We start from the raw sequence: 56,115 nt of genomic DNA, 5'->3' as shown, positions 1-56,115 counted from the left end.
CGCGCGTGCGATGGCGACGGACTGGCGCTGGCCGCCGGAGAGCGAGGCGATGGGCACGTCGGGGGACTTGAGGTAGACGCCGAGGGACTGGAAGAGGGCGGCGCTCTCCCGCCGCATCCGCCTGCGGTCGAGGACGCCGAGGCGGCCGAGCGGTCCCGGCACGGTGAGCTCGCGGCCGAGGAACAGGTTGTCGGCCGCGGCGAGTTCGGGTGCGAGTGCCAGGTCCTGGTAGACGGTGGCGATGCCGGCGCGCTGGGCGTCGGCGGGCGAGGAGAACGCGACCTCCTCGCCGTTCAGGTGGATCGTGCCCTCGTCGGGGCGCTCGGCGCCCGAGAGGATCTTGACGAGTGTGGACTTGCCCGCGCCGTTGTCGCCGATCAGCGCGCAGATCTCGCCCGGGTACACGGTCAGGTCGGCGCCGTCGAGCGCCTGGACGTGGCCGAAGCGGCGGACCAGGCCGCGCGCTTCGAGCAGCGGCGCGGTCATGACGCACCGGCCCGGGTGCCCAGGTTGTTGGCGGTCTCGAACCAGCGGGCGTAGCCGGCGGCGGTCAGCCGCTCCCAGTGGTCCCAGGCGGCGTCGGCGTCGGCGAACGTCCAGACCTCGGCCGTCGAGTAGTCGCTCTGGCCGCGCACCGTGTACGGGCCGGTGGTGGTGGCCCCGGCGGCGAGCGAGGCCTCGCGGACGGCGGCCCAGCGCTCCCGTGCGGCGCGCTGCTCCGCCTCGTCGAGGGTGTACCAGGCCGTACGGGGCAGTGCGTAGTGGATCCACAGCGTGTCAGCCATCGGCGGGCTCCAGGAGGTCGAGAAGCGGTGTGCGCCGGCCGGCGTAGTGCCGGGAGGTGGTGAACTTGAAGTCGGCGACGCGCTCGTGCTCGCGCATCGCCGCGTCGATGACGGGGAAGCCGGGGCACTCCCAGATCCCCAGGTGGTGCCAGCGCCCCGCGGCGTCGAGGCGGTGACGGCCCGCGATGCCGATGCCGGAGGCGACGTCGGAGGCGAAGGCCACGTCGCACTCCGCGTCGTACTCCGCGCGCTCCTGCGGGGTGGCGGCCTGCCATGCGGCGTTCCACTGCCACAGGGCGAAGAAGCCCCAGGCCGGCGGGTCTGAGCCGTCCTCGGGCCGGGGCACGGGGGCGAACTCGCGCGGCCCGAGCAGCCACGCGGTACGGAGCAGTTCGTCCCAGCCGGCCGCGCCGAGGCGGGCGGTGCCCGCGAGGGCGGCGGCGCGGTCGGGTGCCTCGAAGGCGCCGACGATGTCGGCGTCCTGGGCGAAGCCGGTGGCGAAGGCGGTGGGCGGTTCGCTGCGGCCGAACATGCCGCCGACGGAGAGGATCCATCCGTCGTCCGCCAGCCGCTCCAGTTCGGCGGCGACGCCCGCGGCGGCCCGCCTGGCCCGGTCCTTCGGCAGCGCGGCGCGGCGGCGCGCGGTGAAGAAGGCCACGCACCGGCCGCTGCCGCTGAGCGCGAAGACGTCGGTGGCGCCGCTGAGCGCGCTGGTGCCGCTCATCGCGCCTCCCGCACCGCGCGGACCGCGGTCATCAGGCGCTCCACGCGCCGCGGGTCCACGGGGTTCCACCACAGGCCGTCCGCCTTGAGCCACTGGCCGACGATCGCGCCGTCGGCGGCCCGCAGGAGCGAGTCGACCTGGTCGGGGCCGAGTCCGGAGCCGACGACGACGGGCAGGCTGGTGCCCGCGCGCACCTCCTCGACCTCCTCCGGGCGGGTGGGCGAGCCGGTGCGGGTGCCGGTGGCGATGAGCACGTCCGCGTCGAACCACTCGGCGTCGGTGGCCTGTTCGCTGATGTCCCGGTCGGCGGTGACGGCGTGGGCGCCGAACTTCACATGGACGTCGGCGAGGATCCTGACGTCCTTCGCGCCGATCGCGGCGCGGTAGCGGGCGGCGGCGGGGGCGGGGCCGTTGAGGAAGCCCTCGTTGGCGACGTAGGCGTTGACCCACTGGTTGGCGCGGACCCAGCGGGCGCCCGCCGCCTTGGCGACGGCGAGGCCGGGTATGACGCCGTTGGCGACGCAGGTGATGCCGAGGGGCGTGTCGACGGCGGCGCGTACCTCGACGCAGGCGGCGGTCAGGGCCGCGACCGTCTCGGGCCCGATGTCCTCGGGCCGGGCGAAGGGCATGTCGGAGGCGTTCTCCACCATGATCCCGTCGATCCCGCCCGCGGCGAGCGTACGGGCGTCCCGCACGGCGGCGGCGTAGATCTCGGCGACCGGGGCCCCGGCGTAGCGGGGCGCCCCCGGCAGGGGCGCGAGGTGGATGACGCCGATGACCGGTTTGCTCACCGGGAAGAGTTCGCCGAGCGCGTCGGGCTTCGGGGGCAGGACTTGGGGTGCGGTCACGGGGTACCTCGTCGGGTCGGGGGCGGTGTGGCGCCTGTGGCGCACGGGGGTACGAGGCCGGAGGCGAGGACCTCGGCGCGGGAGGGGTAGGAGGCCTGGGCGCCGGGGCGCGCGCAGCTGAGGGTGGCGGCGGTGACCGCCTCCGCGAGGGCCTGCGCGGGGCCGTCGCCCGCGTCGGTCCGTGCGGCGAACCACCCGGCGAGGCAGTCGCCGGCGCCGGTGGTGTCGACGGCGGCGGGGGCCCCGCCGGGCGGCCGGACGTCGAGGATCGAGGACGGGCCCACGGCTCGTACGCCGTCCGCGCCCCGGGTCAGCAGGACGGTGCGGACACCGAGCGCGAGGAGCCAGTCGACGGCGTCGGCGCCGAGTGCCTCGGCGGCGCGGCGGTTGCAGAAGACGGCGGCGGCGCCCGCGAGCACGGGCGCGAGGGCGGCCCGGTCGGCGGGGAGGGTGGCGGGTTCCAGGTCCACCGACCAGGGCACGGGCGCCGCGCGGCAGGCGGCGGCGAGTGCGGCGGCCCCCGGCAGGTCGTAGGCGGCGGTGTGCACCCAGGACGCGGCGGCGGGGTTCGCGGAGCGCACGGCGCGCGCCGGCGGGTACATGGTCGCGCCGGGCACCAGGACCAGGCGCTTCTCCCCCGCCGTGTCCACCAGGATCAGCGCGCGGCAGGTCGGCCCCGCGACGGGTTCGGCCGTGACCTCGACGCCCGTGGCCCGCAGTTGGGCGACGGCGTCGCGCCCCGCGGCGTCCTCGCCGACCGCGCAGACCAGGCGGGAGCGTGCCCCGGCGAGCAGGGCGGCGTACGCGGCGTTGGCCACCACACCGCCCGCGTGGTCGGCCGCGGCGTCGGCGACGATCTTCTCGTCGGCGCCCGGCACATGGCTGACGGACAGGGTGGTGTCCATCCCGATGTCCCCCGCGAACAGCACGCTCATGGTCTGACCAGCTCCACCCGGAAGCGGTAGCGGTCGGCGCGGTAGCGGGTGGCGACGTATTCGAGGACCTGGCCGCCCTCGGCGCGGGAGGTGCGGCGTGCGGTGATCACCGGGTCACCCGGGGAGAGCCCGAGGTGCCGGGCGAGTTCCTCGCCGGCCGCCTCGGCCTCGATGAACTGGCTGCCGGAGGCGATCCGCAGGCCCGAGGCCCGCTCGATCCAGGCGTAGAGCGAGCCGTCGTCGAGGTCGCCCGGCGTGGGCTGGCCCGCGGTGAGGGTCGCCGGGTGGAGCCACACCACGCTGTGGGCGATGGCGGTGCCGTCGGCGAGCAGGAGGCGCTGTACGCAGGTGGTGTGGGTGGCCGGGTCGACGCCGAGCCCGGCGGCAGCCTCCGAGGTGACCCGGGCGGCGCGGACAAAGAGCGTGCGGGCGCCGGGCCGCAGGCCGCGCGAGCGCATGTCGTCGCCGAACCCTGAGAGCAGGTTGAGCGGCTGGTCGACCTGCGGGGCCAGCACGATCGAGCCGCGCCCCGAGGCCCGTGCGACGAGTCGCGCGTTCTCCAGGTCGTCGAGCGCGGACCGCGCAGTCGTCCTGCTCACCCCGAACCGGCGGCCGAGCACGGCCTCGGAGGGCAGCGCGTCACCCTCGGTGAACTCGCCCTTCTCGATGGCCCGGCGCAGCCGGTCGGCTATCTGGAACCACTTCGGCAGCGGGCCCGTCTCCAGGTCCTCGTCATCCCACGGCATGCGGCACATCGTCACAACGTCATGACGTTTGCGACAAGACCCGCTGCGTAAGCAGTCTGTTTCGGCCACATTGCCCGCCGACCGGGGCGGGGCGGGAGCGGGAAGGGACCGGGGCGCGGTCGGCGCGGACCGGAGGCGGGGCGCGGTCGGCGCGGGCCCCCGCCACCCGGGACACGCCACCCGGGGGCTCGCCTAGGCTGGCGGGGTGACCTCAGCAGAACTCCCCGCACCGATCTGCTCGGCGAAGGCGTGCAAGGCGCCCGCCGTGTGGGTGCTCGCCTGGAACAACCCCTCGCTGCACACCCCGGAGCGCCGCAAGACGTGGCTCGCCTGCGAGGAGCACCGCGAACACCTGTCGGCGTTCCTCGGCGCGCGCGGCTTCCTCAAGGACGTGGTGGCGCTGGCCGAGTGGGAGTCCCGCTAGGCCGTGTCTGCCACCTGCCGCCTGGCTGACGGCGCCTGGCACGCACTCTCGCCGCGTTGTCGCAGTCGGCCTGGTACGTCCGCCGGACGGCCGGTCCTCCGCCGTGCGGCAGCACGCGCCGGACGTCGTCAGCCCCGCCCTTCGGGCGGCCGACAATCTGTGTCAGACACTCCCTGGGCGGCTTCCCCCTCAGCCGCGGGCCCGGCTCAGCCGCCGATGGCCGACATCGGGCGGGAGGGCTGGAGGAACGAGGGGTCGTCGAGGCCGGATCCCGCCTTCTTGCCCCACATCGCGAGCCGCCAGATCCGCGCCAGCTCCTCGTCCTCGGCACCGGCGCGCAGGGCACCGCGCAGGTCGGTCTCCTCGGTCGCGAAGAGGCAGGTGCGCACCTGGCCGTCTGCGGTGAGGCGGGTGCGGTCGCAGGCCGCGCAGAACGGCCGGGTGACGGAGCCGATCACCCCGACGCGGTGCGGACCGCCGTCCACGATCCACCGCTCGGCGGGCGCGGCGCCGCGCGTCTGCTCGCCCTCGGGCTCCAGCCGGAAGCGGGTGGCGAGCGACTCCAAAATGTCACCCGCGGTGATCATGCCCTCGCGCTTCCAGCCGTGCTGCGCGTCGAGCGGCATCTGCTCGATGAAGCGGAGTTCGTAGTCGTTCTCGACGGCCCAGGCGAGCAGGTCGGGGGCCTCGTCGTCGTTGAGTCCCGGCATCAGGACGGTGTTGACCTTGACCGGGGTGAGCCCGGCGGCGCGCGCGGCCTCCAGGCCGGCGAGCACGTCCGTGTGCCGGTTGCGGCGGGTGAGGGTCTTGAAGACCTCGGGGCGCAGGGTGTCGAGGGAGACGTTGACCCGGTCGAGTCCGGCCGACTTCAGCGCCTCAGCCGTGCGCTTGAGCCCGATGCCGTTGGTCGTCAGCGACATGCGGGGCCTGGGTCCGAGGGCGGCGACCCGCTCCACGATCCCGACGAGCCCAGGACGCAGCAGCGGCTCCCCGCCGGTGAAGCGGACCTCGGTGATGCCGAGCGAGGTCACGGCGACCCGGATGAGGCGGACGATCTCGTCGTCGGTGAGCAGCTCGGACTTGCCGAGCCACTGGAGGCCCTCTTCCGGCATGCAGTAGGAGCAGCGCAGATTGCACCGGTCCGTGAGCGACACCCGCAGATCGGTGGCGACCCGGCCATACGTGTCAATGAGCACTGTGCGGCCTCCCGGTATCACTGATCCGATGCCTCCGAGGGTACGTCAGCCCCGGCGCGCGGGGAGTACCCCGTTTGCCATGGTCCCGACAGTCCCGGGGCGTACGGTCCCACGGCGCGCTCCCGCGGGCCCGCGTATCCGGCGGACGGGGGGCCGGGCCGGGTGCGGGGCGGGGGCCGGGCCGAGTGCGGGGCCGGGCCGGTGTCTTTTCGGCCGCGGCGATTGATGGGGCCCGGCGGGCGGGATACGTTCCTTCGTCATGCACGCCATGTCATGAACACAACGGCAGCGGGTTACGGCCCGCCGCCGCGCCGCACGGACGAGACCGCCGGACCGCACGGAAGTGGAGACTCCATGGCCCGCAAGGAACACGACGCCCGTTCCCGCCGCCCGCACAGACGGCGGCCCGCCGCCGTCTGTGCGGCGGCCGTGCTCGCCGCCTCGATCGGCCTCCTGCCCGCCACCGCCGCGGCGGTACCCGCTGCCCCCGCCGCGGGGCCGGCCTCGGGGCCGCAGCTGACGTACGTGGTCAACACGCGCGGCGGGCTCGTCGCCGACACGCTGGTGCGGCACGCCCTGACCCGCGCGGGCGGCACCCTCGTCGCCTCGTACGACAGGATCGGCGTGCTCGTCGCCACCTCGCGCGACCCCGGCTTCGCCGCCGCGATGCGGAAGGTGTGGGGCGTGCAGTCGGCCGGCGCGACCAGGACCGCGCCGCTGCCCGCCGAGTCGGTGGCGGACGAGGGCGCGCCGAAGAGGCTGTCGGCCGCGCAGGTCGCGGCGGCGGAGCGGGAGCGCGCGGCGGGCCAGGACCCGCTCGAACCGCTCCAGTGGGACCTGCCCGCCATCAGGGCGGACAAGGCGCACGAGAAGACGCTGGGCAGCAGGGGCGTCACGGTCGGGGTGATCGACACGGGCGTCGACGACACCCACCCGGACATCGCGCCCAACTTCGACCGCGCGGCCTCGGTCGACTGCGTGAGCGGGAAGCCGGACACCACGCCGGGCGCGTGGCGGCCGACCGCGCAGGACAGCCCGCACGGCACGCACGTGGCCGGCGAGATCGCGGCGGCGAAGAACGGCGTGGGCATGACGGGCGTCGCGCCCGGAGTGCGGGTGGCGGGCATCAAGGTGGCGACGCCCGCGGGCCTCTTCTACACGGAGTCGGTGGTCTGCGGCTTCATGTGGGCGGCCGACCACGGCGTGGACGTGACGAACAACAGCTACTACACCGACCCCTGGTACTTCGACTGCACCGACGACCCGGACCAGAAGGCCCTGGTCGAGGCGGTCACCCGGGCCAGCAGGTACGCCGAGAGCCGGGGCACGGTCAACGTCGCGGCGGCGGGCAACGAGAGCTACGACCTGACGGCGCCCACCATCACCGACCCGTCGAGCCCGAACGACAGCACCCCCGTCTCCCGGGAGGTCGACACGTCGAAGTGCTACGACATCCCGACCGAGCTGCCGGGCGTCGTCACCGTCTCCGCGACCGGCGCCAAGGGCCTGAAGTCGTCGTACTCGAACTACGGGAACGGGATCATCGACATCGCCGCGCCGGGCGGGGACACGTACCAGAAGCCCGCGCCGCCGGCCAGGAGCGGCCTGATCCTCGGCACCCTGCCGGGCGGCGGCTGGGGCTACATGGCGGGCACGTCCATGGCGACGCCGCACGTGGTGGGCGTCGCCGCGCTGATCAGGTCGGTGCACCCGCACGCCTCGCCCGCGGCGGTCAAGGCGCTGCTGTACGGGGAGGCCGACGCGACAGCGTGCGGGAAGCCGTATGCCGCCGACGCTGACGGCGACGGCACCGCGGACGCGGTGTGCGAGGGCTCGGCCCGGCACAACGGCTTCTACGGCGCGGGCATCGCGGACGCGCTGAACGCCGTACGCCGCTGAGGAGGGGGGCGCGGGCTGGAGCGCAGGCCTCCCCGCGCCCCGTTCCTCTGCCCCGGGGCGGCGGCTCAGAACGCGATGAGGACCTTCAGCGCCTCGCGGTCGTTCATCGCGCGATAGCCCTCCGCGACCTGGTCGAGCCCGATGGCGCGGTCGAAGACGGGCGACGGGTCGATCGTGCCGTTGACGACGTCCTTGAGCAGCTCGGGCAGGTACTGGCGGACCGGCGCGAGGCCGCCGCGCAGCCCGATGTTGTGGTCGAACAGGTAGCGCAGGTCGACGCCGTCGCCGCTGCCGTGCGGCGCGCCGACATAGCCGACGGAGCCGCCGGGGCGGGTGATCCGCAGGGCGGTCGTCATGGACTGCTCGGTGCCGACGGCCTCGACGACGGAATGGGCACCCTCGCCCTTCGTCAGCTCGCGCACTGCCTCCACGGCCGCGTCGCCGCGCTCCGCCACGACGTGGGTGGCGCCGAACGACCTGGCGATGTCGGTCCGTACGGTGTGCCGGCCCAGGATGACGATCTGCTCGGCGCCGAGGCGCCTCGCGGCGAGCACCGCGCACAGGCCGACCGCGCCGTCGCCGACGACCGCGACGGTCCCGCCCGCGCGCACGCCCGCGCCGACGCACGCGTGGTGTCCTGTGCCCATCACGTCGGAGAGGGTGAGCAGGGAGGCGAGCATCCGGTCGTCGGACGCGGCCTCCGCGGGCAGCTTGACGAGGGTGCCGTCGGCGTACGGCACGCGGACGGCCTCGCCCTGCCCGCCGTCGTGGTCGAAGCCGCCCCAGCCGCCGCCGTGCACGCAGGACGTCTGCACTCCCTCACGGCAGAAGTCGCAGACGCCGTCGGAGTACATGAACGGGGCGACGGCCAGGTCGCCCGGGGCAAGGCCGGTGACCTCGGAGCCGACCTCGGTCACCACGCCGAGGAACTCGTGCCCGATGCGCTGGCCGGGCCGGGGCCCCTGCGCCACCTCGCCCCGGTACGGCCACAGGTCGCTGCCGCAGATACAGGCGCGCAGCACCCGCACGACCGCGTCGGTGGGCTTCCGTACGACCGGGTCGGGGACCTCCTCGACCTTGATGTCGTACGGGGCGTTGATGACAGTGGCACGCATGACGGTGTTCCTCGCTCCAGTCGCGACGTGGCGCGGTGCCGGGCGGCCGCGGCGCCGCCCGGCCGGTCGGCCGGCACGGCCGCGGGACGGACGGCCGGCCGGTGGCCGGTCCGTGCGCCGTGTGTCCGGCGCGCTGCGGACATCCCTCACGGTACGCGCGTCCCCGGCGCCCGGCGCGCCGCCCCGCCCCACCCCGCGGCGGCGGGCGGCCGAGGGCGGCGGGGCCCCTCAGCAGACGCCCACGGCGCCGAGCAGCGCGCCCGCGGCGTAGGTGACGGCCATCGCGACCGCGCCGCCGCCCACGTTGCGCAGCAGCGCCCTGCCGACGGGGCGGCACCGAGGCGCGCGCTGCCCCAGCCGGTCAGTGCCAGCGCGGCGAGCACCGAGAGCACGGTCACGGCGAGCCGCCACGGCTGCGGCGGCAGCGCGAACGGGAGGAGCGGCAGCAGCGCACCCGCCGTGAAGGAGAGGAAGCTCGCGCCCGCCGCGTGCCAGGGGTTGGTGAGGGCGTCCGGGCCGATGCCCGGCTCCTCGCTCGCGGGGGCGCGCAGCGCTTCGCGGCGGGTGAGCTCGCGGGCCGCCCTGGCCGCGACCTCGTCCAAGAGCCCACACTCCCTCAGCAGGCCCGCCAGCTCGGCGAGTTCCTCCTCCGGCTGCTCGCGCAGCCCGCGGCGCTCGGTGGCGAGGGCGGCGCGCTCGGAGCCGCGCTGGGTGGAGACCGACACGTACTCCCCCGCGGCCATCGGCATCGATCCGGCGAGCAGTCCCGCGAGCCCCGCCGTCAGAAGCGCGCCGCGCGCCGGGGTCGCGCCCGCGACGCCGACCACGATGCCCGCTGTGGAGACGATGCCGCCGTTGGCGCCGAGCACCGCGGCGCGCAGCCAGTTGAGGCGCGGGCCGAGCGCGTCGCCGTGCGGCTCCTCGTGGGCTCCCCCGCCTCCCCCGGCGCGCGCCCGCGGTGCGGTTCGCCCGGTTCGCGCGGATCGTCCGGTGAACCGCCGTGCCCCGTATCGGTGTTCGTCACTGCGGGAGCGTCTCATCCGGACCGCCCCCTGGTGGCGGCGGCGTGCGGGCGGGGCGTCGCGCTGTCGGTGCGGGCCCGTATCCTCTGTGACCATGCTCGACGACCGTACGACAGCAGCGCCATGGCCGGCCGCGTATCCCCGGGGGTACGCGGTCGTCGACGTGGAGACCACCGGACTCGCCCGCGACGACCGGATCATCTCTGCTGCCGTCTACCGGCTCGACGCGCGCGGCGAGGTGGAGGACCACTGGTACACACTCGTCAACCCGGAGCGCGATCCGGGGCCCGTATGGATTCACGGACTCACGAGCGAGGTGCTCGAAGCGGCGCCCCTCTTCCCCGACATCGCCGCGGAGTTCGCGGCGCGGCTCGACGGCCGGGTGCTCGTCGCGCACAACGCCGTCTTCGACTGGTCGATGATCGCCCGCGAGTACGCGCGGGCGCGGCTGACGGCGCCGACCAGGCAGCGGCTGTGCACCATCGCGCTCTCCAAGGAGCTGGGGCTGCCGCTGCCCAACCACAAGCTGGAGTCGCTCGCCGCGCACTTCGGGGTCGTGCAGGAGCGCGCGCACCACGCGCTCGACGACGCGCGCGTACTGGCGGAGGCGTTCCGCCCGAGCCTCCAGGCGGCGGCCCGCGGGGGTGTGCGGCTGCCGCTGCTCGAATGCCGCCCGCTGACGGAGTGGACGGAAGGCCCCGCACGGCCGCGCGTGGGCTACCAGCCGTCGGACGGGCACGGGTACGCGCGCAGTTGGCGGGCCTCGCGCAGGCGCCCGCCGTGCCCGTACCCGAACCCCGGGCGCTACGAGCCGGGCGGGACGCTGGTGCAGGGCATGCGGGTGGCGTTCTCCGGCGACACCTCCGTCGACCGGGACCTGCTGGAGGACCGGGCCGTGGAGGCGGGGCTCCATGTGGCGACGAGCGTGTCGCGGCTGACGAGCCTCCTCGTCACCAACGACCCCGGCTCGACGACCTCGAAGGTGGTGAAGGCCACCGCGTTCGGCACGCCGGTGCTCGACGAGGCGGCCTTCTGCCACCTGCTGCGGGACGTGACGCCTGCGGGGCGCGCGGCCGTGCCGCCGCCGGCGCACGCGCCGGACGCGGAGGGCTGAGCGCCCGGCGGCCGGGCCGCGTCGCCCGCGTGGTAACGATGTCCCCATGGATCTTGGACTGAAGGACCGTGTGTACGTCGTCACCGGCGGCACGCGAGGGCTCGGGCGGGCCGCGGCGCAGGCGCTCGCGGGGGACGGCGCGAAGGTCGTGGTGTCGGGCCGCGACGGCAAGCAGGTCGCAGCGGCGGCCGCGGACCTGGGCGCGGACGGCGCGGCCGTGCTCGGCGTGGCCGCGGACAACGCGGACCCGACGGCCGCGCAGCGCCTGGTGCACGGCGCGAAGGAACGCTTCGGCCGGTTCGACGGCATGCTGATCAGCGTCGGCGGGCCGCCGCCCGGCTCGGCGGCCGACACCACGGACGAGCAGTGGCAGGCCGGGTTCGAGTCGGTCTTCCTCGGCGCGGTCAGGATGGCGCGCACCGCGGCCGAGGAGCTCGCCGAGGGCGGCGTGATCGCGTTCGTGCTCTCCGGCTCCGTGTACGAGCCGATCCCCGGCCTCACTCTCTCCAACGGGCTCAGGCCGGGGCTCGCCGGATTCGCCAAGTCCCTCGCGGACGAGCTGGGTCCGCGCGGCATCCGCGTGGTGGGCCTGCTGCCCGCGCGTATCGACACCGACCGGGTGCGCGAGCTGGACGCGCTGGGCGGCGACCCCGAGGCGGCCAGGGCCGCGCAGGTGGCGCGCACCCCGCTGCGCAGGTACGGCACGCCCGAGGAGTTCGGCAGGGTCGCGGCGTTCCTGCTCTCCCCCGCGGCCTCCTACCTCACGGGCCTGATGGTCCCGGTGGACGGCGGCGCGCGGCACGGCTTCTGAGGGGCCGGGCGCCCTCCGGGCGGAGGGGCCCCAGGGGCGCGTGCGTCACCTGACGCGTTCCGCCCGGTGGCGGGCGGCGCGCAGGCGGATCTCGGCGGGCAGGGAGTCGAGGCCCGCCGAGTCCCGGGCGTGCTCCAGGGCCTCGTCCGCCACGCGGGCGAGGGTCGCCTCGGGCGCGGCGTGCGGTTCGAGCAGGACCTTCATCCGGGCGGCGGGCGCGCGCCTGCGGCGCCCGGTCAGCAGGGCCTGCGCGCGGGAGACGCCCTCGTCGGCCTCGGTCTCCCGCTCCAGGACGTCCTCCAGGGCGCGTCCGCGCACGCGGGCGCCCTCGCCGTCGCCGCTGTCGACCAGCACCTCGGCCAGGCGTGCCCGCCTGAACTGCGCGAGCAGCCACCACAGTCCGAGCAGCAGCAGCACGGCGAGCGCCGCGATCACCACGGGCCAGAACCACCCCTCGCCCCGCCAGCGGTAGCGGTCGCCGCGGCTGAGCAGGGTGTCGTGCGGCCCGCTGTACGGCCACCAGGAAGGGACGGACCAGCCGGCGCCGACCGCGACCACCACGCCGCCCGCGCACAGCAGGACCAGGCCGGCCAGGCAGAGCGCCAGCCGGTTCACGAGCCGCAGCAACCGGAACATCCGTCGTCACTCATCCCTTCTTCGGGGGTCTTGCGACCTTCACCCTGACCGCGGGCGGCTTCGCGAGGCCGAGGTCGCGCACGCCCCTGGCGAGCGCGTCCGCCAGGTCCCCGCGCACGTCGTCGAGCGGCCTGAAGTGGGCCTGCGCGCGCGCCGTCGCCCGGTGCCGCTTCATCTTCACCCGGACCGACTGCACACCGGGCACCTCCATCGCACGGTCGCGCAGCACCAGCGCCGCCGCGTCCCGGTCGAGGCCCGCGCGTACGGCGGGCCGGCGGCGGAGCATCGGCAGCACCGCCCGCAGGCCGGGGGTGACGGCCAGCCAGATCAGCCAGACGCCGAGCGCCATCGCGACGGCGCCGCCGACGAGTGCCGCGGTGCCGTCGAGGTGCTGCCGCGCCAGCTCCCGGGCGAGCCAGCGCCGCCAGTACATGGCGGGCCGGTCCGCCCGTACGGAGACCACGTCGTACAGCATCAGTCCCGAGGCGCCGAGCAGGACGGCGGCAGCGAGAGCCGCGGGCACGCGCCTGCTCGACCAGAACCGGCCCGCGTGCCGGCGCCCCCGCGGGGCCCGGTCGGCGTGTTCGCCGCCGCCCGGCCGCTCGCGGGTGGGGGCCGGCAGGGTCTCGGTGGGCCGCTCATGGCTCATCGGAGTCCCCCTGACGCCGTGGTGCGGGAGTGCGCCGAGTGCAGCCGCTCGACCTGGACCTGGACCTCGGGCACGGTCATCCCCGCCAGGTGGTTCACCCGCTCCGCGACCCGCAGCCGGACGGCACCGCACTGCGCGCCGATGTCCGACGGGTAGTCGAGCTCAAGGCCGATGCGGACGCGGGCGTGGTCCTTGTGCACGGTGACCGCGGCGTGCGGGACGTCGCCGCCCTCGGGCACACCGTGGAAGAGGGCCTCGCGGGCCGCCTGCGCCGCGATCTTGGCGACGACGCGGTCCGCGATCGTCGTCGAACCGCGCTCGCCCGGCGGGACGTCGTCGGGGTCCACCGCCGTGTGGGCCGTCGTCACGACGCGCTCACCGCCGCCAGTCGCCGCGGTCGCGGTCGCGGTCCCGGTCGCCGCGGCTGCGGAAGAGGTCCCCCGCTTCCAGGTCGCCGTCGGCGAACCGGCCGAGGACGAAGCCGATCGCGCCGAGCACGGCCACGACCACGAACGCTCCGAAACCCCCGAAATATCCGGCGAACCCCAGTGCCACGCCGGCCGCAAGGCCGGCCACCGCCATGCTCATCCCGTACTCCGCTCAGTGTCGGTTGCGCTGTCTGCCGGGCCGGGGGCCCGCCGTTTCACCGGCTGCTCACTGCAGACGGGAGTCCTGGTCGTCGTCGTCCTCCTCGTCGGGCAGCTTGACGTCGCTGACCGCGATGTTGACCTCGACGACCTCAAGGCCGGTCATGCGCTCGACGGCCGCGACGACGTTCTCCCGCACATCGCGTGCGACATCGGCGATCGCGACGCCGTAGTCCACGACGATCTCCAGGTCGAGCGCCGTCTGCACTTCGCCGACCTCGGCCTTCACGCCGCGTGTCACCGACTTGCCGCTGCCGCCGCCCGGCACCCGGTCGCGCATCGCGCCCAAGGTCCGCGACACGCCGCTGCCCATGGCGTGCACGCCGACCACGTCGCGGGCGGCGAGGCCGGCGATCTTCTCGACCACGCCGTCCGCGATGGTCGTACGGCCGCGCGAGGCGGGCGCGCCGCCGCCGCGCTTGCCGGAGGACGAACCGCCGGACGACTGGCCGCCGGACGATCCGGACGGCGAAGGCGTCGTGCTTGAGCCGCCGGAGCCGGTGGAGCCGAACTGGTCGCGAGGTGTGTTCTCAGGCATAGCCACTCGTCCCTTTCCGGACTGTTTGCTGCTCTCTGTCTCAGATTAGGTGTGCTTGCCGGACTGCGCGCCAGGAATGCGGCAGGCTGCCTCCATGACGACTGCGCACGACACGCACGGCAGCGAGGGGTGGCAGGCCGGAGTACGGCGGCGGCTGGGGCTCGGCAGGCTGCTGCCGCTCGGCTCCGCCGAGGACGGTGCCTGGCTCGCGGAACGGGCCGCCGCCGGGGCTCTGCGGGCCGCGGGAGAACGGGCCATGGCCGGGGCCGCCGTCCTCGGCAGGCTCCGGGTGGGCCCCGCGGAGCCCGGCGCCTCCGGCGAGGAGGCCACCGACGACGAACCCGGGCCGCCCCCGCCGCCGAGCGCGCTGCCGCCGGGGCCGCTCGCGGTGGAGGCCGAGTTCGAGGCGGGCCGCGACGAGCCCCTGCCCGCGGTGGCCCAGCGGCTCAGGGAGGCCCTGTCGACCTGCGCACACGAGGCCCTCGGGCTGCGGGTGACCCGGGTCGACCTGCGGGTCACGGCGCTGCGGGACGGAGACGAAGGGGACGACAAGGGCACGGACACCGCCCCCGGCACCGCGGCCGCGGAAAAACCCGACCCCGTTGACCCGGACGAGGTACCCGGCGTGACGGACGTACCCGGAGTGGCCCGTCCGACAAGGGTGCTCGGCCGTGCCGTGACCGAGTCCCCCGAGGGCGACCTGCGGGTCGAGCTTGCCACCGCAGCGGGCCACCGCCCCCTCGACGTCGCACGGGCCGTCCGCATGGCACTCGCCGCCCAGCGCCCGGGGACGCGCTCGGTGGCCGTGGTGGTGACGGAGGTGGGCTGCTAGGCGGCGTGCCCCCGCGGGGCCTGCCGGGCCGGGGGCGGAAAGGGAAGCCGCCGCCGCTCGGAACCCCACGCGGCGCGAGGACACGGGGTGGCTCCGTGGCCACGTCCGCGAAAGCCCAGGCGCCGGGCGTCCGGGCGCCGGGCGCCCGGACCGCCGTAAAACCGGGCGCGGACCGGAATTCCGGCCTTCTCCCGGCGTTTCCACGGGGCCGCCCCCGGCCGCCGCTCACGGCCGCTCTTTCCGGCCGGAAAAGGACTTCCCCGTGGCGTCAGTACGGCAGGGTGGTCCCCGCGCCGCTGCCGCTTCCCGCGAGCCACTGCGACCAGGAGAGGTTGAAGTCGGCGTAGCCGTTGTCCGCGGCCGCCTTGCCGCGCGGCGACCCGGTGATCGTGATCGGGTCGCCCTGCTTCACGTAGTTGTAGAACCACTTGGCGTCGGCCAGCGAGAGGTGCACGCAGCCGTGCGAGCCGACGCTGTGCCCGGGGTACGGGTCACCCGTCGAGTAGTGCAGGTACGTGCCCGAGTTGGTGAGGTGGACGTCCCAGGGCAGCGTGAGGTCGTAGTAGTCCTTGTCCTTCTTGTCGCAGCTGATGCCGACGCTGCACGAGGTCATCCGGACCGTGGGCTGCTTGTCGATCACGGCCATGGTGCCGTCCCAGGAGGGCCAGGACTTGCTGCCCGCGTCGATCGGCACGGTGCGCACGGTGGCGCCGTCGCGGGTGACCCGCATGGTGTGCGCGGTGACCGAGACGGTCGCTTCCACGTCATCGCCGATGGTGAAGGCGTGGTGGTAACTGTGCGTACCCACACGGCCGTTGCCGTTGGAGACACCCGCCAGGTCGGCGTCGACCGCGACCCTCGTGCCCGGCTTCCAGTACGACTTCGGCCGCCAGTCCACCCGCGTGCCGCTGAACCAGTGCCACGCGCCGGTCGTCGCGCGCGACGCCGACACCTTGAGGTGGCGCTCGACCGCGGCGCGGGCCGAGGGCGCCACGGGGTTGGTGAACACGACCGACACGGGCATCGCCACGCCGACGGTCGCCCCGCCGGTGGGCGTGATGGTGTTGAGCAGCATCGGGGGCGGGGCGGGCGCCTTCTTGGGGGTCGCGGAGGCCGTCGTCGCGGGCGCGCTCGGCTGCCGGGGGGCCGCGGGGGCGGAGGTGCTGTGCGTGGGCGAAGGGGAGGAAGAGGCCGAGGAGGCGGGCGCGGAGGGAGCCGTGGCGCTCGCGGTCGGCGCGGGCGCTGCCGCCGTGGTGTGCGGGGCCGCGCCGTCCGCCGCGGCCGAGGTGCCGCCGGCCCCACAGGCGCCGGCCCCCGCGAGTACCGCCCCCACCAGGAACACCGTGCCTATGCTGCCTTTTCTCCGGCCCATTCTCGCCGCCTCACTCCTGTCATTCGGTCAGAGGTCGCCCTCGCGTGTCGCGCCACGCGTACGGACCCCTAAGAGACTGGCACAGAGCGAGCAAAGCGCGTACCAAATCAGGGCTTTTCACGGGTGCACGCGGCGAGAGTGTTGTCACATCGAAAAACAATTCGGCCACGCGCAAGGGGAAATACAGCCGGTCCCGAATTCGATCATCGGAATTGATCTTTGAAATTGCTCACTGATCGCCGGGGCCGGGACCGGCCGCATCGACACGTCAGTCGCCGAGGCCCGCCAGGTCGCGCAGCCGCCTCGCCTGGGCCGCGCGCTCCGCCGCGCGCTGCTCGTCGTACGTACGCGCCGAGGCGTCGCGCAGCAGCGCCTTGGTCTCGATGGCCGCGGAGCGCGGCGCCGCCAGCAGCGCCGCCGTCAGGTCGGCGACGGCCGCGTCGAGGTCCGCGCGGTCCACGGTGAGGTTGGCGAGGCCGATACGGGCCGCCTCGTCGGCGTGGACGTAGCGTCCGGTCACGCAGATCTCCAGCGCGCGCCCGTATCCCACGAGGCCCACCAGGGGGTGGGTGCCCGTGAGGTCGGGCACGAGGCCGAGGCTGGTCTCGCGCATGGCGAACTGGGCGTCGTCGGCCGCGATCCGCAGGTCGCAGGCGAGCGCCAGCTGGAAGCCCGCCCCGATGGCGTGGCCCTGGACGGCGGCCACGGACAGCAGGTCGTTGCGGCGCAGCCAGGTGAAGCAGGACTGGTATCCGGCGATGACGTCGTCGAGCTCGGCGTCGCCGAGGCGCGCCAGCTCGGGGAAGGACGGCTCGCCCTCGAAGCCCTCGGGTGTGAACGCCTGGCGGTCGAGCCCCGCGGAGAAGGACGCGCCCTCGCCGCGCACCACGACCACGCGCACACTGCCCGGCAGTGACGCCCCGGCTTCGGCCAACGCCCGCCACAGGGCGAAGGACTGGGCGTTGCGCTTGGCCGGATTGGTCAGCGTCACCGTAGCGACGGCGTCGTCCACGGTGAGCCGTACGCCGTCCTTGTCGACAACGGTTACGGGGTCGAGCGATTCCGAGGTGGTCATGCGGTCCTCCGGTCCGGGCAGTACGGCAGCCGCGCCGTGCGGCGCGGTGCTAAGTGACTGCACAGTAACCACCGGGCGGCCGTGTCGGCCGCCCAGGGGTCACCACCGGACCGACGGCGGTCAGGCCGAGGCGGCCTTCTTGCCGCGCGTGGCTCCGCCACGTCCCCGCAGAGTCACTCCGGACTCGCTCAGCATCCGGTGGACGAACCCGTAGGAGCGGCCGGTCTCCTCGGCCAGCGCCCGGATGCTCGCACCGGAGTCGTATTTCTTCTTGAGGTCTGCCGCGAGCTTGTCGCGCGCGGCGCCGGTCACCCGGCTGCCCTTCTTCAGAGTCTCGGCCACCCGTGCCTCCTCATGGGAAGTGCGCTCTGGACTTCTCATGATCACCCCTAGCGGCCCTCCTGGCCACCCGTTCGGCAAGGTCTGCTCGACATGAGGGGGCGCACTTCAACATTCCAGCACGAATGGAATTGGCCGTTCCCATGGCCGCGCCCTGTCACATTTCCGCTGGTGGAGAAGGAAGTCCCTGGTCAGGAGGTGAGAGAGGGAGAGGCCACGCGGAGGGTGACCGACAGACGTCACGTGCACGAGGCCGCGCCGCGGGAGTAGACGGCCTCCCCCAGATGGTGGATCACCGCTGAGCCGAATGATCCATACGGAGTGGATCACCGCCGCCGCGCCCGCCCGTCACCCGGGGGCACCGGCGCCCGGGGGTGACCGTACGGTCACCGCACGGCACCGTGCGCGCCACCCTACCGGGTCAGGCGAGCGCCACCAGGTCCTTGTAGTCGGCGCCCCACAGGTCCTCGACGCCGTCCGGCAGCAGGATGATCCGCTCGGGCTCCAGGGCGTCGACGGCGCCCTCGTCGTGGGTCACGAGGATGACCGCGCCCTTGTAGGTGCGCAGCGCGCCGAGGATCTCCGCGCGGCTCGCCGGGTCGAGGTTGTTGGTGGGCTCGTCGAGCAGCAGCACATTGGCCGAGGAGACCACGAGCGTGGCGAGCGCGAGACGGGTCTTCTCGCCGCCGGAGAGGACCCCGGCCGGCTTGTCGACGTCGTCGCCCGAGAACAGGAAGGACCCGAGCGTCTTGCGGACCTCGACCAGGTCGAGGTCGGGAGCGGACGAGCGCATGTTCTCCAGGACCGTGCGGTCCGGGTCGAGCGTCTCGTGCTCCTGCGCGTAGTAGCCGAGCTTGAGGCCGTGCCCGGGGGTCACCTGGCCGGTGTCCGGCTTCTCCACGCCCGCGAGGAGCCGCAGCAGCGTCGTCTTGCCCGCGCCGTTGAGGCCGAGGATGACGACGCGGGACCCCTTGTCGACGGCGAGGTCGACATCGGTGAAGATCTCCAGGGAGCCGTAGGACTTCGAGAGGCCCTCGGCGGTCAGGGGCGTCTTGCCGCACGGCGCGGGCTCGGGGAAGCGCAGCTTGGCGACCTTGTCGGACTGCCGTACCTCTTCGAGCCCGGCGAGCAGCCGCTCGGCCCTGCGGGCCATGTTCTGCGCGGCGACCGTCTTGGTGGCCTTGGCGCGCATCTTGTCGGCCTGCGAGTTGAGCGCGGCGGCCTTCTTCTCCGCGTTGGCGCGCTCGCGGTGGCGGCGCTTCTCGTCGGCCTCGCGCTGCTGCTGGTAGAGCTTCCAGCCCATGTTGTAGATGTCGATCCTGGAGCGGTTCGCGTCCAGGTAGAACACCTTGTTGACGACCGTCTCGACCAGGTCCACGTCGTGGGAGATGACGATGAAGCCGCCGCGGTAGGACTTGAGGTAGTCGCGCAGCCAGACGATGGAGTCGGCGTCGAGGTGGTTGGTCGGCTCGTCGAGGAGCAGGGTGTCCGCGTCGGAGAACAGGATGCGGGCGAGCTCGACGCGGCGCCGCTGGCCGCCGGAGAGGGTGTGCAGCGGCTGGCCGAGCACCCGGTCGGGCAGGCCGAGCGCGGCCGCGATGGTGGCGGCCTCGGCCTCGGCGGCGTAACCGCCCTTGGTGAGGAACTCCGTCTCCAGGCGCTCGTACCTCCGCATCGCCTTCTCGCGGGTGGCGCCCTGGCCGTTGGCCATGCGGTCCTCGTTCTCCCGCATCTTCTTCAGGACGGTGTCGAGGCCGCGGGCGGACAGCACGCGGTCGCGGGCGAGGACGTCGAGGTCGCCGGTGCGCGGGTCCTGCGGGAGGTAGCCGACCTCGCCGCTGCTCGTGATGGTCCCCGCGGCGGGCTGGCCCTCGCCCGCGAGGCACTTGGTGAGCGTGGTCTTGCCCGCGCCGTTGCGGCCGACGAGGCCGATGCGGTCGCCCTTGGCGACCCGGAAGGTGGCGGACTCGATGAGGATGCGGGCGCCGGCGCGCAGTTCTACGCCGGATGCGGTGATCACGGTAAGACTCCAGGGCGGTTCAGGACGGCGGAAGGGCAGCGGAGGGTGCTCGACGCCGCTAATGCACAAGGAGAAATGCCATGCGCCCATTCTAGCCGCCGGCCCGCGCGTCCCGTGCCGCCCCGGCCGCCGCCGCCCCGCCCCGGCCGGGGCGGCCTCCGCGCTGGTCAGGGACGTCGCGGAGGCCGTTGTCAGTGGCGGGTGGAAGACTGAGACGCAGGTCACAGTCGAGCGGACGGAACCGCACGGAACCTGACGGAAGGGGTGAGCGCCATGACAGGCGGGCCGGGGATCTGCCCCACTTTGCTGTACGACGACGCGAAGGCGGCGATCGCGACGCTGAAGGACGCCTTCGGCTTCTCGGAGATCGCCGTGTACGAGGCGGACGACGGCACGGTCCTCCACGCGGAACTGGGGTTCGGCTCCGGCGTGGTGATGCTGGGGTCGAGGCGCAGGGAGGGCGTCTTCGCGAAGGCGATGGCGAACGCGGGGCCCGTCGGCTGCTACGTGGTGGTGGAGGGCGGCCCGGCCGCGCTCGACGCGCACCACGCGCGGGCGGCCGCGCACGGCGTGGAGATCCTCATGGGGCCGGCAGACCAGGACTACGGCTCCCGGGACTATCTGGCGCGGGACGCCGAGGGCAATGTGTGGAGCTTCGGGACGTACGCGCCCGGGGCGGCGGAGGAGGGCTGAGCACGGGCCCCGCGGAGGGGGCCGGGCTCCCGGGGCGGGCGCGAGGCGGGCCCCGGGGCCGGGTCGTGGCGGCGCGGGACGCGAGCGGTCAGGCCCCGCCGGTGTGCACCTGGAAGGCGGCCCTGCGCACGGCCTTGGCGAGCGCGGGATCGGGGTGGGCCGCGGCGAGCGCCACCAGCACCTGGACGGTTCTGGGGTGCCCTATGGCGCGTACCTCCTCGATGAGGGCGGGCACGTTGCCCTGCACCGCCGAGTCGAGGTGGCGCACGAGCAGTTCGCTGTCGCCGTGGTCCGCGACGGCGGCGGCCGTGTCGACCCACAGCCAGGTCGACTCCTCACGGGTGAGGATGGACTGGGCGTCCTCGGGGTCGGCGCCCTCGTACTCGGCGAGCCAGATCAGGGCGTAGGGCCGCAGCTGGGGCTCGTCCACCACGGCGCGCACGGCGGGCTCGGCGGGCGCGCCGACGACGCGCAGCGCCTCGAAGGCGAGTCCGCGCAGCAGGGCGTCCTCGCCGCGTGCGACGGCGACGAGTTCGCCGACGGCGCTCGACACGGTGCGGGCGGCGAGCCAGGCCCGGTACTCGGCGCGCGCGGGGCCCGGGGTGAGCTGGGCGCAGCCGCGGAGCATGTCCTGCGCGGACTGCTCGATGTTCCCCGCGGGGCTCTGCGCGGCGACGCAGATCTGTTCGAGCTTGACCCAGACGGCCCAGTTGCCGAGCGGCGTCAGCGTCGCCTGGCCCTCCCCCAGGGTGAGCGCGCCGACCGCGGCGAGTCCTTCCAGGGCCCAGCGCAGCAGCGGGGCGAGGGAGCGGGCTGTGGGCACCTCGGCGGGGGCGGGCTCCGCGGGCACCGGCTCGGCGCCGGGGGCGGCAGGGTCGTAGAGGACCTCGCAGCGCTCCTCGTGGAGTTCGGCGACGCGCTGGGCCAGCAGGTCGAGGAGGGCGGGCGCGGTGACGGGCCCGGCCGAGAGCTGGAGGAGGGAGAGCACCTGGGGGACGGACTCGATCACCTCGGAGACGAGGCCGGGGTCGACGTCGTCGGGCGCGGGGTGGATCAGCGACCACGCGTCGAAAAGCGCGACCCAGCCGCGCAGGACGGCGCTGTCGTCGCTGTCCCAGGCGTGCAGCCGCCAGCCGGGGCGCACGACGCCGTCGTGGAGTTCCACGAGGCCGGAGAGCTTGGCGCGGTCCCAGGCCGCGCGCGCCTGTGCCGGTGTCAGGCCCAGCGCGGCGACGGCGCGTTCCAGGGCCTGCTTGCCGAGGGTGCCGGGGCCCGGATCACCGTCCGCGGCGGCCCAGCGGGCGATCCCCACCGCGTCGGAGAGGACGGCCCTCGCCTGGCGCGCCAGCTCCGAGCGGGGCGGTGTGCCCTCCGGCGGGCGGGGAGCCTGGCGGTTGCGTCCGGTGGTCACGGCCCTTCGGGCGGAGGCCAGCGGCTGCGACGGGACGAGTCGGAGTCTGGGGTTGCGCGCCAATTGCTCATCAGGCTTTCGGGACGTCACGGATGGCAGTCTCCACGCTGACCGCCCGAAAGCCCAAACGGAACGTGTCGCGCGGGTCGGTGGCCGGTGCGGCGGGGGTGTCTCGCAGTGCTTTGCCCGAATGGGCGCAGCCGGACCCCGGGGTGGCTGCACCCCTGCGGAGGCTGTTGTTCTCACAGGTCACATGCGGTATCGGGGGCCCGGGCCTCACATCAGGGGGGTGATGAAGCGGCGGAGGGCCTCCTCGTAGCCCTCGGGATCGGCGTTCCACATCGCCGCGTGGGGTGCATCCGGAACGGCGTGGAGGCTGATCAGGTCGGGCCTCTTGGCCACCACGGCACGGGAGATGCCCCAGGGGGCGACGGTGTCGGCGGGGCCGTGCAGCAGGAGCGCGGGGACGTCGAGGCCGCGCGGGAAGTCGGCGGCGGCGGTCTTCGCCCGGCCGAGCCCCGTCCTGCCCTGGGCGGCCCGCACGGCGAGCGGCACGAGGGGTGCGGGGGTGCGGCGGGCCGCAGCGAGCGCCCTGAGGGTGACCTGCCAGTCGAGCACGGGCGAGTCGAGTACAAGACCGCTGATCCGCATCCGGTGCCGGGAGTCCGCCACACAGCGCAGGGCCATGGTGGCGCCGGTGGACCAGCCGTAGAGGATCACGCGTCCGGCGCCGCCGCGCAGGGCGAAGCCGATGGCGCTGTCGAGGTCGCGCCACTCGGTGTCGCCGAGGTGGCCGAGGCCTTCGCGGGGCCGGGGCGCGCCCTCGTCGCCGCGGTAGGAGATTGCGAGGACGGGGAAGCGCCGCTCCGCGAGGAACGGCATGACGTTCATGGCCTGCGCGCGGCTGGTGCCGAGGCCGTGCGCGCAGATCACCCAGGTGTCGCGGGCGCCCGGCACGAACCAGGCGGGTGAGTGGCCGAGTTCGCCGGGGACGCGGACCTCGCGGTGGTCGAGTCCGAGGGCGGTGCCGGGATCGCCCGCGTACACCTCGGGGGTGAACCGGACCCGTGTGCCGGGCGTGAGGTCGCCGCGGTCGACGCGCAGGAGGCGGCGTACGACGGTGTCGGCGGTGCGTCCGGCGCCCTCGGTGACCGGTCCGACCGCGGCGTGCACGCCAGGGCCCCTGAGCCCGTAGGTGCCGGGGCGCAGGGAGGCGAGGCTGCGGGTGAGGGTGACGTGGCCGGCCGCCGTCGCGTGCACGGTCACCTTGGGGTCGGACGGCAGGGGCCGCCTGGGCGGCGCCTTGAGGGCCGCGTCGCTCGCGTAGCGGCCGGCCGCGACCGCCGCGGCCGCGCCGACTCCGATCACTGTGGTGACGGCCGCTGCCGTCGCTGTAGCCGGGCGCACCCCCCAAGTGTCCGGGGCCCCGGGCGCGCGCGCCAGTGGGCGTGCACCGCGGCGCGCCGGTCAGCCCCGGGTGTCCTCGGGGCGCTGTCCGTACCCCGAGAGCTTCTCGGCGACGCGGCCGATCTCCTCGGGCGACAGCAGCGACGGCGTCCTGCCGGGCACGGACGCGGCGGTCAGCCACAGCCTGCACATCCACTCCAGCTGCGCCGTGCGGTCGTACGCCTGGTCGAGTGAGGCGCCGTGGGTGACGGCGCCGTGGTTCTGCAGGAGGCAGCCGGTGCGCCCGTCGAGCGCTTCGAGCATCCGCTCGGCGAGCGCGTCGGTGCCGTACGTCTCGTACGGGGCGACGCGCACGGGCCCACCGAGCGCCGCCGTCATGTAGTGGACCAGCGGCAGCTCGGTGACGAGGGTGGAGACGGCGGTCGCGTGGACGGCGTGCGTGTGCACGACGGCGCGCGCGCCTGTGGTGCGGTACACGGCGAGGTGCATGGGCAGTTCGCTCGTGGGGGTGAGCGTCCCGAGCACCTGGGTCCCGTCGAGCCGCACGGCGACGGTGTCGCCGGGGCCGAGCCTGTCGTAGGGCACGCCGCTCGGGGTGACGAGGACGAGGTCGCCCACGCGCACGGAGACATTGCCGGAGGTGCCGACGACGAGCCCCGCGGCGGCCGTCCTGCGTGCGGTGGCGACCAGGTCCAGCCACGGGCCGGCCAGCCCGGCGCCGGCCCTGAGTTCCTCCGCCGGCGCCCCGGCGGGAGCCGCACGCTCCCTCTCGGCCCGCGCGCCCCGCCCCGTATCCGCCGTACCCGCCGTGTCCGCCGTGTCCGCCGTGGCCGCCGTGGCCGCCGTATCTGCTGCGTCTGCTGCGTCTGTCATGGTTGCCGTCTCCGTTCGCCGGGTGGCGCGTCGTGGCGCCGCGCACCGTGGTGATCGTGCCAGCGAGGACGGGCGCGCGGCAGCCCGGCACCTCCGCGCGGGAGCCCCTTCGGGCGGTGCGCCGGGGCGCGCCCCGGCGCACCGGCCGAAGGGGCGTCAGGAGAGACACCGCGAATACCTGCCTCGTTCATCTTGCGTTCACCCGGGCTCCCTACGTTCGTCTCGGCCACCCACCCCGCCGAACGATTGCCTGGGTCCATGGAGCATGTGACGCTGCTGCTCGCGGTCGTGATCGCGACAGCCCTCGCGTTCGATTTCACCAACGGCTTCCACGACACCGCCAACGCGATGGCCACGACCATCTCGACCGGTGCGCTGGGCCCGAAGGTCGCGGTGGGGATGTCCGCCGCGCTGAACCTCGTCGGCGCGTTCCTCTCGGTGGAGGTCGCCAAGACGATCTCCGGCGGGATCGTCGACGAGACCGGCATCAGAACCCAGGTCATCTTCGCGGCCCTGGTCGGCGCCATCCTCTGGAATCTGGTCACCTGGCTGCTCGGGCTCCCCTCCAGTTCCTCGCACGCCCTGTTCGGCGGCCTGATCGGCGCGGCCGTGATGTCCGCGGGCGTCTCCGCGGTCGACGGCGGCGTCGTGGTCACGAAGGTCCTGCTGCCCGCGGTCGCCGCGCCCGTGGTGGCGGGGCTCGCCGCCTTCGTCGCCTCCCGCCTCACCTTCCGCATCGGGCGGCACGCGGACGACGCGGCCACCGCCAAGGGCTACCGCGCGGGGCAGATCGCCTCGGCCGCGCTGGTCTCCCTCGCGCACGGCACCAACGACGCGCAGAAGACGATGGGCGTGATCACGCTCGCCCTGGTCACCGGCGGGGTGCTGGCCCCCGGCTCGAACCCGCCGGTCTGGGTGATCGTCTGCTCGGGCCTCGCGATCGCGCTCGGCACGTACATCGGCGGCTGGCGGATCATCCGCACCCTGGGCACGGGCCTGACCGACCTCAGGCCCCAGCAGGGGTTCGCCGCGCAGACCAGCGCCGCGATCTCCATCCTCGCCTCCTCGCACCTCGGCTTCTCGCTCTCCACCACTCAGGTCTGCTCGGGCGCCGTGCTGGGCGCGGGGCTCGGCCGCAGGGGCGGGGCGGTGCGCTGGTCGACCGCCACCCGCATGGCGGTCGCCTGGTGCCTGACGCTGCCGGCCGCCGCGCTGGTGGCCGCGGGCGCCGAGCTCGTCACCGGGCAAGGCACCTGGGGCATCGTCCTGGTGGCCGCGGTGCTCGTGGCGTCCGCCACGGCGATCTGGCTCGCCGCGCGCCGCCGCCCGGTCACCGCGGAGAGCGTCACGGCGCGGCCGGCGGTGGAGCCCGTCCCCGCCCCGCAGCCGGCGCCCGCCGCTCAGACGCCGGCGCAGGACGCCGGCCTGAGCGCGACCATCCCCGCGCCCGCCGCGGCGGCGCCCTCCCGGTCGGCCGCCGCATGAGCGGCCATGAGGCCGGCGCCGGGAGCCGAACCTCCGGCGCGCCGGCGCGGCCCGCGGGCGCTCCACCCGCGCGTACGCGCCGTCAGATCCGAAGCCGCGAGAGCGCGGACGCAGCCGCATGAGCCACGAGAACAGGGGTGCAGCCGCATGAACATCGACTGGGCGTCCGTGGGCACCGTCTTCGGTGTCAGCCTGCTGGTCACCGTCGCGCTCGTGGGCCTGTTCGCCCTCGGCACCGTGGGCCTCGCCAAGCAGGGCTCGGCGGTCGTGACCTCCGCCGCCTACGTCTGCTTCGGGCTGTGCGCGGCGGCCGTGGCGTACGGGATCTTCCTCATCGTCCGCTGAGGCCACCCCTCCCCCGGGTACCGCGCGGCGCTGGGTGTGGGACTTCGCACACTGCCCCGCCGCAGGTCACGGCGGGTTGACGGGTGTCGGGGGGCGTGGTGGACTGCCGGGGCCACTACCGCGGCAGCAGCAGAGGAAGCCGGTGCGAATCCGGCGCGGTCCCGCCACTGTCACCGGCGAGCGCCCCAGACGGCGCGCCGGGAGCCAGGAACTCTCGCCGCCGTGTTCGAACGTCGAGCCGGGGCGCGGACCCTGAGTGAGGACACTGCTGCTTCATGCCTGCCCGCGGCAGACCCGTCGAGGGAGCCTTCGCGTTCGGTGCCGCCGCCGGGCTCGGCCTGCTCGCCGACGCCGTGCTCGGCGACCCGCGGCGCGGCCATCCGGTGGCCGCGTTCGGCCGCGCCGCGGGCGCGGCGGAACGGCTGCTGTGGCGCGACGACCGGGCGAGCGGCGCGCTGTTCACCGCCGTCTGCGTCGGCGGCGCCGTCACGGCCGCCGCGCTCGCCGACCGTACGGTACGCGGCAGCCGCCGCGCGTCCCTCGCCCTGGCCGCGGCCGCCACCTGGACCGTCGTCGGCGGCACGTCGCTCGGCAGGGAGGCCCGCCTCGTCGGCGCACGGCTCACCGCCGGCGACGTGCCGGGCGCCCGCGCGCGCCTCCCCCATCTGTGCGGGCGCGACCCCGAGGCGCTGGACGAGGGCCACCTCGCGCGCGCCGTGGTCGAGTCGGTCGCGGAGAACACCTCGGACGCGGTCGTCGGCGCCCTCGTGTGGGGCGCGCTCGCGGGCGTACCGGGGCTCGTGGGTTTCCGCGCGGTGAACACGCTGGACGCGATGGTGGGCCACCGCTCGCCCCGCCACCTGCGGTTCGGCTGGGCCTCCGCACGCCTCGACGACGCGGTCGGCGCGCCGGGCGCGCGGCTCACCGCGGCGCTCGCGGTCCTCGCGGGCGGGGCGCCGCGCCGGTCGCTGGGCGTCGTACGGCGGGACGCGCACCGCCACCCGAGCCCCAACGCGGGCCCGGTGGAGGCATCGTTCGCGGGCGCGCTCGGCGTACGGCTCGGCGGGACGCTCGCCTACGGCGGGCGGGTCGAGCACCGGCCCGTGCTCGGCGCGGGGCAGCGGCCCGTGGAGGTCGCGGACATCGACCGTGCGGTGCGGCTGTCGCGGCGGGTGACCTGGCTCGCGCTCGCGGCGTGTGTGGCGGGGCGGGCCGCGTGGGGATCGATACAGGGGCGGCGGCGCGGAGGGGCGGTCTGTTGATGGACACGCGGGGCACCCGGGGCACGGGGCGCGGGCGGGGCGCGCGCGGCGGCGGTCTGCTGGTCGCGGGCACCACGTCCGACGCCGGCAAGAGCGTCGTCACCGCGGGCATCCTGCGCTGGCTGGCCAGGCAGGGCCTGAAGGTGGCCCCCTTCAAGGGCCAGAACATGTCCCTCAACTCGTTCGTGACGCGCGAGGGCGCGGAGATCGGCCGCGCGCAGGCGATGCAGGCGCGGGCCGCGGGGGTCGAGCCGACCGCGCTGATGAACCCGGTGCTGCTGAAGCCGGGCGGCGAGGCCAGCAGCCAGGTGGTGCTGATGGGGCGCCCGGTGGGCGAGTTGAGCGCGCGCGGGTACCACGGGGGCCGCCAGGAGGCGCTCCTCGGCACGGTCCTCGACTGTCTCGCCGAGCTGCGCGCCACCCATGACGCGGTGGTCTGCGAGGGCGCGGGCAGCCCCGCCGAGATCAACCTGCGCCGCACGGACATCGTCAACATGGGCATAGCGCGGGCGGCCGGTCTTCCGGTGGTGGTGGTCGGTGACATCGACAGGGGCGGGGTGTTCGCCTCGTTCTTCGGGACGACGGCGCTGCTGAGCCGGGAGGACCAGGCGCTGGTCGCCGGGTATCTCGTCAACAAGTTCCGGGGCGACGTGTCGCTGCTCGAACCCGGCCTGCAGATGCTGGAGAAGCTCACCGGGCGGCGCACGTACGGGGTGCTGCCGTGGCGCGAGGGCCTCGGTATCGACGAGGAGGACGGGGGGCTCGGCGTCCGCGCGCCCGGCGCGGCGCTGCCGCCGGTGGGCGAGGAGGTGCTGCGGGTCGCGGTGTGCGCGGTCCCGCTCATGTCGAACTTCACGGACGTCGACGCGCTGGCAGCGGAGCCCGGCGTACGGGTGCGGTTCGTGGAGCGCGCCGACGAGGCGGCCTACGCCGACCTGCTGGTGGTGCCCGGCACCCGGGGCACCGTCCGCGCGCTGGCGTGGCTGCGGGAGCGCGGCTTCGCCGGCGAGCTGGCGCGGCGGGCCGCCGCGGGCCGCCCGGTGCTCGGCGTGTGCGGGGGCTACCAGCTGCTCGGCGGGCGGATCGAGGACGAGGTGGAGTCGCGGGCCGGCGTCGTGCCCGGCCTCGGACTGCTGCCGGTGCGGGTGCGCTTCGCACGGGAGAAGACGCTGGGACGCCCCGCGGGCACCGCCCTCGGCCTGCCCGTCGAGGGGTACGAGATCCACCACGGCGTCGCCGAGGCCGACGGCGGCGCCCCGTTCGTGACGTACGCGGACGGCCGCGCGCGGGACGGCTGCGTCGTCGGCGCGGTCCGCGGCACGCACTGGCACGGCGTGCTGGAGAACGACGCCTTCCGCCGGGCCTACCTGACCGAGGTGGCGCGCGAGGCGGGCCGCCGCTTCACGGTGGCCGGGGACACGGAGTTCGGGGCGCTGCGGGAGGCGCAGCTCGACCGCCTCGCCGACCTGGTGGAGGAGCACGCGGACACGGCCGCGCTGCTGCGGCTGGTGGAGGCTGGCCCGCCGCCGGGGCTGCCGTTCGTTCCGCCGGGCGCGCCGTGAGCCCGTCAGCGGCGCCCGCCGCAGCCGCCGTCGCCGTCAGCCCCGGGTCCTCGAACGGCTCGTGTCGTAAAGGAGATTCATGACCACCCCCTATCCCTTCACCGCCGTCGTCGGCATGGACGACCTGCGGCTCGCGCTGCTCCTCAACGCCGTCAGCCCCGCCGTGGGCGGAGTGCTGGTGCGCGGCGAGAAGGGCACCGCGAAGTCGACGGCCGTGCGGGCGCTGTCCACGCTGCTGCCGGAGCTGAGCGTCGTCGCCGGGTGCAGGTTCTCCTGCGACCCCGCCGCGCCCGACCCGCAGTGCCCCGACGGGCCGCACGGCAACGAGCCCGCGATGCACCGGCCGGCGCGGATGGTCGAGCTGCCGGTCGGCGCATCGGAGGACCGGCTCGTGGGCGCGCTCGACATCGAGCGCGCGCTCGCGGAGGGCGTGAAGGCGTTCGAGCCGGGGCTGCTCGCGGACGCGCACCGCGGGGTGCTCTACGTGGACGAGGTCAACCTCCTCCACGACCACTTGGTGGACCTGCTGCTCGACGCCGCCGCCATGGGCTCCTCGTACGTGGAGCGCGAGGGGGTGTCCGTACGGCACGCGGCGCGCTTCCTGCTCGTCGGCACGATGAACCCGGAGGAGGGCGAGCTGCGCCCGCAGCTGCTCGACCGGTTCGGCCTCACGGTCGAGGTCGCAGCGTCGCGCGAGCCGGACCAGCGCGTCGAGGTGGTGCGCCGCCGCCTCGCGTACGACGACGACCCGGACGGCTTCGCGGGCCGCTGGGCCACCGAGGAGCAGGCGCTGCGCGAGCGGATCGTCGCCGCCCGTGCACTGCTGCCGCGCGTGGTGCTCGGCGAAGGCGTGCTGCGGCAGATAGCCGCGACCTGCGCGGCGTTCGAGGTGGACGGCATGCGGGCGGACATCGTGATGGCCCGCACGGCGACCGCGCTGGCCGCGTGGGCGGGGCGCGCGGAGGTCGTCTCCGGGGACGTGCGGCAGGCGGCGCTGCTCGCGCTGCCGCACCGCAGGCGGCGCAATCCGTTCGACGCGCCGGGCCTGGACGAGGACATGCTCGACCGGGTCCTCGACGAGTTCTCCGACGACACGCCCGAGCCGCCCCCCGAGCCGGACGGCACGGACCCCGGCGGCGCGGGACCCGACGATCCGGGCCGGGGTCCCGGCGACGCCCCGGGCCCCGACGACCCGGGGCGCGGCGGCGGCCCAGGGCCCGACGGCGGCCCGCGCGACGAAGGGGCGGCGCCCGACACCGCGGGACCCGAGGGCCCCGGCGGCTCCTCCGAGCAGCGCGGCGGGGTGCCGCGACAGGCCGGCGCGCCGCAGGAGCGGCAGGCGACCGGTCCTGGCGAGCCGTTCAGGGCCCGGGTCCTGACCGTGCCGGGGCTCGGCGAGGGTGCGGCGGGGCGGCGCTCCCGTGCCCGTACGGAGCACGGCAGGACGACCGGGTCCCGGCGGCCGGAGGGCGCGCTGACCAAGCTGCACCTGGCGGCGACCGTGCAGGCCGCGGCCCCGCACCAGCGGGCCAGGGGCCGCTCGGGGCGCGGGCTGATCGTGCGCCGCGACGATCTGCGGCAGGCGAGCCGCGAGGGCCGCGAGGGCAACCTCGTGCTGTTCGTGGTGGACGCGTCGGGTTCGATGGCGGCCAGGCAGCGCATGGGCGCGGTCAAGGGCGCCGTGCTGTCGCTGCTGCTCGACGCGTACCAGCGGCGCGACAAGGTCGGCCTGATCACCTTCCGGGGCCGGGAGGCGGCGCTCGCGCTGCCGCCCACCTCGTCCGTCGACGCGGCGGCGGCCCGCCTCGGCTCCCTGCCGACCGGCGGCCGCACTCCACTGGCGGCCGGGCTGCTGAAGGCGCACGACGTCCTGCGGGTCGAGCGGCTGCGCGACCCCTCGCGCCGGCCGCTGCTCGTCGTCGTCACGGACGGGCGGGCCACCGCGGCGGGCCGGGGCGACGCGGTCGGCGAGGCGGCCAGGGCCGCGGCGCTGCACGCGGCGCGGGGCGTCGCCTCGGTCGTCGTGGACTGCGAGTCGGGGCCGGTGCGGCTCGGCCTCGCGGGGAGCCTCGCTGCGGCGCTCGGCGGCACGGCCGTGACGCTGGACGGGCTGCGCGCGGACTCCATCGCGGGCCTCGTGAAGGACGTACGGGGCGGACAGGGGGCGCGCGGCGCCCGCCCCGCCGCCACCACAGTCAGCACCGACGAAGCGCGGAGGGCCGCCTGATGCCCCAGGGAAAGCCGGAAACCGTCCCCGACGACGGCCTCACCACCCGCCAGCGCCGCAACCGGCCGCTGGTCCTCGTCCACACGGGCCCGGGGAAGGGCAAGTCGACCGCCGCGTTCGGCCTCGCGCTGCGGGCCTGGACGCAGGGGTGGCCGATCGGCGTGTTCCAGTTCGTGAAGTCCGCGAAGTGGCGGGTCGGCGAGGAGAAGGCGCTCACCGTGCTCGGCGCGAGCGGCGAGGGCGGCACGGTCGCCTGGCACAAGATGGGCGAGGGCTGGTCATGGGTCCAGCGGGACAGCCAGCTCTCGAACGAAGAAGCGGCCAGGGAGGGCTGGGAGCAGGTCAAGCGCGACCTGGCCGCAGAGACGCACCGGCTGTACGTGCTGGACGAGTTCGCCTACCCGCTGCACTGGGGCTGGGTGGACACGGCAGAGGTGGTCGAGGTGCTGCGGGACCGCCCCGGCACCCAGCACGTGGTGATCACCGGCCGCAACGCGCCCGCGGAACTGACGGATTTCGCGGACCTCGTGACGGAGATGACAAAGGTGAAGCACCCCATGGACGCGGGTCAGAAGGGTCAGCGAGGCATCGAATGGTGACATTCCGCGGCACGGAGGGCACGGCGGGCAGACGCCCGCGCACGACCGGTGGGCCCGCGCGCGGCTCCGCGCCCCTGCGGGCGGTGCAGGCGCCATGACCTCCGTGCCCCGCCTCGTCGTCGCCGCGCCCGCCTCGGGCAGCGGGAAGACCACCGTGGCCACCGGCCTGATGGCCGCGTTCACCGAGCGCGGCCTCACCGTCTCGCCGCACAAGGTCGGCCCCGACTACATCGACCCCGGCTACCACACACTCGCCGTCTCGGGCGGCGGCGAGGTGCGCCGCCCCGGCCGCAACCTCGACGCCTACCTGTGCGGGCCCGACCTGGTGGGGCCGCTGTTCGCGCACGGCTCCGAGGGCTGCGACCTCGCGGTCGTGGAGGGCGTGATGGGGCTGTACGACGGCGCCGCCGGCCAGGGCGAGCTGGCGTCGACCGCGCACGTGGCGAAGCTGCTGCGGGCGCCGGTCGTGCTGGTGGTGGACGCGTCGTCGCAGTCGCGCTCGGTCGCGGCGCTGGTGCACGGCTTCGTCTCGTACGACCCGGAGGTGCGGGTCGGCGGGGTGATCCTCAACAAGGTCGGCTCCGACCGGCACGAGGAGCTGCTGCGGGAGGCGCTCGACGGCTGCGGCGTGCCGGTGCTCGGCGTGCTGCGCCGCTCCGACGCGGTCGGTACGCCGTCGCGCCACCTGGGCCTCGTGCCGGTGGCGGAGCGGCACGCCGACGCGCTCGCGGCGACCGGGGCCCTGGCCGAGCACGTGCGGGGCGGGTGCGATCTGGAGGCGCTGCTGACGCTCGCGCGCTCCGCGCCGCCGCTCGACGCGGCGCCGTGGGACCCGGTGGCCGCGGTCGGCGGGCCCGTCACCGACCGGCGGCCGGTCGTCGCGGTCGCGGGCGGCTCGGCGTTCACCTTCTCGTACGCGGAGCAGACGGAGCTGCTGGCCGCGGCCGGTGCCGAGGTCGTGCCCTTCGACCCGCTGCGGGACGACGGGCTGCCGCCGCGCACCGCCGCGCTGGTGCTGGGCGGCGGCTTCCCCGAGGTGTACGCGCCGGAGCTGTCGGCCAACGACGAGCTGAGGCGCGCGGTCGCGGCGCTCGCGCACTCCGGGGCGCCGGTGGCGGCGGAGTGCGCAGGGCTGCTGTATCTGGCGCGGTCGCTCGACGGACGGCAGATGTGCGGGGTGCTCGACGCGGACGCGCGGATGACGGACGGGCTGACGCTCGGGTACCGCGAGGCCGTCGCGATCGGCGACAGCGCGATCGCGGAGGCGGGCACGCGGGCGCGGGGCCACGAGTTCCACCGCACGGTCCTCGAACCGCGCGCGGGGACGTACCCGGCGTGGGGTTTCGTGCGCCCCGAGCGGACCATGGAGGGCTTCGTACGGCGCGGGGTGCACGCCAGCTACCTGCACACGCACTGGGCGGCGACGCCGGAGTTCGCGGCGCGCTTCGTGGGGCGCGCGGCGGGCGCGCCGTGAGAGCCCGCGCCCGGCGCTCAGCCCGCGACGCCCACCACCAGCCAGATGAAGGCGGCGCCCGCGACCGTGCACAGCAGGGTGGAGCGCGCCGGGTGCTCGTGGTGGGCCTCGGGCAGGATCTCGGCGGCCGCGAGGTAGAGCAGCGCGCCGCCGAAGAAGCCGAGATAGCTGCCGAGGAGCTTCTCGGGCAGCGTGAAGAACACCGTGGACGCGGCGCCGACGATCGGCGCGGCGGCGTCCGCGAGCAGCATGCCGAGGGCCCTGCGGCGGTCGTTCCCGTACAGGCTGGTGATCGTGTACGTGTTGAAGCCGTCGGCGAAGTCGTGGGCGATCACGGCGAGCGCGACCGCGGTGCCTATCGCCCCGCCCACCTGGAAGGCAGCGCCGAGCGCGACGCCGTCCATCAGGCTGTGGCCGACCATGGCCGCGGCGGCGGTCAGCCCGAACTGCGGCACGCGCGCCGTGCCGTTCGCGCCGCGCGCCGGGGCGTGCGTGTGGGTGTGCGCCGGCGCCCGGGTGTGCGCCCCTCCGTCCCCGGACGCGGCGGCGGTGGGCGCGTGCGGGGTCCTGGCGTCCGCGCCGACGGGGTCGTGCGGGGCGCCCCCGGCGTCCGTGGCGTCCGTGGCATCAGGGGGCTCCGTGTCGGCGCCGCCGTGCGAACTCTGCCGGGCCGCCAGGAGGCGTTCGACCAGATGGGCGACGAGGAAGCCGCCGACGAACAGCAGCAGCGCCTGAGGGACGCCGAGTACCTCGTCGCCCGCGGCGGAGACCGCCTCGGGCAGCAGGTCGAGGCCGACCACCCCGAGCATCAGCCCGCCCGCGAGGCCGAGCACCAGGTGCCTGCGGTCGGTGACGCGTTGCGCCGTCCAGCCGCCGAACAGCGTCATCAGGAACGCGCCGAGCGCGACGAACACCGCCATGAGCCCCTGCATAGCCGATCACTGCCGCACCGCGCACATCCGGAGGCCGCGGGAGGCCCGGATCGGGGCCAGTCGTGACCAACCTCACGTTTCCCGGGCCTTTCGGGCCTCCTGACGTGACGGTCGGGATCGGTGTGCGGCCGGGCGTCGCGGCGGACGACGTGGTCGCGCTGGTGGCGGACGCGCTGCTGGCCGCGGGGGTGCGGCCGGGAGCGGTGGCCGAGCTCGCGACGCTCGACACGCGGGTGGCGGAGCCGGGGCTCGTGGCGGCGGCCGCGCGGCTCGGGGTGCCGCTGCGCGGCCACCCCGCGGTCGCGCTCGACGCGGTGCCCGTGCCGCACCCCGCGGACGGCGTGCGGCGGGCGGTGGGGACGGGGTCGGTCGCCGAGGCCGCGGCCCTCGCGGGCGGCGGACCGCTGCTCCTCGCCAAGGTGAAGAACGCGGCGGGCACGGCCACCTGCGCGATCGCGGGGAAGGGACCGCAGTTCCGCGTCCCGGCGGCCGGGACCGCTCACGGCGGCGGGCGTGACGGTTCGCGTGTACCCCGTGGACAGAACGTCTGTGCGGAGGGTAGACAGCTCGGACACGCTGAACCGGATGCTGACGTGCCCTCCCCACAGGGCGCGTACGGAGGGAGCGCCGTGAGACGCACGGCCGAGCAGGCAGCTGACCACCCCCACGACGCCCCTGGCGCCCACGACCTGCGCCACCACGGTGACGCGGAGGTACGGGACCAGCCGGGCGACCTGGTCGACCTGGCGGTCAACGTACGGGCGGGGACCCCGCCCGCGTGGCTGCGGGAACGCATCGCCGACTCGCTCGCGGGCCTCGCCGCCTACCCGGACGGCCGCGCGGCGCGCGCCGCGGTCGCCGCGCGGCACGGGCTGCCGGTCGAGCGGGTGCTGCTGACGGCGGGCGCGGCCGAGGCGTTCGTGCTGCTCGCGCGGGCGCTGCCGGTGCGCGGCCCCGTCGTGGTGCACCCGCAGTTCACCGAGCCGGAGGCGGCCCTGCGGGACGCCGGGCACGAGGTGCGCCGAGTGCTGCTGAGCGCGGCGGACGGCTTCACGCTCGACCCCGAGGCCGTGCCGGAGGACGCGGACCTGGTGGTGATCGGCAACCCGACGAACCCGACCTCGGTGCTGCACCCTGCGGACACCCTGGCGTCGCTGGCACGTCCCGGCCGGACCCTGGTGGTGGACGAGGCGTTCATGGACGCGGTCCCCGGCGAGCTGGAGTCGCTCGCGGGCGACGTGGACATACCCGGGCTCGTGGTGCTGCGGAGCCTCACGAAGACCTGGGGCCTCGCGGGACTGCGCGTCGGCTATGTGCTCGGGGACCCGCAGCTGGTGGCGGACCTTGAGCGCGCGCAGCCGCTGTGGCCGGTCTCCAGCCCGGCGCTCGCCGCCGCGGAGGCGTGCGTGGCGCCCGCGGCGCTCGCCGAGGCGGACGCGGCCGCGCGCGCGATGTGCGCGGAGCGCGCGCACCTGCTCGCGGGGCTCGCCGAGTTCGACGAGGTCGAGGCGGTGGAGGCGGCCGAGGGCCCGTTCGTGCTGGTCCGCACGGCTCGCGCCGGCGCGGTGCGCGCGCGGCTGCGGACATACGGCTTCGCGGTGCGCCGCGGCGACACCTTCCCCGGCCTCGACGGCGAGTGGCTGCGCCTCGCGGTACGCGATCGCGCCACGACGAACCGTTTCCTCCAGGCTCTCGACCTGGCCCTCACGGGCACCGGCCGGGCGGGCTGAACCCCAGCGCCCCGGCCGGGCGGGCCGTCCCCCTGGTGCGGCCCGCCCGGCGGCGGTGCGGCGTCAGTGCGACGCGCGGCGCTTCGCGAAGAACACGGCGCCGGCGCCCGCGACGAGCAGCACGGCCGCGCCGCCCGCCAGGTACGGCGTGGCGGAGCTGCCGCCGGTCTCCGCGAGGTTCTCCTTCGCGGTGGGGACCGGCTTGGGCTCGGCGGCCTGCTGGGGCGTGTCGCCGGGCGCCGAGGAGGCCGGCGCCGAGGGCTTCGCGGGCTTCGAGGGCGCGGTCCCGCCCTCGTGGCCGCCGCGGGGCGAGGTGCAGTCGGCCGTCGCCAGCTGCACCGAGCCCTCCACGTCCGCGACGTTGAGCTTCAGCGGGTTGACGGAGACGTCGAGCGCGAGGGCCGTCGCGGCGGCCGTGCGGGAGGTCGTGCGGGTCTGGGACAGTTCGAGGCTCACCTCGCCGACACCGGGCACGCTGACCTTGGTGGGGCCTGCCGTGGAGAGCGTGACCCGCTTGCCGAGCACCGTCACGTCGCCCAGCAGGTTCGCCGCCGCGGTGGGCCGCTCGCCCGCCGTGCACGTCGCCTTGGCGGTGACCTGCTGGAGCTCGATGAGCGAGAGCAGCGGCAGACCCGGCACGTGCACCTTCGCGTGGGCGAGGTTCACGTACCCCTCGGCCGTCCTGCCCTGGAGCGTGGCCCGCGCGTCGGCGACGTCGGCGCCGAGCATGCTGAACGGCCGGCCCTTGTCGACGCCGTCGACCGTCAGGCTCAGCGCCTTCTTGTCGGCGCTCTGCGGCGCCCTGACCTCGTTGAGCGAGGTGTTGAGCGGTACGTCGACGGTCTTGTTGAGCAGGGACACGTCGAGTGCCGCCTTCAGCACGGCGGCGTGGGCCGCCCCTCCGTGCCCCTCGACGCCGGCGGCCTGGGCGGGCGCGGCGAGGAGCACGGGGCCCGCCGTCAGCGCGGCCGCCGCGGCGAGCGCGGCGCAGCGGCGCGCGGACGGACGGCGAAAGGTGTTGCTGTTCACTTCGTGAAACCCCCACAGAGACATGGCGTCGCCGACCGGCCGGCTGGGGACAAGGCGGCGGCGACCGAGACACCACGCATCTTTACGTACTGAGAGTGAACGGGCCGAAACGGAGCGCTAGTTCACTCGAACGGGGGGTTTCCGTGTCAGTTTTCGATTTCTGAGGCACGTGAGTTCACTCCCGCCCCGGGGCCGTCACCCGTACGCGCCGCACGGGATCCGGCGGCCGGCCTGGCAGCGGACAGTGCACAACGACCCGACGTGCCCCGGCGTCACGGGCCGTCAACCGCCGCCCGCGCAGACTCGGGCCGGGGCCGCGCCGTCGTCAGGCCACGACACGCCCGTTCAGCACCACCCGGCGCGGTGCCGTGAGCACCCGGACGTCCGCGCGCGGGTCCTCCTCGTAGACGACGAGGTCGGCGGGCGCGCCCTCCTCGATGCCGGGGCGGCCGAGCCAGGCGCGCGCGGCCCAGGTGGTCGCGGCGAGCGCGTCGCGCACCGGGATGCCGGCCCGCACCAGTTCGGCCACCTCGGCGCCCACCAGGCCATGGGCGAGCGACCCGCCCGCGTCGGTGCCGACGTAGACCGGCACGCCCGCGTCGTAGGCGGCGCGCACGGTGTCGTAGCGGCGCTCGTACAGCCGCTCCAGATGCGCCGACCAGCGGGGGAACTTGGCTGCTCCCCCGGCGGCGAGCTGCGGGAACGTCGCGATGTTGACCAGCGTCGGCACGATCGCCACGCCCCGCTCGGCGAACAGCGGGATCGTGTCGTCCGTCAGGCCCGTGGCGTGCTCGACGCAGTCGATCCCGGCCTCCACCAGGTCCCGCAGGGAGTCCTCTGCGAAGCAGTGGGCGGTGACCCGGGCGCCGAGCCGGTGCGCCTCGGCGATCGCCGCCTCGACGGCGCCGCGCGGCCAGCAGGCCGTCAGGTCACCCACCCCGCGGTCGATCCAGTCGCCGACGAGCTTGACCCAGCCGTCGCCGCGGAGCGCCTCCCGCGCCACGTACGCGACGAGGTCCTCCGGCTCGACCTCGTGGGCGAAGTTGCGGATGTAGCGGCGGGTGCGCGCGATGTGCCGCCCGGCCCTGACGATCTTCGGCAGGTCGTCCCTGCCGTCGATCCAGCGGGTGTCGGAGGGCGAGCCCGCGTCGCGCAGCAGCAGGGCGCCCGCGTCGCGGTCGCCGAGCGCCTGCTTCTCGCTGGTCGCCTCGTCCACCGGGCCGTGCGTGTCGAGCCCGACATGGCAGTGTGCGTCGACGAGCCCTGGCAGCGCCCAGCCGGTGACCGTGCGCAGGTCGCGGACGCCCGCGGGCCGTTCGAAGGTGATCCTGCCGCCGACCACCCACAGCTCGTCCGCGCTCTCCTCGGGACCGAGCAGCACCCGGCCCTTCACGTGCAGTGCAGGTGCGCTCGTCCCATCGCTCATGGAGAGCACTGTACGAGGCCGTGAGTACCCTCGTTCGAGCAGTTCGGCAGAGGATCGCGGCCGCCGCGGACGGCGGCCGCGCCGCGCCGCGCCGCAGACATCCGCAGACGTCCCGAAGGAAGCACCGCCGTGACCCGTCCCGCGCCCGCCGCTCCCCCGCCGCACGCCCTGCTGGACCTGGCGCCGCCGACCGCCGCCGAGTTCGCCGCCGTGGAGCGGCGGGTGGCCGCGCTCCTCGGCACAGGCAACGACGTGGTGATCATGCAGGGCGAGGCCCTGCTGCCCCTCGAAGGCTGCGTGAAGGGCGCCGCGAGGGCGGGTTCGACCGCGCTGAACATCGTGACGGGTCCGTACGGGCAGACCTTCGGCGGCTGGCTGCGCGACTGCGGCGCGGCCGTGCACGACCTGGAGGTGCCGTTCTCCGGCGCGGTCGGCGCCGAGCAGGTGGAGCGCGCGCTCGCGGCCCGCCCGGAGACGGAGTTCGTCTCGCTGGTGCACGCGGAGGCCGCCACCGGCAACACCAACCCGGTGGCGGAGATCGGGGAGGTCGTCAGGGCGCACGGCGCGCTGCTGATGCTGGACGCGGTGGCGTCGGTGGCCGCGGAGCCGCTGCTGCCCGACGCCTGGGGCGTCGACCTGTGCGTGATCGGCGCGCAGAAGGCGATGGGCGGGCCCGCCGGGGTCTCCGCGGTGTCGGTGAGCGAGCGCGCCTGGGCGAGGCTCGCGGCCAACCCGGGCGCGCCGCGCCGCTCGTACCTGTCGCTGCTCGACTGGAAGGAGCGCTGGATCGACACCGGCAGGCGCGCCCTGCCGCACGCGCCCGCGCAGCTGGAGATGGCCGCGCTCGACGCCTGCCTCGACCGGATCGAGCGGACGGGCCTCGGCGCCGTGCAGCAGCGGCACGCGCGGGCCGCGGCCGCGACGCGGGCGGGCGCGCTCGCGCTGGGCGGCGGGCTCGCCCCGTACGTGCACGAGGAGGCGGCGGCCGCGCCGGTCGCGACGACGCTGCGCACCCCGGCGGGGGTGGACGCCTCCGCGCTGGTGGCGAAGGCCCTGGCCGCGTCCCCCGGGCTGCCGCTGATCGCCGGCGGCGGGCCGCTCGCGGCCGGCATGGTCCGGGTGAACCACTACGGTCCTGACGCGAGCGAGGAGGCCGTGACGTCCTGCCTGCGGGCCCTGGGCGAGGCGCTGGCTCACGCTGCGGGCCCGGGCGCTGCACCGGTGGACACCCGGGCCGCGGTGCGCGCGGCGGCGGGGGCGTGGGCCGGGGCGTGAGCGTGCGGAACGTGCGTGGGGGCGGTGCCGGGATCCCGGCACCGCCCCCACCCGTACGCGCCCGCCTCACACCACGCACCCGCTCGCGCCCGTGGTCCCGGGCGCCGCGTGAGGGCGCCCCACCGGCGCGTCCTCACGCCGCGTGGCGCCTGATGATGCTTCTGTGGTTTCCGAGCAGAATTCCCCTCCCATACGGCACGAAGAATATGTTAAGTTGAGGATAGGAATTCCCGCTCTTTTACGAGCAGCTTCCCGTAATGCTTGTGCCCGGTTTCTTCGAGGCTAAACGCGCAGGTTTCGACAGGATGTTCAGCGTAATTCGGACACATTTACGCCCGTCATCCACTTGTGACCGAGTCCACAAAGCAAGGCGATTTGCCCGAATAATCCGCCACAAATCGCCCCCATTCGCCTACCGGTCAGGGACCGCCCGCGCCCGCGCGATAACACATCAACGCGCATCACCCAACCCCTTGCCCGGATGCATGTTTTGAAATTGCTCGGTAAATTCAATCCGTATGACCGCCGCACAAGCAGACCTTGCAGGTGCCAGTAGCGAATTCACCTCGGCCCCAGGTTCCCCGGGCTCCCCGGGAGCTTTCGTGATCGACACCCCACGAGTCGAGGACGGAGCCGCGATCTGGCGCATAGCCCGTGACTCCGAGGTGCTCGACCTCAACTCCTCGTACAGCTACCTGCTGTGGTGCCGCGACTTCGCCGACACGTCCGTCGTCGCACGGGACGCGTCGGGTGAGCCGATGGGCTTCGTGACCGGTTACGTACGGCCGCAGCGCCCCGAGATCCTGGTCGTCTGGCAGGTCGCCGTCGACGGCGCGCACCGCGGCAAGGGCATCGCGGGCACCCTGCTCGACGCCCTCACCGACCGGGTCGTCCGCGACCTCGGCATCACCGGGATCGAGACGACGGTGACCCCCGACAACGTTCCCTCGGACCGCATGTTCACCGCGTACGCCGCACGCCGCGGCGCCGTCCTGGACCGCGAGGTCCTCTTCGACGGCGGCCTGTTCCCCGAGGACGGGTCGAGCGCCCACGCGCCCGAGGTCCTCTACCGCATCGGCCCGCTGACCTCGGGCTGACCCCGCCGAGCCGCACCCGGACGGGCCGCTGACACCGGCCCGCCGCGGTCCGCGCGGCACAGGCACCCGGTACCGAAACCGACCAGGTCCGAACCCTGTCCGCTCCGATTCCGACCCGCCTCAGAGCCGAACCGAACACACCAGAGCCCATCCGATCTGTCCCTTCCATGAGCCGCGGGATCCGTGCGATCCACTCGACCGACGCGGCCCCGAGACCCCCCACGCCGCACCACCTGGCCCATGAAGCCTCCGTTCTCTGCACCGCAGGAGATCGCCGTGACCATCACCCCGCCCGCCCTGAGCGTCTTCGAGACCATCGAGTCCGAGGTGCGCAGCTACTGCCGCGGCTGGCCTGCCGTCTTCGACCGCGCGCAGGGCAGCCGCCTCACCGACGAGGACGGCCACTCGTACCTCGACTTCTTCGCCGGCGCCGGATCACTCAACTACGGCCACAACAACCCCGTGCTGAAACGCGCGCTGATCGACTACATCGAGCGCGACGGCATCACGCACGGCCTGGACATGGCCACCACCGCGAAGCGCGCGTTCCTCGAGTCCTTCCAGAACGTCATCCTGCGCCCCCGCGACCTGCCGTACAAGGTCATGTTCCCGGGCCCGACGGGCACCAACGCCGTCGAGTCCGCGCTGAAGCTGGCCCGCAAGGTGAAGGACCGCGAGTCGGTGGTCTCCTTCACCAACGCCTTCCACGGCATGTCGCTCGGCTCCCTCGCCGTCACCGGCAACGCCTTCAAGCGCGCGGGCGCCGGCATCCCGCTGGTCCACGGCACACCGATGCCGTTCGACCACTACCTCGACGACAGCGTGCCGGACTTCCTCTGGTTCGAGCGGCTGCTCCTCGACCGCGGCTCCGGCCTCAACAAGCCCGCCGCCGTGATCGTGGAGACCGTGCAGGGCGAGGGCGGCATCAACGTGGCGCGCCCCGAGTGGCTGCGCGCGCTCGCCGACCTGTGCGAGCGCCACGACATGCTGCTGATCGTGGACGACATCCAGATGGGGTGCGGCCGCACCGGCCCGTTCTTCTCCTTCGAGGAGGCCGGGATCGTCCCCGACATCGTCACCGTGTCCAAGTCCATCAGCGGCTACGGCCTGCCGATGTCGCTCTGCCTGTTCAAGCCGGAGCTCGACATCTGGGAGCCCGGCGAGCACAACGGCACGTTCCGCGGCAACAACCCGGCCTTCGTCACGGCCGCCGCCGCGCTCAACACGTACTGGGCCGACGGCCAGATGGAGAAGCAGACCCTCGCACGCGGCGAGCAGGTCGAACAGGCGCTCGCGGAGATCTGCGCGGAGAGCGCGGGCGGCGACGCCGAGTTCCGCGGGCGGGGCCTCGTATGGGGCCTGGAGTTCCGCGACAAGGCGCGGGCGACGGCCGTGTGCAGGCGCGCCTTCGAGCTCGGTCTGCTGCTGGAGACGTCGGGTCCCGAGAGCGAGGTCGTGAAGCTGCTGCCGCCGCTGACCGTCACGCCCGAGGAACTGGACGAGGGCCTGCGCACGCTGGCGCGCGCCGTGCGGGACACCGCACGGGTCCCGGCCGCCGCGGTCTGACCCGGCCGACCGCGCGGCCGGACGGTGCAGAACCGTTCGTGCCGTGCGGCGCGGCCCGAGCGAGAACCCACAGGAGAAGACCGGAGACCTGCCCGGTCCGTCCGCCCGGCCACCGCGGGGCGGACGGACCGGGTGTGGGACACACCGTGCCGGCCGGGTACCCGGCCGGTGTCGCGCGTCCCGCACCCCCTCCACGGGGCGGTCCCCTTCCGGGGGCGCCCCGCAGGTCCGCACAGAGAGAGGCAAGAACGCACCGTGATCGTCCGATCGTTCAAGGACATCGAGAACACCGACCGCCATGTGAAGGCCGCGTCCGGTACGTGGGAGAGCAAGCGCATCGTGCTCGCCAAGGAGAAGGTCGGCTTCTCGCTGCACGAGACCATCATGTACGCGGGCACGGAGACGTCGATGTGGTACGCGAACCACATCGAGGCCGTGCTCTGCGTCGAGGGCGAGGCCCAGGTGACCAACGACGAGACCGGCGAGGTCCACGACATCACGCCCGGCACGATGTACCTGCTCGACGGGCACGAGCACCACACCGTGCGGCCCAAGTCGGACTTCCGTGTCATCTGCGTGTTCAACCCGCCGGTGACGGGCCGGGAGGACCACGACGAGAACGGCGTCTACCCGCTGCTGACCGAGGACTGACCCCGGACAGCGCGCCCCGCCCGCGCGGGCGGGGCGCCATGGACTGGCCCGTGCGGCGCCGCCCCCGCCCGCGCGACGGGCGGCGGCACGCGGCGGGGCAGACGGAACAGAAGGACACGACGGGAACAGAGCAGCACCGGTACTCCACCGGAACCCGGAATACCGAGGAAGGAAGACCATGACCACCGCCCCAGCCAAGCCGAAGGACCTCTACCCCACCCGCGGCGCCACCGAGGTCGTCACCCCGCGCCAGGACCCCGTCGTCTGGTCGGCCCCGGACGCTCCGGGACCGATCGAGCCGGCCGGTCTCGGCGCCTTCCAGCGCGACGGGTTCCTCGCGATCGACCAGCTCGTCGGCCCCGCCGAGGTGGAGCGCTTCCGCGCGGAGACCCAGCGGCTGATCACCGACCCGGCGATCAGGGCCGACGAGCGCTCCATCGTCGAGCCGCGCTCGCAGGAGATCAGGTCCGTCTTCGAGATCCACAAGATCAGCGACGTGTTCGCCTCGCTCGTGCGGGACGAGCGGGTCGTGGGCATCGCCCGGCAGATCCTCGGCTCCGACGTGTACGTGCACCAGTCGCGGATCAACCTGAAGCCGGGCTTCGGCGCCTCCGGCTTCTACTGGCACTCGGACTTCGAGACCTGGCACGCGGAGGACGGCCTGCCGAACATGCGGGCCGTCTCGGTGTCGATCGCGCTGACCGAGAACCTCGACACCAACGGCGGCCTGATGATCATGCCGGGCTCGCACATGTCGTTCCTCGGCTGCGCGGGCGAGACGCCGAAGGACAACTACAAGAGGTCGCTCCAGATGCAGGACGCGGGCACCCCGTCGGACGAGGCGCTGACGAAGATGGCCGACGCGCACGGCATCAAGCTGTTCACCGGCAGGGCCGGCTCGGCGACCTGGTTCGACTGCAACTGCATGCACGGCTCGGGCGACAACATCACGCCGTACGCCCGCAGCAACGTGTTCATCGTGTTCAACAGCGTGGAGAACACCGCGGTGGACCCGTTCGCCGCGCCGGTGCCGCGCCCGGACTTCATCGGCGCGCGGGACTTCACGCCCGTGCGCTGAGCCCGCGCGGCGGGGCGCGTAGGGGGAGGGGGCGGCGGACCCGGTGGTCCGCCGCCCCCTCCGCCGCGCCTGGTGCACCGGCCGCGCGGGGCGTCCGTGGTGTCAGACAGACGGGTCAGACGGCGGCGGCGCGGCTCTCCCACGCCTGCTGGAGTGCCTGCGTGAACACCTCGACGGGCTGCGCGCCCGACAGGCCGTAGCGCCGGTCGAGCACGAAGAACGGCACGCCGTTCGCGCCGAGTTCCGCGGCCTCGCGCTCGTCGTCGCGGACCGCGTCCGCGTACGCGTCGGGGTCGGCGAGCACGGACCGCACCTCCGCCCCGTCGAGACCGGCCTCGACGGCGATCGCGAGCACGGTGTCCGGCGCGTACACGGACCGCTCCTCGGCGAAGTTGGCGCGGTAGGCGAGGTCGAGCAGCTCGCTCTGCACACCGCGTTCCTTGGCCAGGTGCAGCACCCGGTGGAGGTCGAAGGTGTTGCCGTGGTCGCGGCCCTCGGTGCGGTAACCGAGGCCCTCGGCGCGGGCGTTGGACGCGACGTGCTCCTCCATCGCCTGCGCCTCCTCGCGCGAGCGCCCGTACTTCGCGGCCAGCAGGTCCACGACGGTCTCCCCCGGTGCGGGGGCGGCGGCCGGGTCAAGCTCGAAGGACCGGTGCACGACCTCGACGCCGTCGCGCTCCGCGAAGGCCGCGAGGCCCTTCTCGAAGCGCGCCTTGCCGATGTAGCACCACGGGCAGGCGATGTCGCTCCAGATCTCGACGCGCATGGGTATCCGGGTCCGTTTCTCTCGGTTGCTCAGGTACTCGGCAATGCTCCGGGATGCTCTGTGACTCCCGGTCCCGGAATGCTCCGGACGCCACCGGGGCCCGCCGGCTTCGCGGGGCGCGGCGCACGACGGCGCCCGCCGGACGGTCAACGTCCGGCGGGCGCCGTGGCATTCCCGCGCGGTGCGCGGTCAGGCGCGGGGTCCCGCGTCCAGGTCGATGTCGTGGCGCAGCTCCCCGTCCTGCTGCCGCACCGACAGGTAGTCGGCGCGCGGGCCGTGCGCCGCGCCCGCCGCGATCAGCGTGTAGCGGCCGGGTTCGAGGCCGTCGATCCGGTACCTGCCGCCCACGGCGCGCACGCCGGCGCGCCGCTTGCCGCGGTCGCTGACGACCGTGATCCACGCGTCGCAGCCATCGGGGTGCCGGACGCAGCGCAGCGTCCCTGTGACGGTCACCGCGCCGGTGGCGGGGTACGCCTCCGGCGCGGGCGCGGCGTGCCGGCCGCCGGACACGGCACCCGCGGGGGCGGCCTGCCCCTGCGCCTGCCCCGCGGACGGTACGGCACCTGCGGTGGGCGGTACGGCGTGCCCCGCGGGCGGCACGGCCCGGCCGGGCGCGGCGGAGTGGGCGGTGGGAGCGGTGGCGCCGTGGACTCCGGTGGTGCCTGCGTCGCCCGGGGTGCGGGAGTGCGGGGGCCGCTGCGTGGGCACGCCACCGGGCTGGGCGCCGGGGGAGCCGGGCCGCCGCGGCGCGGAGACGCCCCGTACGGCCGGGCCCTGCGCGGTGGCCGCTCGCAGGGCGGCGCTCTGCGCGGCGGCGGCCTGGGCAGCCGCCGCCGTCTCCGCCACGTCGGCGGCGGTGGGCTTCGCCCAGGAGGGCATCGTCGCGCGGACCGGTGCGGCCGCCTCCCGCGGGTCGCGGCCGAAGCCGGCCGCGGTCACGACCTTCAGGCCGCGGGCCTGCGCGTATCCCGCCAGGGTCTCGTCCAGTGCCTTCAGCTCGCGCAGCGCGGTCCCCAGCTGCTCGCCGCGCGGTCCTGACGGCGTGCCGAGCTCCGACTCCAGCTCGCACACCAGCGGGTCGATCCGCACCCAGGCGTCCTCTGGCCCGCCGGTGGCGAAACGCCGGTCGAGCGCGCCGAGCGACTCGGTGAACGTCCGCATGATCTCCTCGATCCGGCCCGCCAGGTGCGGCGCCAGGTCGATGTCGGTGTCGGCGGCCGCGGCGAGCGCGCGGGCGTGCCCGGTGGCGTTGGTGAGCAGCGCGAGACGGTTGGCACCGTCCGGTCCCCGCACCCCGATGGGCATCTTGATCAGCGGCCGGGCAACGCCCTGGATCTGGAAGAGTGCCGCGTCCACGCCGCGGGCGGCGCCGCGCAGCCGCACCGGGGCCTCGGGGTCCTTCCAGCGCTCCACGATCTGCGTGATCAGCTGCTGGATCGCGGCGGTGTAGCCGCGCTCGGCTTCGCGGATGAGGCGGCCGTTGGAGACGGGGAAGATCAGCGCGGCGCAGGCGGTGGCGACGGCGATGCCGATCGCGTTGTCGAGGAGCCGCTCGGCCAGCAGGTGGTCCATGCCGCTGTACGGCGTGGTCAGCCCGTACAGCTGGACCAGCGCGGTGACGAGCCCGACCGCCCAGAGCGCGTACGCGCGCTGCATGCCCCAGGCGCCGAAGGCGAGGCTGCCGACGATGACCGCGAGCGTCGCGTAGACGTGGCCGGGACCGATGAGGTGCAGGAGGACGATGCCGATGACGGCGCCGACGGCGGTGCCCACCATGCGGTGGCCGAACTTGCGCACCCGGTCGTGTGTGGTGTTCGTACCGAAGAGCGTGATCATCACGCCGACCAGGCCCCAGTAGAAGCGGCTGGGGTCGATGGCGTCGGAGATCGGCATGACGATCGCGACGGCGACGCCCGCGTGCAGCGGCAGCCGCAGGTACGGGAGGAGCCGCCGCCAGCCCCGTACGTCCTGGGCGTCGGCGAGGCGGCGGGCGACGGCGCCGGTGCCCGCCGGGCGGTTCTGCTCCAGCGCGATCGTCGGCTGGAAGGGGACCTTGGCGCGGGTGGTCGGGGTGTCGAGGCCGAGGCCGAGCCAGTGGGCCAGGGACTCGGCGAGCGAGTCGAGGAGCCGGCCGACGCGCTCGGCGAGCACGGCGGCCTCGGCCTCGTCCGTGGTCAGCGCCGAGCCCTCGGCCGCCACGGCGGCGGCCTGCTGCCGGATGAGCTGGGCGGCCGGGCGCAGCGCGCCGGCCCGGCCGAGCGGGGTGTCGCGGGCGATGACGAGCCCGACGACGACGGTCTCGCGCAGGGACGGCGTCACCTTGAGACGGGTGAGCTGCTGGACGGCCTGGCCGATGCCCTGGAGGGCGATTTCCGCGTCGAAGAGGTGGCGGTGCAGGAGCTCGGCGGTGCCCGGGTCGGCGGCGACCTCGGGCTGGGCGAGGCGGCCGTCGATGATGACGGTCGTCATGTTGAGGCGGCGCAGGCTGCGGCGCATGCGCCCTACGGCGGTGTCGTGGTCGGCGTCGGGGTCGAGCGCGGCGACGGCGGCGTCCGCGACGCGACGGGCCTCCACGACGAAGGCGCGCTGGGTGCGCAGCAGGTCCTCGCGGGGCATCGGGTAGCAGAAGACGAGCCGGGCAACGAGCACGCCCGCGCAGGAGACCAGGGCGACGAGGAAGGCCTTGAAGCAGAGGTTCACCGGGATGCCGGCCATCATGCCGACCATGAACGAGTTGAACATCATCATGCCGGTGAGCAGGTACAGCGTGCCGAACCTGGCGAGGAAGAAGGTGAGCGCGAGGCCGAAGCCCATCAGGCTGAGTTCGAGGGGGCGGTTGTCGCTCAGGGCCGCCGAGAGCGGGAGGACGGCGGAGAAGGGGAACGGCATCCACAGGATGGCGCGGGCCAGGCGCGGCGCGGTGTTCTCCGCGACCGCGAAGGCGCTCATCAGGCCCATCATGCCGCCGACGATCATGCCGAGCATCGCGGGCAGCCCCACGGCGACGGACATGCCGTAGCCGACGGCGAGCGCCGCGATCATGGATATGACGGACCGCCAGCCGGCCTGGAGCTGGCCGAGGCCGGGGTCGGCCGCGAGGACCCAGTCCCACCAGTGGCGGGGCCCGCCGACGCGGCGGGGCGCCGTGGCGAGGGGGTGGTGGGTGGCGTGGTGCCGGGTGGGGGGCGTGCCGGGGTCCGCCGTGGTGGCGGTCGTCGTGCGGACGGGGGCGGTCAACTGACCTCCGCTTCGATCGGGGTGTGCAGGGCGTCGAGGAGGGTGGAGACGGCGGCGCGCGCGGTGAGGACGGCGCGTTCGGAGTCGTCGGCGCCGCGGCCCTGGGCGGCGAGCCCGGAGCGGATGGCGGCGGCCATGCGGCGGCGCGCCGCGTCGAGGTAGCGCCTGCCCTCGGGGGTGATGGCCGCGTCGACGGCGCGGCGGTCGGTGGCGCACCGGGTGCGCTCCGCGAGCCCGCGCTCGGTCAGCTCCTGGAGTACGACGGTGACCCGGGGCTGGGTCAGACCGGTGTCGGCGGCGAGCTCGGTGACCCGCCGGCTGCGCGCCTCCAGGGAGTCGAGCACGGAGACATGGCTCCGGGAGAGGCCGAAGTCCCCCGCCAGGTAGAGGTCGCGGGAGAGTCGGCCGATGGACCTGAGCAGGCCACGGGCCGCGGCGACGACGCGCTGCTCGTCGGACACCGGCAATGAATGCATACAGCAATTATATAAGACCCCGGCCACCCTCCCTTACCGCCCCACTCCCCCACGGTCAACCCCCGCGCCTCCCCCAGCCCACCCTCACCCCCTGTCCCGCCCGGCCTGCCCCGCTCCGTCGCCCCCGCTCGCGCACGTGGGGCGTGAGCGGTATCACGCCCCACGCCGCCGAAGGGCCCGGACCCGTTCACGGCCGGGGAACAACGGCGGGCCGCGGACCGGAGGTGGTCCGCGGCCCGTGGTGGGTCGGTGGTGGGGGTTACTTCTCCCGGGCGCCGTCCACGCGGCGCGGGAGGCCGAGGGGGTTGTCGTCGCGGAGCTCGGGCGGGAGCAGGGCGGGCGGCGTCGACTGGTAGGTGACCGGGCGCAGCCAGCGCTCGATGGCGGTGGCGCCCACCGAGGTGGAGGTGGAGGTGGTGGCCGGGTACGGGCCGCCGTGCTGCTGCGCGTCGGCCACGGCGACACCGGTCGGCCAGCCGTTGACGAGGACGCGGCCCGCGAGCGGGGTCAGCGCTTCGAGGAGGCCGCCCGCGCCGGGCACGCTGCCGTCGCCCTCGCCCTCGGAGAGGTGCAGCGTCGCCGTGAGGTTGCCGGGCAGCCGGGAGAGGACCGCAAAGACCTCGTCCACCGACGTGTAGCGCGCGACGACGGTGACCGGGCCGAAGCACTCCTCCAGCAGCAGGTCGTGGTCGCCGGGACCGGTGAGGCGGGCCGCGGGGACGGTGAGGAAGCCCGCGCTGACGGTGTGCTCGCTGCCGGCGCCCGGCGTGACCGGCGCGGTGACGTCGTCGAGCGCGGCGCGCTTCTCGATGCCCGCGATGAACGCGTCGCGCATGCGGTGGTCGAGCATGACGCCGTGCTCGGTCTCGCTGACGGCCGCGGTCAGCGCCGTGAGCAGCCGGTCGCCCGCCTCGCCCGCGGGGGCGAGGACGAAGCCCGGCTTGGTGCAGAACTGGCCGACGCCCGAGGACATCGAGCCCGCGAGCCCGGCGCCGATCTCGTCGGCGCGCTCGGCGGCGGCCGCCTCGGTGACGACAACGGGGTTGAGGGAGCCGAGCTCGCCGTGGAAGGGGATCGGCTCGGGCCTGGCCGCCGCCGCGTCGAACAGCGCGCGGCCGCCGCGTACGGAACCGGTGAAGCCGGCCGCGGCGACCAGCGGGTGCTTGACGAGGGCGACGCCCGCGTCGAAGCCGTGCACCAGGATGAGCACGTCCTCCGGCAGGCCGACCTGGGCGGCGGCGCGGCGGATCACCGACGCGCACAGCTCGGAGGTGGCCGGGTGGTCGGGGTGGCCCTTGACGACGACGGGGCAGCCGGCGGCGAGCGCGCTCGCGGTGTCGCCGCCCGGCACGGAGAACGCCAGCGGGAAGTTGCTTGCCGCGTAGACGGCGACGACGCCGAGCGGCAGCTTGTAGCGGCGCAGGTCGGGCCACGGCGGGGTGCGCTTCGGGTCGGCGTGGTCGATGCGCACGTCGAGGAACCAGCCGTCGTCCACGACCTCCGCGAACGCCCTGAACTGCGCGGAGGTGCGGGCGAGTTCGCCGGTGAGCCGGGCCGGGCCGAGCGCGGTCTCCGCGTCGGCCGCCTCGATGACGTGTTCACCCGCCTCGTCCAGCAGGTCAGCGGCGGTGCGCAGCAGCGCGGCCCGCTTCGTGCGGTCGGCGAGCGCGCCGCGGGCGGCGTGCGCCCTGCGTACCGCGTGGTCGACCTCTTCCGGGGTCGCCTCGTCGGCTACGTGCTCGCGCTCCTTCCCCGTGCGAGGGTCGACACTCCAGACTGGTGTTGCTGCCACCGCGGCTTCCTTCCCAAGGGCCTGGGCCTGCGGGCCGTTCCGGAACTGCCTTCGTCAGTGTTCGCTATTCTGAACATGATTCCCGACAGTGAATCTTCAGGGACTCTATTTCCGGCGTTCTGTGGGGTCAAGGCCGTCAAGAGCGGTCAGGGAGAAGGGGCGAGGCGAGGCGTTATGGCGGCTGCGGAGACAGGCGGGGCGGTCGGGGCCGGCGGTACGGGCGGGGCCCAGGTCAAGTCGGCCGTACGGACGGTTGAGCTGCTGGAGTACTTCGCGGGGCGCCCGGGGATGCACTCGCTCGCCACCGTGCAGGAGGCGGTCGGCTACCCGAAGTCCAGCCTCTACATGCTGCTGCGCACGCTGGTCGAGCTCGGCTGGGTGGAGACGGACGCCACGGGGACACGCTACGGCATCGGGGTGCGGGCCCTGCTGGTGGGTACGTCGTACATCGACGGCGACGAGGTCGTCGCCGCGGCGCGCCCCGCGCTCGACCGGCTGTCGGACGACACGGCGGAGACGATCCACCTGGCACGGCTCGACGGCACCAACGTCGTCTATCTCGCGACCCGTCAGTCACAGCACTACCTGCGGCCGTTCACCCGGGTCGGCCGCCGCCTCCCCGCGCACTCGACGTCGCTCGGCAAGGCGCTGCTCTCGACGTACAGCGACGAGCAGGTCCGCTCGATGCTGCCCGCCGAGCTGCCCGCGCTGACGGAGAACACCATCACGGACCGCGAGAAGCTGATCGAGGAGCTGCACGCGGTACGGGAGCAGGGCTACGCGGTCGACCGCGAGGAGAACACCCTCGGCCTGCGCTGCTTCGGCATCGCGATCCCGTACCGCACGCCCGCGCGGGACGCGGTCAGCTGCTCGGTGCCGGTGGCACGGCTGACGCCCGCGCACGAACAGACCGTACGGGACGCGCTGTTCGACGCCCGCGACCGCCTGACCATGGCGACCCGCCACCTCTGACCGCCCCGCCGGGCCCACGAGACCGGGCGCCCGGCCCCAGCCCCACCGGATCCCCGCCCCTGGGCCGCCCCGCGGCTGCGCCCGTCCGGCCCCGCCGGCCGTCCCCACGCCCGCCCCGGGGACGGAGGACCTCCGGCATGCCCGCCCGGCAGGGGCCGCCCTCCGGCGCCCGTGGGGCCTGGCGCCGCACGAGCCGGCGCGCCCGGCGCCGCAGGGCCCCGGCGCCCCGTGTTCACTACTTGGCGGCCCCCGCTCCGTTCGTCCCGAAAGACGTTCATCTTCTTGACGCGCACCAGACAACGCCACATTATCGGCTCACCCTTTGAGAGCGCTCTCCATACGAGAGGCAAACCCCCATGTCCCGTCCGCCAAGAACCCGCAGCCGCGCGCGGCTCGCCCTCCTCCTCGGCTTCGTCGTGCTCGCGGCGAGCACGCTGCTCGGCGCGGGCGCCACCGACTCCCGCGCCGACGGGCCCGTGCTCCTCTCGCAGGGGAGGACCGCCACGGCCTCCTCCGCGGAGAACAACACCTTCCCCGCCTCCGCCGCGGTCGACGGCGACCCCGGCACCCGCTGGTCGAGCGCGCAGGGCGCCGACCCGCAGTGGATCGAGGTCGACCTGGGCTCCGCGCAGGCCCTCTCCCAGGTGACGCTCACCTGGGAGGCCGCGTACGCGAAGGCGTTCCAGATCCAGACCTCCACCGACAACTCCCACTGGACGACCGTCTACTCGACGGCGAACGGCACCGGCGGCACGCAGACCCTCCCGGTCTCCGGCTCCGGGCGTTGGGTCCGGGTGTACGGCACGCAGCGCGCCACGGACTTCGGCTACTCCCTGTGGGAGTTCCAGGTCTACGGCCCGTCCCGGGACACCGGCGGCGCCGAGCCCTGCGGCACCACGACCGCCGCGCTCGGCAAGCCGGCCAAGGCGTCCTCCGTGCAGGACCAGAGCTTCACTCCGGGCGCCGCCTTCGACGGCAACGCCGGCACCCGCTGGTCGAGCGAGGCGAGCGACCCGCAGTGGATCCAGGTCGACCTGGGCGCCGCCACGACCGTCTGCGGCGCGCAGCTGACCTGGGAGGCCGCGTACGCAACCGCATACCAGATCCAGGTGTCGGACAACGGCACCGACTGGACGAGCGTCTACTCGACCACGTCGGGCAAGGGCGGCACGGAGAACATCAGCTTCTCCCCCACCAGCACCCGCTACCTCCGCATGTACGGCACGCAGCGCGCCACCCCGTACGGCTACTCGCTGTGGGAGTTCACCGTGCTGACGCCCGGTGGCACCGCGCCGCCGTCGGGCGGCAACGGTGACTGCCCGTGGGTGGGCTCGACCGCGCCGGTCGCCACCAGGGTCGGCCAGGTGCTCGCGGAGATGACGCAGGCCCAGAAGATCTCGCTGCTGCACGGCAACGGCAACGCGTCGCCGTACATCGGCAACCTCTCCGGCATCCCGTCGCTGTGCATCCCCGACGTCGGCTTCCAGGACGGGCCGAGCGGCGTGGGCGACGGCATGGGCGGCGTGACGCAGCTGCCGTCCGCGGTCTCGTCGGCCGCCACCTGGAACCCGTCGCTCGTGCAGCAGTACGGGGCGGTCGCGGGCGCCGAGTTCGCGGGCAAGGGCGCGGGCGTCGCGCTCGGCCCGACGCTGAACATCGTGCGCGACCCGCGCTGGGGCCGCGCGTTCGAGACGTACAGCGAGGACCCCTATCTGACGGCCTCGATGGCCACCGCCAACGTGCAGGGCCTGCAGAGCCAGGGCGTGATGGCGGAGCCGAAGCACGTGGCCGTCTACAACCAGGAGACGAACCGCAACGGCCCGGCCGACAACGCGATCGTCGACACCAGGACCCTCCAGGAGATCTACCTGCCCGGGTTCCAGTCGGTGGTCGGCAAGGGCGCGGCGGCCTCGGTGATGTGCGGGTACTCCACGGTCAACGGCGACTACGACTGCGACAGCGGCTATCTGCTGAACACGGCGCTGTACCAGCAGGCCGGGTTCAACGGCTTCGTCACCAGCGACTGGGGCGGCGCGCACTCGACCGTGAAGGCCGCGAACAACGGCATGACGATCGAGATGCCCGGCGGCTACTTCTACGCCGACTTCCTCGCGCAGGCCCTGGCCGACGGCCAGGTCAGCCAGGACACACTGAACACGATGGTGGGCCGGGTGCTGACGCAGATGTTCGCGTTCGGCCTCTTCGACAAGGAGAACACCGGGTCCCCGAGCGCGACGGTCACCTCCGCGGCGCACCAGGACACCGCGCGGCAGGTCGCCGAGCAGGGCACGGTCCTGCTGAAGAACGACGGCGACGTGCTGCCGCTGACGTCCGCCACGAAGTCCATCGCGGTCCTGGGCACGGACGGCGGCGCGGGCGTGCAGAGCGTGGGCGGCGGCAGCGCCACCGCCACGAGCTCGGGCACGGTCTCGCCGCTCGACGGCATCAGGGCACGCGCGGGCTCCGGCGTCGATGTCCGGTACAACGACGCCACGGACACCGGCGCGGCGGTCGCGCTCGCCAGGTCGTCGGACGTGGCGATCGTGTTCGCCAGCTACGGCGAGCAGGAGGGCACCGACCTGACCAGCATCGACCTGCCGGGCCAGCAGAACGCGCTGATCTCGCAGGTGGCCGCGGCGAATCCGAACACCATCGTGGTGCTCAACACCGGTTCCGCGGTGACGATGCCGTGGCTCGGCCAGGTCAAGGGCGTGGTGGAGAACTGGTACGCGGGCCAGGAGGTCGGCACGGCGCTCGCGCGCCTGCTGTACGGGGACGACGACTTCTCCGGCAAGCTGCCGGTGACGTTCCCCAAGAGCCTCGCGGACGTGCCCGCGCACACCACCGCCCAGTGGCCGGGCAACGGGACGGACGTGCAGTACTCGGAGGGTCTCGACGTCGGCTACCGCTGGTACGACGACCAGGGCGTCGAGCCCCTCTTCCCGTTCGGCTACGGCCTCTCGTACACGTCGTTCGGCTTCTCCGGGCTGCAGATCGGCGCGGCGGACGGCGCGGGCAACCGCACGGTCACCGCGACCGTGACGAACACCGGGTCGCGTGCGGGCGCCGAGGTGGCGCAGCTCTACCTGGGCTCCCCCGCGGCGGGCGAGCCCGCGAAGCAGCTGAAGGGCTTCCAGCGGGTGGACCTCCAGCCGGGGGCGAGCACACAGGTGTCGTTCACGCTGACACCGCACGACCTGGCGTACTGGTCGACGTCGGCGAACGCCTGGCAGACGCCCTCGGGCGCCTTCCGCATCCAGGTGGGCGACTCGTCGCGGAACCTGCCGCTGACGGGCACGCTCAACGTCTCCGCGGCGAGCGCGACGGCCGCGGCGAAGGCGGCGCCGCAGGCGGTGGGCGGCACCAGCGGATCGCTGCGGATCGCCGACCCGCAGGGGATGAGCAGCCCCGCGGGCGCGAAGGTGTCGCTGCCGGTGAAGGCGTCCGCCGCGGACGCCGTGTACGCGGGGTCCGGCCTGCCGAAGGGCCTGTCCCTGACGCGGGACGGCGTGATCACCGGGCGCGCCACGCAGAAGGGCACGGCGACCGTGACGGTCACGGCGACCACACCCGCGGGGGCGCGGGCCACGGCGACCTTCGTCTGGACGGTCACCTGAGACGGCCGCGCGCGGTGGCGCCCGCCCGTCCACCCCGCGCGGCTCCCTGAAGGGCCCGGCCCCGCAGGAGTGCTCCTGCGGGGCCGGGCCCCTCGCGCGGGCGGAGCCGTACGGCTCAGGTCCGCAGGTAGGAGGCGCCGTTGAGGTCGAGCACGGCGCCCGACGCCCATTCGGCGCCGTCCGAGGCGAGCCAGAGCACGGCCGCCGCGACCTCCTCGACCGTGGCGACCCGGCCGAACGGGCTCTGCGCGCGGATCGCCGCGCCCTCGGCGCCGGCCAGCCGGTGCGCGACCCGGTCGGTGGCGATGAAGCCGGGTGCGACGGACGCGACGGCGATGCCGTGCGGACCGAGCGCCACAGCGAGCGACTGGCCGAGCGCGTGCAGGCCCGCCTTGGACGCGCCGTACGCGGGGTAGTCGGGCTCGCCCCTGAAGGCGCCGCGCGAGCCGACGTTGACGACCCGGCCGCGCACGCCGCGCTCCACCATCCGCCCCGCGATCCGGTGGGCCAGCAGCGCGGGCGCGGTCAGATTGACCGCGACATGGCGCTGCCAGCGCGCGGCGAACTCCTCGTACGGCGTGCTCAGCGGCGGGTGCGCGTCGTTGACCGCGGCGTTGTTGACCAGCACGTCCACCCCGCCGAGGCCCTCGTCCGCCAGGTCCGCGACGCGGGCGGCGCCCGCCGGGTCCGAGAGGTCGCCGCCGACCAGGGTGTGTCCGTCGCCCGCGAGCAGTCCGAGCGTCTCGCGGGCGCCCTCCTCGCGGCTGCCGTAGTGCACGGCGACCCGGTCGCCCTGCGCGGCGAACGCCACGGCGAGCGCGCGGCCGAGGCCGCCCGACGCGCCGGTGACGAGGACGCCGCGGCCCGCCGCGGTCACAGCGCCTGCGCCGCGGGCTTGACCATGCCGCGCACCGTACGGGACTTCACGAAGTCGCCCATCGCCGTCATCTCCCACTCTCCCGAGAACTGCTTGATCAGTTTCGCCATCATGACGCCTGTCTGCGGCTCGGCGTTGGTCAGGTCGAAGCGGACCAGTTCCTCGTCGGTCGCGGCGTCGAGGAGGCGGCAGTACGCCTTGGCGACCTCGGTGAACTTCTGTCCGGAGAAGGAGTTGACGGTGAAGACGAGACCGGTGGCCTCCGCGGGCAGCCTGCCGAGGTCCACGACGATGACCTCGTCGTCGCCCGCGCCCTCGCCCGTGAGGTTGTCGCCCGAGTGCTTGACGGCGCCGCCGAGGATGCTGAGGCGGCCGAAGTAGCAGCTGTCGAGGTGCTTGCGGTCGGGTCCGAACGCGACGACGGAGGCGTCCAGGTCGATGTCCTTGCCCCGGAAGGCGGGCTCCCAGCCGAGGCCCATCTTCACCTGGGAGAGCAGCGGGCGGCCGCCCTTGACCAGCGAGACCGTCT

50 protein-coding genes, 1 pseudogene and 1 riboswitch (1 of these 52 only partly in view) are annotated in these 56,115 nt (G+C 74.6%); of the genes and pseudogenes, 21 read left to right on the top strand and 30 right to left on the bottom strand.

The annotated features are described in order from the left end of the window. The 6 genes in view from ABEA77_RS20020 to ABEA77_RS19995 are tightly spaced (each overlapping or abutting the next) and all read right to left on the bottom strand, a layout consistent with a single transcriptional unit that may run on beyond the window. Positions 1 to 486: the 5' portion of an ATP-binding cassette domain-containing protein gene (locus tag ABEA77_RS20020; RefSeq protein WP_345649264.1), read on the bottom strand. The gene continues 282 nt to the left of window position 1, outside the view; the window shows 486 of its 768 coding nt (coding positions 1-486); the start codon lies at positions 484 to 486; its stop codon lies off the left edge, out of view. Next, the gene (locus ABEA77_RS20015) at positions 483 to 785 is read right to left on the bottom strand and encodes a hypothetical protein (protein ID WP_345649262.1); all 303 of its coding nucleotides are present in this window, start codon (positions 783 to 785) and stop codon (positions 483 to 485) included. Before ABEA77_RS20015 ends, ABEA77_RS20020 begins: the two co-directional genes overlap by 4 nt. Further along, entirely contained in the window at positions 778 to 1,509 is a 732-nt protein-coding gene (locus ABEA77_RS20010) for a hypothetical protein (RefSeq protein ID WP_345649260.1), read from the bottom strand. The genes ABEA77_RS20015 and ABEA77_RS20010 overlap by 8 nt, the downstream gene beginning before the upstream one ends. Continuing rightward, positions 1,506 to 2,357 carry a BtpA/SgcQ family protein gene (locus ABEA77_RS20005; RefSeq protein WP_345649258.1) on the bottom strand — a complete coding sequence of 284 codons (852 nt, stop codon included), beginning with the start codon at positions 2,355 to 2,357 and terminating at the stop codon, positions 1,506 to 1,508. The genes ABEA77_RS20010 and ABEA77_RS20005 overlap by 4 nt, the downstream gene beginning before the upstream one ends. Beyond that, on the bottom strand, positions 2,354 to 3,292 hold the full coding sequence (locus ABEA77_RS20000; protein WP_345649256.1) for a carbohydrate kinase family protein: 939 nt from the start codon (positions 3,290 to 3,292) through the stop codon (positions 2,354 to 2,356). Before ABEA77_RS20000 ends, ABEA77_RS20005 begins: the two co-directional genes overlap by 4 nt. Continuing rightward, positions 3,289 to 4,038: a GntR family transcriptional regulator gene (locus tag ABEA77_RS19995; protein WP_345649254.1), complete on the bottom strand. Its 750-nt coding sequence runs from the start codon at positions 4,036 to 4,038 to the stop codon at positions 3,289 to 3,291. The genes ABEA77_RS20000 and ABEA77_RS19995 overlap by 4 nt, the downstream gene beginning before the upstream one ends. Positions 4,039 to 4,243: 205 nt before the next feature. On the opposite strand from ABEA77_RS19995, the gene ABEA77_RS19990 reads away from it, so the two are divergent. Then, positions 4,244 to 4,462 (top strand): hypothetical protein, encoded by a 219-nt coding sequence (locus ABEA77_RS19990; protein ID WP_345649251.1) that lies wholly within the window; start codon positions 4,244 to 4,246, stop codon positions 4,460 to 4,462. Positions 4,463 to 4,668: 206 nt separating this feature from the next. On the opposite strand, the gene moaA is transcribed toward ABEA77_RS19990, so the two are convergent. Beyond that, positions 4,669 to 5,658, bottom strand: coding sequence for a GTP 3',8-cyclase MoaA (gene moaA, locus ABEA77_RS19985; RefSeq protein ID WP_345649248.1), 990 nt, complete (start codon positions 5,656 to 5,658; stop codon positions 4,669 to 4,671). 354 nt (positions 5,659 to 6,012) lie between these two features. Between moaA and ABEA77_RS19980 the strand changes: the two genes are divergently transcribed. Then, positions 6,013 to 7,557 (top strand): S8 family peptidase, encoded by a 1,545-nt coding sequence (locus ABEA77_RS19980; RefSeq protein ID WP_345649245.1) that lies wholly within the window; start codon positions 6,013 to 6,015, stop codon positions 7,555 to 7,557. A gap of 65 nt (positions 7,558 to 7,622) precedes the next feature. On the opposite strand, the gene ABEA77_RS19975 is transcribed toward ABEA77_RS19980, so the two are convergent. Together ABEA77_RS19975 and ABEA77_RS19970 are read right to left on the bottom strand one after the other, a co-directional pair. Further along, positions 7,623 to 8,672 carry a zinc-dependent alcohol dehydrogenase family protein gene (locus tag ABEA77_RS19975; RefSeq protein ID WP_345649242.1) on the bottom strand — a complete coding sequence of 350 codons (1,050 nt, stop codon included), beginning with the start codon at positions 8,670 to 8,672 and terminating at the stop codon, positions 7,623 to 7,625. Positions 8,673 to 8,900: 228 nt separating this feature from the next. After that, positions 8,901 to 9,712: pseudogene (locus ABEA77_RS19970) on the bottom strand (VIT1/CCC1 transporter family protein). A 70-nt stretch (positions 9,713 to 9,782) separates the two neighbouring features. On the opposite strand from ABEA77_RS19970, the gene ABEA77_RS19965 reads away from it, so the two are divergent. Continuing rightward, positions 9,783 to 10,808, top strand: a complete 1,026-nt coding sequence (locus tag ABEA77_RS19965; protein ID WP_345649239.1) for a DEDDh family exonuclease — start codon at positions 9,783 to 9,785, stop codon at positions 10,806 to 10,808. A 46-nt stretch (positions 10,809 to 10,854) separates the two neighbouring features. Next, complete coding sequence (locus ABEA77_RS19960; protein ID WP_345649238.1) at positions 10,855 to 11,619, top strand: SDR family oxidoreductase; 765 nt, start codon at positions 10,855 to 10,857, stop codon at positions 11,617 to 11,619. Between the two features lie 45 nt (positions 11,620 to 11,664). Here ABEA77_RS19960 and amaP read toward each other — a convergent pair whose 3' ends face one another. The 5 genes from amaP to ABEA77_RS19935 all read right to left on the bottom strand — a co-directional run bounded on the left by amaP (position 11,665) and on the right by ABEA77_RS19935 (position 14,089). Further along, entirely contained in the window at positions 11,665 to 12,255 is a 591-nt protein-coding gene (gene amaP, locus ABEA77_RS19955; RefSeq protein WP_345649235.1) for an alkaline shock response membrane anchor protein AmaP, read from the bottom strand. A gap of 10 nt (positions 12,256 to 12,265) precedes the next feature. After that, entirely contained in the window at positions 12,266 to 12,904 is a 639-nt protein-coding gene (locus ABEA77_RS19950; protein WP_345649233.1) for a DUF6286 domain-containing protein, read from the bottom strand. Then, positions 12,901 to 13,272, bottom strand: a complete 372-nt coding sequence (locus ABEA77_RS19945; RefSeq protein WP_345649232.1) for an Asp23/Gls24 family envelope stress response protein — start codon at positions 13,270 to 13,272, stop codon at positions 12,901 to 12,903. Before ABEA77_RS19945 ends, ABEA77_RS19950 begins: the two co-directional genes overlap by 4 nt. Positions 13,273 to 13,279: 7 nt before the next feature. Continuing rightward, positions 13,280 to 13,492: a hypothetical protein gene (locus tag ABEA77_RS19940; protein WP_345649230.1), complete on the bottom strand. Its 213-nt coding sequence runs from the start codon at positions 13,490 to 13,492 to the stop codon at positions 13,280 to 13,282. Between the two features lie 66 nt (positions 13,493 to 13,558). Next, positions 13,559 to 14,089: an Asp23/Gls24 family envelope stress response protein gene (locus ABEA77_RS19935; protein WP_345649229.1), complete on the bottom strand. Its 531-nt coding sequence runs from the start codon at positions 14,087 to 14,089 to the stop codon at positions 13,559 to 13,561. Positions 14,090 to 14,183: 94 nt separating this feature from the next. Here ABEA77_RS19935 and ABEA77_RS19930 point away from each other — a divergent pair, with 94 nt between their 5' ends. Next, positions 14,184 to 14,921 (top strand): hypothetical protein, encoded by a 738-nt coding sequence (locus tag ABEA77_RS19930; protein ID WP_345649226.1) that lies wholly within the window; start codon positions 14,184 to 14,186, stop codon positions 14,919 to 14,921. A 268-nt stretch (positions 14,922 to 15,189) separates the two neighbouring features. Here ABEA77_RS19930 and ABEA77_RS19925 read toward each other — a convergent pair whose 3' ends face one another. The 4 genes from ABEA77_RS19925 to abc-f all read right to left on the bottom strand — a co-directional run bounded on the left by ABEA77_RS19925 (position 15,190) and on the right by abc-f (position 19,727). Next, entirely contained in the window at positions 15,190 to 16,293 is a 1,104-nt protein-coding gene (locus ABEA77_RS19925; RefSeq protein ID WP_345649224.1) for a L,D-transpeptidase, read from the bottom strand. A 268-nt stretch (positions 16,294 to 16,561) separates the two neighbouring features. Next, complete coding sequence (locus tag ABEA77_RS19920; RefSeq protein ID WP_345649223.1) at positions 16,562 to 17,368, bottom strand: enoyl-CoA hydratase/isomerase family protein; 807 nt, start codon at positions 17,366 to 17,368, stop codon at positions 16,562 to 16,564. A 120-nt stretch (positions 17,369 to 17,488) separates the two neighbouring features. After that, positions 17,489 to 17,710 (bottom strand): helix-turn-helix domain-containing protein, encoded by a 222-nt coding sequence (locus tag ABEA77_RS19915; protein ID WP_006123601.1) that lies wholly within the window; start codon positions 17,708 to 17,710, stop codon positions 17,489 to 17,491. Positions 17,711 to 18,128: 418 nt separating this feature from the next. Continuing rightward, a complete protein-coding gene (abc-f, locus tag ABEA77_RS19910) occupies positions 18,129 to 19,727 on the bottom strand; it encodes a ribosomal protection-like ABC-F family protein (protein ID WP_345649222.1) in 1,599 nt (532 codons plus the stop codon). Between the two features lie 273 nt (positions 19,728 to 20,000). On the opposite strand from abc-f, the gene ABEA77_RS19905 reads away from it, so the two are divergent. Next, on the top strand, positions 20,001 to 20,420 hold the full coding sequence (locus ABEA77_RS19905; RefSeq protein ID WP_345649220.1) for a VOC family protein: 420 nt from the start codon (positions 20,001 to 20,003) through the stop codon (positions 20,418 to 20,420). A gap of 88 nt (positions 20,421 to 20,508) precedes the next feature. Here the strand turns inward: ABEA77_RS19905 and ABEA77_RS19900 are convergent, their stop codons facing one another. From ABEA77_RS19900 to ABEA77_RS19890, 3 genes are all read right to left on the bottom strand, one after another. Further along, positions 20,509 to 21,831 carry a hypothetical protein gene (locus ABEA77_RS19900; RefSeq protein ID WP_345649218.1) on the bottom strand — a complete coding sequence of 441 codons (1,323 nt, stop codon included), beginning with the start codon at positions 21,829 to 21,831 and terminating at the stop codon, positions 20,509 to 20,511. A 276-nt stretch (positions 21,832 to 22,107) separates the two neighbouring features. Then, positions 22,108 to 23,238 carry an alpha/beta hydrolase gene (locus ABEA77_RS19895; protein WP_345649216.1) on the bottom strand — a complete coding sequence of 377 codons (1,131 nt, stop codon included), beginning with the start codon at positions 23,236 to 23,238 and terminating at the stop codon, positions 22,108 to 22,110. A gap of 60 nt (positions 23,239 to 23,298) precedes the next feature. After that, the gene (locus ABEA77_RS19890) at positions 23,299 to 24,111 is read right to left on the bottom strand and encodes a class II aldolase/adducin family protein (RefSeq protein ID WP_345649214.1); all 813 of its coding nucleotides are present in this window, start codon (positions 24,109 to 24,111) and stop codon (positions 23,299 to 23,301) included. 258 nt (positions 24,112 to 24,369) lie between these two features. Between ABEA77_RS19890 and ABEA77_RS19885 the strand changes: the two genes are divergently transcribed. The 7 genes from ABEA77_RS19885 (at position 24,370) to ABEA77_RS19855 (ending at position 33,065) form a co-directional block, all read left to right on the top strand. Next, positions 24,370 to 25,596 (top strand): inorganic phosphate transporter, encoded by a 1,227-nt coding sequence (locus ABEA77_RS19885; protein WP_345649211.1) that lies wholly within the window; start codon positions 24,370 to 24,372, stop codon positions 25,594 to 25,596. Positions 25,597 to 25,743: 147 nt separating this feature from the next. Next, positions 25,744 to 25,941, top strand: coding sequence for a hypothetical protein (locus ABEA77_RS19880; protein ID WP_345649208.1), 198 nt, complete (start codon positions 25,744 to 25,746; stop codon positions 25,939 to 25,941). A gap of 132 nt (positions 25,942 to 26,073) precedes the next feature. Beyond that, positions 26,074 to 26,155: riboswitch (cobalamin riboswitch) on the top strand. Between the two features lie 61 nt (positions 26,156 to 26,216). Beyond that, positions 26,217 to 27,203 carry a cobalamin biosynthesis protein gene (locus ABEA77_RS19875; protein ID WP_345649206.1) on the top strand — a complete coding sequence of 329 codons (987 nt, stop codon included), beginning with the start codon at positions 26,217 to 26,219 and terminating at the stop codon, positions 27,201 to 27,203. Next, positions 27,203 to 28,765: a cobyric acid synthase gene (locus ABEA77_RS19870; RefSeq protein WP_345649204.1), complete on the top strand. Its 1,563-nt coding sequence runs from the start codon at positions 27,203 to 27,205 to the stop codon at positions 28,763 to 28,765. Before ABEA77_RS19875 ends, ABEA77_RS19870 begins: the two co-directional genes overlap by 1 nt. A 79-nt stretch (positions 28,766 to 28,844) precedes the next feature. Further along, on the top strand, positions 28,845 to 30,992 hold the full coding sequence (locus ABEA77_RS19865) for a putative cobaltochelatase (protein ID WP_345649202.1): 2,148 nt from the start codon (positions 28,845 to 28,847) through the stop codon (positions 30,990 to 30,992). Continuing rightward, positions 30,992 to 31,591 (top strand): cob(I)yrinic acid a,c-diamide adenosyltransferase, encoded by a 600-nt coding sequence (cobO, locus tag ABEA77_RS19860; protein WP_345649201.1) that lies wholly within the window; start codon positions 30,992 to 30,994, stop codon positions 31,589 to 31,591. Before ABEA77_RS19865 ends, cobO begins: the two co-directional genes overlap by 1 nt. A 94-nt stretch (positions 31,592 to 31,685) precedes the next feature. After that, entirely contained in the window at positions 31,686 to 33,065 is a 1,380-nt protein-coding gene (locus tag ABEA77_RS19855) for a cobyrinic acid a,c-diamide synthase CobB (protein WP_345649198.1), read from the top strand. A gap of 17 nt (positions 33,066 to 33,082) precedes the next feature. Here the strand turns inward: ABEA77_RS19855 and ABEA77_RS19850 are convergent, their stop codons facing one another. After that, a complete protein-coding gene (locus ABEA77_RS19850) occupies positions 33,083 to 33,985 on the bottom strand; it encodes a ZIP family metal transporter (protein WP_345649195.1) in 903 nt (300 codons plus the stop codon). A gap of 116 nt (positions 33,986 to 34,101) precedes the next feature. Here ABEA77_RS19850 and cobC point away from each other — a divergent pair, with 116 nt between their 5' ends. After that, on the top strand, positions 34,102 to 35,727 hold the full coding sequence (gene cobC / locus ABEA77_RS19845) for an Rv2231c family histidinol phosphate aminotransferase CobC (RefSeq protein ID WP_345649193.1): 1,626 nt from the start codon (positions 34,102 to 34,104) through the stop codon (positions 35,725 to 35,727). Between the two features lie 63 nt (positions 35,728 to 35,790). On the opposite strand, the gene ABEA77_RS19840 is transcribed toward cobC, so the two are convergent. Then, positions 35,791 to 36,756 (bottom strand): SCO1860 family LAETG-anchored protein, encoded by a 966-nt coding sequence (locus ABEA77_RS19840; protein WP_345649190.1) that lies wholly within the window; start codon positions 36,754 to 36,756, stop codon positions 35,791 to 35,793. A gap of 325 nt (positions 36,757 to 37,081) precedes the next feature. Beyond that, complete coding sequence (locus ABEA77_RS19835) at positions 37,082 to 38,182, bottom strand: amidohydrolase family protein (RefSeq protein WP_345649187.1); 1,101 nt, start codon at positions 38,180 to 38,182, stop codon at positions 37,082 to 37,084. A 129-nt stretch (positions 38,183 to 38,311) separates the two neighbouring features. Between ABEA77_RS19835 and ABEA77_RS19830 the strand changes: the two genes are divergently transcribed. The 5 genes from ABEA77_RS19830 (at position 38,312) to thpD (ending at position 43,849) form a co-directional block, all read left to right on the top strand. Next, entirely contained in the window at positions 38,312 to 39,457 is a 1,146-nt protein-coding gene (locus ABEA77_RS19830) for a pyridoxal-phosphate-dependent aminotransferase family protein (RefSeq protein WP_345649184.1), read from the top strand. A gap of 518 nt (positions 39,458 to 39,975) precedes the next feature. After that, positions 39,976 to 40,554: a diaminobutyrate acetyltransferase gene (gene ectA, locus ABEA77_RS19825; protein ID WP_345649181.1), complete on the top strand. Its 579-nt coding sequence runs from the start codon at positions 39,976 to 39,978 to the stop codon at positions 40,552 to 40,554. A gap of 276 nt (positions 40,555 to 40,830) precedes the next feature. Next, positions 40,831 to 42,120: a diaminobutyrate--2-oxoglutarate transaminase gene (gene ectB / locus ABEA77_RS19820; RefSeq protein WP_345649351.1), complete on the top strand. Its 1,290-nt coding sequence runs from the start codon at positions 40,831 to 40,833 to the stop codon at positions 42,118 to 42,120. A 255-nt stretch (positions 42,121 to 42,375) separates the two neighbouring features. Beyond that, positions 42,376 to 42,771, top strand: a complete 396-nt coding sequence (locus ABEA77_RS19815) for an ectoine synthase (protein WP_345649178.1) — start codon at positions 42,376 to 42,378, stop codon at positions 42,769 to 42,771. Positions 42,772 to 42,949: 178 nt separating this feature from the next. Further along, on the top strand, positions 42,950 to 43,849 hold the full coding sequence (gene thpD, locus ABEA77_RS19810) for an ectoine hydroxylase (protein WP_345649174.1): 900 nt from the start codon (positions 42,950 to 42,952) through the stop codon (positions 43,847 to 43,849). Positions 43,850 to 43,964: 115 nt separating this feature from the next. On the opposite strand, the gene ABEA77_RS19805 is transcribed toward thpD, so the two are convergent. From ABEA77_RS19805 to ABEA77_RS19790, 4 genes are all read right to left on the bottom strand, one after another. Beyond that, positions 43,965 to 44,615 (bottom strand): DsbA family oxidoreductase, encoded by a 651-nt coding sequence (locus tag ABEA77_RS19805; protein WP_345649171.1) that lies wholly within the window; start codon positions 44,613 to 44,615, stop codon positions 43,965 to 43,967. Positions 44,616 to 44,804: 189 nt separating this feature from the next. Continuing rightward, complete coding sequence (locus ABEA77_RS19800; RefSeq protein WP_345649168.1) at positions 44,805 to 47,852, bottom strand: FUSC family protein; 3,048 nt, start codon at positions 47,850 to 47,852, stop codon at positions 44,805 to 44,807. After that, on the bottom strand, positions 47,849 to 48,328 hold the full coding sequence (locus ABEA77_RS19795) for a MarR family winged helix-turn-helix transcriptional regulator (protein WP_345649165.1): 480 nt from the start codon (positions 48,326 to 48,328) through the stop codon (positions 47,849 to 47,851). The genes ABEA77_RS19800 and ABEA77_RS19795 overlap by 4 nt, the downstream gene beginning before the upstream one ends. 259 nt (positions 48,329 to 48,587) lie before the next feature. Further along, a complete protein-coding gene (locus tag ABEA77_RS19790) occupies positions 48,588 to 50,120 on the bottom strand; it encodes an aldehyde dehydrogenase (NADP(+)) (RefSeq protein ID WP_345649162.1) in 1,533 nt (510 codons plus the stop codon). Positions 50,121 to 50,294: 174 nt separating this feature from the next. Here ABEA77_RS19790 and ABEA77_RS19785 point away from each other — a divergent pair, with 174 nt between their 5' ends. After that, positions 50,295 to 51,092 carry an IclR family transcriptional regulator gene (locus tag ABEA77_RS19785; RefSeq protein ID WP_345649159.1) on the top strand — a complete coding sequence of 266 codons (798 nt, stop codon included), beginning with the start codon at positions 50,295 to 50,297 and terminating at the stop codon, positions 51,090 to 51,092. Between the two features lie 356 nt (positions 51,093 to 51,448). Then, positions 51,449 to 54,709, top strand: a complete 3,261-nt coding sequence (locus ABEA77_RS19780; protein WP_345649156.1) for a glycoside hydrolase family 3 C-terminal domain-containing protein — start codon at positions 51,449 to 51,451, stop codon at positions 54,707 to 54,709. Positions 54,710 to 54,824: 115 nt separating this feature from the next. Here ABEA77_RS19780 and ABEA77_RS19775 read toward each other — a convergent pair whose 3' ends face one another. Further along, on the bottom strand, positions 54,825 to 55,586 hold the full coding sequence (locus ABEA77_RS19775) for an SDR family NAD(P)-dependent oxidoreductase (RefSeq protein WP_345649154.1): 762 nt from the start codon (positions 55,584 to 55,586) through the stop codon (positions 54,825 to 54,827). Beyond that, on the bottom strand, positions 55,583 to 56,115 hold a 533-nt coding region (locus ABEA77_RS19770; protein WP_345649151.1), incomplete at its 5' end, for a TerD family protein. The genes ABEA77_RS19770 and ABEA77_RS19775, both read right to left, overlap by 4 nt.

The sequence above is a fragment of the Streptomyces tremellae genome (genome assembly GCF_039540215.1).
GTDB lineage: Bacteria > Actinomycetota > Actinomycetes > Streptomycetales > Streptomycetaceae > Streptomyces > Streptomyces tremellae.
This window is presented reverse-complemented; position numbering and strand designations above follow the sequence as displayed.

What these genes read in the sequence shown, in the direction of transcription:
- ABEA77_RS19920 (WP_345649223.1), bottom strand. Translation starts at nt 17,368, where the DNA reads ATGACCACCTCGGAATCGCTCGACCCCGTAACCGTTGTCGACAAGGAC.
- ABEA77_RS19905 (WP_345649220.1), top strand. Translation starts at nt 20,001, where the DNA reads ATGACAGGCGGGCCGGGGATCTGCCCCACTTTGCTGTACGACGACGCG.
- ABEA77_RS19890 (WP_345649214.1), bottom strand. Translation starts at nt 24,111, where the DNA reads ATGACAGACGCAGCAGACGCAGCAGATACGGCGGCCACGGCGGCCACG.
- ABEA77_RS19880 (WP_345649208.1), top strand. Translation starts at nt 25,744, where the DNA reads ATGAACATCGACTGGGCGTCCGTGGGCACCGTCTTCGGTGTCAGCCTG.
- ABEA77_RS19935 (WP_345649229.1), bottom strand. Translation starts at nt 14,089, where the DNA reads ATGCCTGAGAACACACCTCGCGACCAGTTCGGCTCCACCGGCTCCGGC.
- ABEA77_RS19835 (WP_345649187.1), bottom strand. Translation starts at nt 38,182, where the DNA reads ATGAGCGATGGGACGAGCGCACCTGCACTGCACGTGAAGGGCCGGGTG.
- ABEA77_RS19805 (WP_345649171.1), bottom strand. Translation starts at nt 44,615, where the DNA reads ATGCGCGTCGAGATCTGGAGCGACATCGCCTGCCCGTGGTGCTACATC.
- ABEA77_RS20000 (WP_345649256.1), bottom strand. Translation starts at nt 3,292, where the DNA reads ATGAGCGTGCTGTTCGCGGGGGACATCGGGATGGACACCACCCTGTCC.
- ABEA77_RS19875 (WP_345649206.1), top strand. Translation starts at nt 26,217, where the DNA reads ATGCCTGCCCGCGGCAGACCCGTCGAGGGAGCCTTCGCGTTCGGTGCC.
- ABEA77_RS19925 (WP_345649224.1), bottom strand. Translation starts at nt 16,293, where the DNA reads ATGGGCCGGAGAAAAGGCAGCATAGGCACGGTGTTCCTGGTGGGGGCG.
- ABEA77_RS19785 (WP_345649159.1), top strand. Translation starts at nt 50,295, where the DNA reads ATGGCGGCTGCGGAGACAGGCGGGGCGGTCGGGGCCGGCGGTACGGGC.
- ABEA77_RS19885 (WP_345649211.1), top strand. Translation starts at nt 24,370, where the DNA reads ATGGAGCATGTGACGCTGCTGCTCGCGGTCGTGATCGCGACAGCCCTC.
- ABEA77_RS19930 (WP_345649226.1), top strand. Translation starts at nt 14,184, where the DNA reads ATGACGACTGCGCACGACACGCACGGCAGCGAGGGGTGGCAGGCCGGA.
- ABEA77_RS19950 (WP_345649233.1), bottom strand. Translation starts at nt 12,904, where the DNA reads ATGAGCCATGAGCGGCCCACCGAGACCCTGCCGGCCCCCACCCGCGAG.
- thpD (WP_345649174.1), top strand. Translation starts at nt 42,950, where the DNA reads ATGACCACCGCCCCAGCCAAGCCGAAGGACCTCTACCCCACCCGCGGC.
- ABEA77_RS19940 (WP_345649230.1), bottom strand. Translation starts at nt 13,492, where the DNA reads ATGAGCATGGCGGTGGCCGGCCTTGCGGCCGGCGTGGCACTGGGGTTC.
- ABEA77_RS20015 (WP_345649262.1), bottom strand. Translation starts at nt 785, where the DNA reads ATGGCTGACACGCTGTGGATCCACTACGCACTGCCCCGTACGGCCTGG.
- ABEA77_RS19795 (WP_345649165.1), bottom strand. Translation starts at nt 48,328, where the DNA reads ATGCATTCATTGCCGGTGTCCGACGAGCAGCGCGTCGTCGCCGCGGCC.
- ABEA77_RS19870 (WP_345649204.1), top strand. Translation starts at nt 27,203, where the DNA reads ATGGACACGCGGGGCACCCGGGGCACGGGGCGCGGGCGGGGCGCGCGC.
- ABEA77_RS19995 (WP_345649254.1), bottom strand. Translation starts at nt 4,038, where the DNA reads ATGCCGTGGGATGACGAGGACCTGGAGACGGGCCCGCTGCCGAAGTGG.
- ABEA77_RS19855 (WP_345649198.1), top strand. Translation starts at nt 31,686, where the DNA reads ATGACCTCCGTGCCCCGCCTCGTCGTCGCCGCGCCCGCCTCGGGCAGC.
- ABEA77_RS19960 (WP_345649238.1), top strand. Translation starts at nt 10,855, where the DNA reads ATGGATCTTGGACTGAAGGACCGTGTGTACGTCGTCACCGGCGGCACG.
- ABEA77_RS19780 (WP_345649156.1), top strand. Translation starts at nt 51,449, where the DNA reads ATGTCCCGTCCGCCAAGAACCCGCAGCCGCGCGCGGCTCGCCCTCCTC.
- ABEA77_RS19865 (WP_345649202.1), top strand. Translation starts at nt 28,845, where the DNA reads ATGACCACCCCCTATCCCTTCACCGCCGTCGTCGGCATGGACGACCTG.
- ectA (WP_345649181.1), top strand. Translation starts at nt 39,976, where the DNA reads ATGACCGCCGCACAAGCAGACCTTGCAGGTGCCAGTAGCGAATTCACC.
- amaP (WP_345649235.1), bottom strand. Translation starts at nt 12,255, where the DNA reads ATGTTCCGGTTGCTGCGGCTCGTGAACCGGCTGGCGCTCTGCCTGGCC.
- ABEA77_RS19975 (WP_345649242.1), bottom strand. Translation starts at nt 8,672, where the DNA reads ATGCGTGCCACTGTCATCAACGCCCCGTACGACATCAAGGTCGAGGAG.
- ABEA77_RS19980 (WP_345649245.1), top strand. Translation starts at nt 6,013, where the DNA reads ATGGCCCGCAAGGAACACGACGCCCGTTCCCGCCGCCCGCACAGACGG.
- ABEA77_RS20010 (WP_345649260.1), bottom strand. Translation starts at nt 1,509, where the DNA reads ATGAGCGGCACCAGCGCGCTCAGCGGCGCCACCGACGTCTTCGCGCTC.
- ABEA77_RS19850 (WP_345649195.1), bottom strand. Translation starts at nt 33,985, where the DNA reads ATGGCGGTGTTCGTCGCGCTCGGCGCGTTCCTGATGACGCTGTTCGGC.
- cobO (WP_345649201.1), top strand. Translation starts at nt 30,992, where the DNA reads ATGCCCCAGGGAAAGCCGGAAACCGTCCCCGACGACGGCCTCACCACC.